We start from the raw sequence: 57671 nt of genomic DNA on the forward strand, positions 1-57671 counted from the left end.
GCTGCCCTGCTGAAAGCTTGTCAGGATGATATTCGTTTGGTGCGCATACAGGCTGCCAATGCTATTTTAACTTTCCCTCAGGATGAGTTTACCGCAGAAGAACAAAAAATAATTGCCGCTGCCGAAAAGGAATACGTAACATCGATGACTTCGCGGCAGGACAACTGGAGCAATCATTACAACCTTGGTTTGTATCATCAGAATAAAGGCGAGGCAACCGAGGCGCTGAATTCGTACGAAACAGCAGCGCGTTTGTATCCTCCGTCGGTATTGCCGCTAATCAACAGCAGTGTGTTGTATTCGTATATCGGCAATAACGAAAAAGCCGAAGAGAATCTGAAGAAAGTGTTGGAGTACGAGCCAAAGAACGAAGCTGCCAATCTGAATCTGGGCTTGTTGCTGGCCGAGCAGGGGCGTATGGACGAAGCCGAAAAGGCTTTACGAACAGCGCTGGAAGCCAACCCCGAAAACCAACCGGTTGCAGCCAAAAACCTGAGTGTGATTGTGGCACAGCGCGGCGATCTGGCCGGAGCTGTAAAATATGCAGAAATGGCCTGGAAAGCACGCCCCGAAAATCCTGATTACGGGTATACACTGGCGTACTACCAGGTGCAGAACGGACAGACTTCAGTTGCCAAAAGAACCCTGGAGAAAGTGATCAGCACCTCACCCGAATACCTTTCGGCAACAGGCTACCTGGCACAAATATACCTGCAGGAAGGTAACAAAGACAAAGCACTGCAACTGTATAAAAACGCATTGAAAGTTGAAGGCATCTCGGAACAAGACCGGGCCGCGATTCAGCAATCGATAGCCATGTTACAGCAGAGCATGTAGAGTCGGGCAAGGCAAAAGTTAAAAGTAAAAAGGCAAAAGTTGAGAGCAGCCCCAACGGGGCGAAATCTAACAGCCCGGTGCGTAAGCGCCGGGGAGGAATATATAAATAGAATGAATGACGAATGCCGATTAACGATTTCCGATTTCAGAAGGAGTAGGCAAATAGCAAAAGGCAATCGGTTTTATTGGGTCGAAATATCGTTAGAACATCATAGGTACCTTCCTCCGAATCTTCGTCCTTCTAATAGAAACAATCAAATCTAAAAATCATGAGAAGGATATATCTGTTGACGATCGTTTTATTGCTGTCTGCCGTTGTTTATGCACAGGAAACGATTATCCCCATTTCAACCAACAATAACCTGATGTTGTTGCAAACCTCGCGCGATGGCCGTTTAAATACCGTGTATTTTGGCGAACCGCTGGTCAATGAATCGGAGTATGCTGCGGTGGCACGAGGCTACAATTTGAGCGATAACAACAGTGCAATTAACAATGCCACATACACAACTGCCGGAACCTGGAACCTGGTTGAACCCGCCATTGAAGTGATTCAAAGCGACGGCAATACTTCGCTGGAGCTGAAATACGTGAGCCACTCGGCCGAAACGACTTCAGATAATGCGGTGCTGACGACCATTGTGTTGGAAGATGCACAATACGAGTTTCAGGTGAAGCTGTTTTACAAGGCGTGGACCAACGAGAATGTGATTGAACAATGGACCGAGATAAAACACAACCAAAAAGATGCGGTAACGCTGAAAAAGTTTGCGTCGACAAACCTGTTTTTTACCGGCAACGAGTTTTACCTCACCAGCTTTGGTAACGAGTGGGCAAAAGAAATGCAGCGTAATGAGGAGAAATTGACCCGCGGTATAAAGTCGATCGATTCGAAACTGGGGACACGCGCCCATTTGCTGCAGTCGCCCAATTTTATCCTGTCGTTTGATGGCAAAGCTGCCGAAAACAATGGAACAGTGGTGTTGGGGCAGCTGGCGTGGAGCTCGAACTTTCGTTACGATTTTGAGGTAGACCCGCAGGGCAACGTTCGTTTTATTGCCGGTATCAATCCGTTTGCGTCGGAATATGAATTGCAGCCGGGCGAGCTGTTCAAAACACCGGGGTTGGTTTATGTGGTGTCGCACAAAGGAACCGGCGAGGCCAGCCGAAATCTGCACAGCTGGGCACGCGATTACCGCGTTCTGGACGGCAACGGCGAACGCCTGACACTGCTGAACAACTGGGAAGCTACTTACTTCGATTTTGATGAAGACAAACTTACAGCCCTGTTTAAAGATGCCAAAGAACTGGGTGTTGATCTGTTTCTGCTCGACGATGGCTGGTTTGCCAACAAGTACCCGCGAAACGGCGACACTGCCGGTTTGGGCGACTGGCAGGAAAATAAAAAGAAACTGCCGCACGGAATTGGTTACCTGGTAGAAGAAGCCACAAAAGAGGGCATAAAATTCGGTATCTGGATTGAGCCCGAAATGGTAAATCCGAAAAGTGAATTGTATGAGAACCATATCGATTGGGTGATTCGTCAGCCCGAGCGCCCGGAGAAATATTTCCGTAACCAGCTGGTGTTGGATCTGTCGAATCCCGAGGTGCAGGACTTTGTTTTTGGAGTGGTGGATAAGCTGCTTTCTGAAAATCCGGACCTGGCATTTATTAAGTGGGATTGCAACTCGGTAATCTACAATGCGCATTCGGCTTATCTCGAAAAAGAAGGTATTCCGCAAACACATATTTACATCGAATACACCAAAGGCCTGTACAATGTGATGGAGCGCGTGCGCGAGAAATTCCCGAAGGTACCGATTATGATGTGCTCGGGTGGTGGCGGCCGCGGCGATTACGAGCTGTTTAAATACTTCACCGAATTTTGGCCCAGCGACGATACCGATCCGCTGGAGCGCGTGTTTATGCAGTGGAATTATTCGTATTTCTTCCCGTCGATTGTTACCGATTGCCACGTAACCGACTGGAGCGATCTTTCGCTGAAATACCGCGTTGATGTGTCCAGCATGGGGAAACTGGGTTTCGACATTGTGGCTCACGAGCTCAGCGAAAACGATCTGATTTTTGCCAAACAGGCCGTGCAGAATTACCACTCGTTTAAAGATGTGGTGTGGCATGGCGACCAGTATCGTTTGGTAAATCCTTACGAAAACGACTTTGCTTCGTTGATGTATGTAAACGAGGAGAAGAGCAGGGCAGTGGTATTTAATTACCTGTCGAATTTCAGGTATATGCAAACGGCTTCGGTGCTTCCTGTTAAGTTTGCCGGTCTCGATCCTACAAAAAAATACACCATAAAAGAACTGAACGTTTACCCGGGACGACGCTCGTGGATTGATGCCGAGAAAGTATACTCCGGCGATTTCCTGATGAAAGTGGGTATTAATCCGCACATAACCTTGCGCAGCACCAGCGTGGTTTTGGAGGTGAATGAGGTAGAGTAGCAAGGCAAAAGTTGAGAGCAGCTATGCTGATTGAATTGAAAATCGGCCACAGCCAAATCCCGACCGTAGCGTCGGGAGCAAATTTCAATAGGCAAGGAGCCCCAACGGGGAGATATCAAATAGCCCGGTGCGTGAGCGCCGGGTTTTAATATCCAATATCCAATATCCAATATCCAATATCCAATGACCGATGACCAATAAGTGATTTGAAGGAGCATGAACATGCTAAATATCAATTCCCATTGGTTGAGAATCCCCATGATAATTATTATTTTGCGGGCAATTCTTCCCGGGCAAATGAATAGTAAATGAGAACGATTATGGACCGAAAAAAGCATTGGGAAGATATCTATCAGAGTAAGAACACCGCGGAGGTGAGCTGGTTTCAGTCTTCACCTACAACATCGCTACAATTTGTTAAGGAGTTTAAATTACCGCTGTCGGCCCGGATTATTGATGTGGGAGGTGGCGATAGTTTTATGGTAGATCGTTTATTGGAAATGGGCTACCGCAACATTACCGTTCTTGATATCTCGGAAACAGCCATTAAAAAAGCACAGCAACGTTTGGGCGAAAAAGCCGATACGGTAAAGTGGATTGTTGCCGACGCTGCAGGATTTCAACCTACCGAAACCTACGATTTCTGGCACGACAGGGCAGCTTTTCATTTCCTGACCGAAAAACAGGAGATCAGTAATTATGTCGATACTATTAGCTCGTATGTAAAGCCGGGTGGTTACCTGGTTTTGGGAACCTTCTCGGAACAAGGCCCCACAAAATGCAGCGGCATAGAAATAAAACAGTATTCGGAGAATACGATGACAAGCTTGCTAACGGATTTCTTTAATAAAATCAGGTGTATTTCAGTCGATCATAAAACACCATTTAATACGCTGCAGAACTTTATTTTTTGCAGCTTCAGGCGCTTGGCGGTATAAGACATTGGTCACTTGTCAATAGTCATTGGCTGATTGCTACTGCATCCCCGAAGTTTCAGAATACACCAGCATGGGGGATTGGTTTTATTTTTTGCACCGTGGCTTCAGCCCGGTGACAAAATTGTAATATTATAAAAGGGCTTTAGCCTTTAAAACTAAATTAAAGGCTAAAGCCTGTTTTCAATTCTCAATCCGAAATCACCGCCCTAAAGGACGGTGCAAAAAAGCACATTCAAACTGGATCGGATCCCTATCACAAACGCATTTGTTTGTATGCTCACCAAGTTAATGCCCCTGCAACATGATTTTGGAACCACCAGTTGAGCCGAGGGCATAAGAAAAAACACGATTGATACCCACTTCACGAACCTGATGGCGCTATAAAATGAGTTTTATACCCACTTCTGTCATCTGGGGGCGTAAAAAAACGCGTTTGGAACCGACTTCTGTTGCCTGAGGATGAAAAAAAATGCGTTTGAAAGCTTCCCCAGCTGCTGAGGAAGCGATAAAACCTGTTTGAACCCAACTTCTGTTACCTGGGGAAGCAAAAAAATACGTTTGAAACCAACTTTCGTCACCTGAGGGAGCTTTAAAATCAGTTAGTTACGGGTTTTGAAGAATGCAGAAACTTCGAAAAACCGCGTGGAGCGGGAGTTTGGGATTAAAACCCCGGTTTTGCTTGCTGCTTAACCCCGGGCTTAAGCCTGGGGTTAGTGAACTCCCGCCTGTAAATGGGCTTTAGCCCTTACTTTTGTATTCCCCTACTTTTCGCCAAAGCCATATTGTTTTTGTTAAACAGAGTAGTAACTTTAAACAAAAAAGAATCAAGCCTTTGAGTACGTATCCTGAAATATAAGATTTACTCCGCTCACGCCGATTTGCAATAGGTGTGCAATTCTACAGAATTGAAATGAACTTATCAGCCTTTGACTGAGGTACGGATTATAAATCCGCACCAGCGTAGGTAATTTCGAACTAGAAAATGAAGAGGAATTTAATAATAGTAGTTTTTATAATATTTGGCTCATGTGCTAATAAAGAATCGGTTCTGAGTTTAGACTATGAGATTGCTTCAAATATTATCAAACAAAATAGTTTTCAAGATTCGGGTATCGTAATATTAGAGGCAAAACAAGGAATATTTGCTTATTGGGACTCTCCGACAGATACAACTACTATCCTATATTCTGGGATTTCAATTGGGCAAATAAATATGCCCTCAGACAGTTTGAAAGGATTTTGGTTAAATCTATATGACTTTCAAGAAGCTCCTGGACTTTTTGCTATAACGAGTAATAGGCAAAATATTTCCATCAATGGTATTCCTATATTCCCAAATAATGAATTAGAATATTATTTAATAGAATCTGACTCAGTAAATGTCTTCACTTTTGATTGGGAAAAATTAGGAAAGATAGGAGTAAAACAAATATGCTCCTTTTCAGAACCAATGATAAATGAGAGAGAAAAAACAGGTTATGTTGGATATCAAGTATATTCAAGAAATAATTTTGGAGTTAATGTGGCACGTTTTGATTATTCTAAGGCCATGATTATATCAGAGTTTAAAAAAATGAATTTTGATTTATTAGACCTTAGCTATCAATCCTCAGAAGGAATTTTAAAAGAACTTGAACCAAATAGAATGGTTGTAAAATGAAAAACTGTACACAATCCCGCTCGCGCCGATTTGCAATCGGTGTGTCTTCGACAGAATTGAAGAAAACTTATCAGTCTGTGGCTGAGCTACGGATTACACCTGCCTGCGGTAGGCAGTAATTCGCACCAGCGGAGGACTTAATGAGGATTTCAAAATAGATTGGATTTATGAAAAGAAACGTATTGATCGGATTAATATTTTGTTCTTGTATTTCATGTACCTATCAGTCACAGAAAAAGGCTATTTCTGAAGTTGTTGAATCTTCTGATAATTTAGGTATTAATGATTTCGAGGATTGGATTTTAGAGGTTCATTATCCAATGATGGAAGGTTGGAATTATATTGAGCTGTCTAAAACAAAAGGAGATACTCTTATTGTTCTTAAAAGCACTTATAAAAAAACAGATGATAAGTTACATTTTGCTTCTTCAAAATTAGATTATACCATTATTGAAGGTCAATACAAAAAGAGAATAATACTTCAAAGTGTTTTAGATACATTATATATTTACAAGTATCCAATGGAAAATCCGAATGAGAAGTTCTTTTATAAAGGGAAATATACATATCAATATGATTATTCACTGCTTAATAAGGAGCAACAAAAGTATTATCTACTTCACAAAGATTCCCTTGATGAACTTGGAGGAAATGATCTTCCCTTATTACCAATTCATGACGAAAATGGTCAGTGATTACACATCTGAGTGACAAATACTCCGCTCGCGCCGATTTGTAATCGGTGTGTCTTCGATAGAATTGAAATGAACTTATCAGCCTATGGCTGAGGTACGGATTACATCTGCCTGCGGTAAGCAGGAATCCGCACCAGCGGAGCTACCAATCCCTTACCGTCTCTTCCGTCTAAATCCCGGGTTTTGATTTCCGCGTTTTTTGTTCCGGTTTTCAAAAAACTCCTGTCGCTTGCGTTTTTTTTCTGCTTCAAACTCTTTCTTTTCGCTGTCGTTCATCGGCTTGTCGGTCTGCGGAAAAGGATTGTTGCCGGCTACATCGATTTTTAGTTTTATCAACTTTTCAATGCTTTTCACATACGCATTTTCTTCCGGTTCGCAAAGCGATAGTGCCACACCTTCTTCACCGGCCCGGCCACATCGGCCAATACGGTGCACATAGGTTTCGGGCTCGTTGGGTATGTCGTAGTTAATCACATAACGCAGTTTGTCAATATCAATACCTCTTGCCGCAATATCGGTGGCTACCAACACGCGTATTTCTCCTTTTTTAAACCGCAATAAGGCCTTTTGGCGTTGATTCTGACTCTTCTCACCGTGAATGGCTGCACTCTCGATTTTTTTATTTCGCAGGTTGCGTACAATCCGGTCGGCACCGTGTTTGGTTCTCGAGAAAAGCAGTACCTGCTCTATGTCTTTATTTTTAAGAATGTGCAACAGCAAGTCCTTTTTATCGCTTTTGTTGGTGAAATAGATTTGCTGTTGTATGGTTTCGGCAGTTGAGGAAACCGGGTTCACCGCTACCTTTTTCGGATTCACCAGAATTTGTTGCGAAAGCTTTACAATTTTGTTTGGCATAGTAGCCGAAAAGAACAACGATTGCCGCTGTCTGGGTAATATCTTCAGCAGTTTGTTAATATCGTGAATAAAACCCATGTCGAGCATCCGGTCGGCCTCGTCTAATACAAAATACTTTACATCGCGCAATGAAATATGCTTCTGACTGATTAAATCGAGCAAGCGGCCGGGTGTGGCAACCAGTATATCTACGCCTTTTTGCAGTTGCCGTACCTGCGGATTTTGTGGCACACCGCCAAAAATGACAGTGTTTTGCAGGTTGCTGTATTTGCCGTATGCGTCAAAACTTTCGCCTATTTGTATGGCCAGCTCGCGGGTAGGGGTAACCACCAGCGATTTTATCTGTCGTCTGCCCTTTTCGTGGCGGGTAGTGTTTATTAAATGCTGAATGATAGGAATAGCAAAAGCGGCCGTTTTACCGGTGCCGGTTTGGGCACTTCCCAAAACATCTTTTCGTTCTAATACCAGTGGAATTGCCTGTGCCTGAATAGAGGTTGGTTCCGAGTAGTTTTCATCCTTTAATGCCTTTAGTATGGCAGGATGCAATTGTAAATCTTCAAATTTCATTATTGTTTTCTATGGTAAACAAGGGCTCACAAAATAATAACCATGAATAAAGAGCACATTGCTACCAAACCGCTACCCCTCTGTTTTTGTTCTAAACCGCGGCAAAGATACTACAAATAATAACTTCGCATCGTTGTTGTAATTTTGGCGGTCTGACTAGTCGTATCTTCTACCCCAATTTTGCGTGATCTGACCGCTACGTCCTTATTTCTCCAACATTTACACTCTACAAAAAACCAAAACAAAAACCTGTCAATGACCGTTATGGACAAGGTTAAAGTACAGTAGCGATAAACAATGAAGTTAAAATTAAACGCACAAGTGGATAAGTATCTTATTGATGGCTGTATGCGTTGCAAATATGGTGGTACACCTCAATGCAAAGTCAATAACTGGAGACCGGAATTGAAAACGCTCCGGCAAATAGTGTTGGAGTGTGGATTAACAGAAGAAGTGAAATGGGGCGTTCCGTGCTATACCGTCGAAGGTAAAAATGTTGTAATGGTTAGTGCCTTTAAAGATTATGCTTCTCTTAGTTTTTTCAAAGGGGCCTTATTGATTGATAAAAATAAGATGCTGAGTAAACATGGTGAAAGTTCACAATCGGTGCGACTGATTAAGTTTACAACTGTTGATGAAATAACACAAAACCAGGATGTTTTAAAAGACTATGTGCTGGAAGCAGTTAAAAATGAGAAATCGGGGAAGAAGGTGGAAACAATGAAAAATCCTGAGCCTGTTCCCGCCGAATTGCTTCAGGCTTTTGAAAATGATCCTGCTTTCGAGAAAGCTTTTTACGCTTTAACCCCGGGTCGACAAAGAGGCTACATAATTTATTTTTCGCAAGCCAAACAATCGCAAACAAGAATTGGAAGAATTGAAAAATATAAAGAACAGATACTGAACGGAGTTGGGCTAAATGATAAGTACAAACGAACATCATAAAAGAAAACCCGGTCTTCTGCAATTTGGGATTGGAATGGAACGGAAAGTTTATTGCATCAGGAAATGCTGAACTTAAAAAAAGAAAAGCTGTTACCTTTGAAAAATAAAATCAGAATATATGCTAATCGTAATATCGCCGGCAAAATCACTGAACTATAAAACACTACCGGTACTCTTTTTTAGATCAAAACGTTATTAAACATGAGAATAACAAGCAGTAAACGAATATTGGTGCTAATAGTTGCTTTTATAAGCTGCACTTTAACCGTTCAGTCTCAGGAAAAACATCACAATTATTTTTTCGAAGATTTTGATTCTTCAACTTCACAACTATTTAAATATGGTTCTGTTGGGGAAAAAGCTGATTTTACCTGGAAAATCGGAGTCGAATCCACCACAGAGCCCGGAACCAATATTCTATTGTTTAAAATTAATCCCGCTGAGGAAGCCGGGGCAGGAAAAGGACCTGAAATTATTTCAAACAATTTCACACATTTTGGTTCTTATGCCGCACGTTTAAAAGTTCCTGATGTACGAGATGTTCAACCAAATGTAGGAGCTGTGGTAGGTTATTTTACTTATTTTTCGGATACTATAGCCGGACTAAGCGAAATCGACTTTGAATGGCTTATTGCCGATCCGGAAATTATTTATATTGGTACATGGACCGGATTTCAAGGAAAACTTAGAAGGATAGGCCGAGTTATTAATATGGCTAGCGGTACTATTTATGAAACCAGTACCAGGGAAAACCATAACGGCATAAGCGCTCCTCTGACCGGTGCTCAATGTCAGCCTGAAACAATTCAAGCTATTGAAGGCTTTGATGCATCATCACAATTCCACACTTACGGATTTGATTGGTATTCCGACTCAATTAGATGGTGGATGATTCATCCGGCGACTAACGATACGATTGTTTTATGGAATTATAAAGGTTCGCAAATGGGTATACCTCAAAACAGTTCGTTATACCGGATGAATTTTTGGCATACCGATAACTGGCCAGTTGTAAGCAATCCAACTTCAATTGAAAAACCAAAAAAACGATTTGAGCTTGAGGTTGACTGGATGTCTTATGATCCGTTAAAAAAACAATAAAAAAGTCCTCAACGGAATCGGATTCCTAGTCAGCTTTGCTGCGGGGAGTTTCAATCAATAACTACCATAATGCTGAACTTTAAAAAAGAAAAGCTGTTAAATTTGAAAAAGAAAATCAGAACATATGCTAATCGTAATATCACCGGCAAAATCGCTGGATTATAAAACATCACCGGTAACCACGACCTACACCATGCCCGACATGCTCGACGAGTCGGAAAAGATACTTCCGAAACTGCGGAAGATGAAACCCAAACAACTTTCGGAGTTGATGGGAATTTCGGCCAGCCTGGGGCAACTGAATTATGATCGTTTTCAAACCTGGCACCAGCCATTTACGCCCGAAAATGCCAAACAGGCGGTTCTGGCTTTTAGTGGCGATGTTTTCCAGGGACTGGAAGCACCTTCAATGAGTGAAGAACAATTGTTGAAGTTACAATCGAAGTTGCGGATTCTATCTGGCTTATATGGTGTATTACGCCCGTTAGATTTGATGCAACCTTACCGCCTTGAGATGGGGACAAAAATCAAAATACAACGTTCTGCCGATCTGTATGCTTTCTGGAAAAACAAAATTACGCCAAAAGTGCAGGAAGCCATTGATGAGTCGGGGAGTAAGGTGCTGATTAACCTGGCATCGAACGAATACTACAAAAGTATCGACACCAAAAAACTGGATGCCGAAATTATAACACCGCAGTTTAAAGATATGAAGAATGGTCAGTACAAAATGATCTCTTTCTTTGCCAAAAAAGCACGTGGCCTGATGACACGTTTTATTGTTGAGAATGACATTGATAATGTGAACGATCTGCAGGCTTTTGATGCTGAGGGGTATGTTTATAATCCGCGTTTATCGAAGGTTGGGAATCCGGTGTTTACACGGGGGTGATTGGGGGCAAATTTCCCCTCCTGTCAGGAGGGGGGAACCGCGTTTACGGCGGTGGGGTGGTAAGAGTTGATCGAAACAATAACACCACCTCCCCACTGATTCCGTTGCACTCCATCAGTGGTACTCCTCCTCAAAGGAGGAGAAATTGGGCAGTAAAAAACAAAAATGCCAGCTGAGTTTTCAGCTGGCATTTTTTATTAATCCTTAATCGTTCGTCCTTTAAAACGGCAAATCTCCGGCCGAATCTTCCGATGGTTCAGGTGGAATATCATCCATCCCGAACTCCGGTGGTGGCTCGGGTAAGTTACCGTCGGCGCTTACTTTATCAATCTTCCAGGCATTAATATTGTGAAACCAGCGTCCGTTATATTCGCGCGATTCCAGGTTAAAAGATACATCAACTTCCTCTCCTGCAGACAGTCCCTTTACCAAATCAACTTTATCGCCAAATAAAGTAAAACATACCTTACGTGGATATTGCTCGTCTGTTTCAATTACAAATTCTTGTTTGCTCCATTCTTTTCCTGCACGGCTTACACCCGATTCAGGTTTTAAAATCTGATCAACTTTTCCTTTTACGCTTAATGCCATTTCCTAATTTTTTATTTCAGGAACGAAGATAAAAAAAAGAAACCCTTTGCCTAAAAACAGACAAAGGGTTTTTTTCAACAATAGTTTTTGTTGCTTATTCTTTAACTATCTCCAGTAATTCAACTTCGAAAATTAAAGCCATATTTGGTTCAATTGCTCCTCCCGGACGTGGGTTAGCCCCATAAGCTATATCAGAAGGGATATAGATTTTCCATTTTGATCCAACCGGCATTAGTTGTAAGGCTTCAGTCCAACCCGGAATTACCTGGGTAACACCAAATACAATTGGCTCACCTCTGTCAACTGAACTGTCGAAAACAGTACCGTCGATTAACGTTCCGTGGTAGTGTACGCGCACTTTATCTGTTTCACCTGGTTTTTCGCCAGTACCTTCAGTAAGTACTTCGTATTGTAAACCGCTTTCGGTAGTTGTTACTCCTTCGCGTTTTCCATTCTCTTCCAAAAATTTGTTGCCTTCTTCAAGGTTTGCCTGATTTTCGCGCTCGCTGGCTTCACGGAAAAAACGCTGTACCAATGCGTTTGCGTCAGCTTCTGTAATTTCTACTTCTTCGCCTAACGATGCTAAACGGAAAGCTGCAGCCATTGCTTCAAGATTCATCTCTTCGCTTCCGGGAGCAGTTTCAAGTTGTTGTTTGTTGTTGGCACCAACCAAAACTCCAATTGCATAACTTACTGAATCGGCACTGGTTTCCAATTTTACCGATGCCGGACCACCTTGCTGGCACGAAGTAGCAGCAACAATCAATGCCACTACAAATACATAAATAATACTGTTCTTCATTTGTTAATTTTTTTTGGCCGTTAGCCGACCGTATTTTTATTATTCTACAATTTCTAATAATTCAACCTCGAAAATAAGGGTAGCGTTTGGTCCGATAACTCCGCCTGCTCCGTTCGGTCCGTAAGCCAGGTTTGAAGGAATATACAGTTTCCATTTTGAGCCAACCGACATCAATTGTAAGGCTTCAACCCATCCCGGAATTACACCGTTTACAGGGAATACAGCTGGTTGGTTGCGCTCTACCGAACTATCGAAAACAGTACCGTCTACCAATGTACCGTGGTAGTGACATTTTACCTGGTTGCCGGCGGTTGGAATGTCGCCTTCTCCTTCGGTTATTACTTCGTACTGTAATCCGCTGGGCAATTGAATCACACCTTCGTTTTTAGCGTTATCGGCTAAAAAGGCATTGCCTTCTTCAAGGTTTTTATTGCCATCGGCAGCTTGCGACTCGGCCATGAATGACTCGAGAATCTGGTTGGCGTCTTCAGGTTTCATTCTTGGTGGAACGCCTGAGAAAACATCCTGCAAAGCTGTAATGAAAGCGGTTGGATGAACGGTTTTAACTCCTGATTGGATGAGATTTGCAGAAATACTCATTCCTAGTGCATAACTAAATTTTTGTAAATCGTCTTTTAATTCGAAATCTGCCATTTTATTTTTTTCTGAATTCAAGTGGGCGAAGATAAAGTAATTTTTTGGTAATAAGGTAATTGAAGTTTTATAATTTGGCGGAGAATTTAAATTCAAAAAAAATAGTCTTTTATGGTAATTATAAGCTGATTAACTTTACAAATGTATTGATGCTATAATTACAGACAACATTAGTCTTATGCGATCGACCACATTATTTTTCGAAAATTTGAGAGTAGCTTTCTCTTCGGTAAAAAGCAACCTGTTGCGCACCACGCTTACCGTTATGATTATTGCAGTGGGAATAACAGCCTTGGTTGGAATTTTAACAGCTATCGATTCGATAAAAAACTCGATAACCAAAGAATTTGCCGTGATGGGTGCCAACACTTTTTCGATTACAAGCGGAGGATTGCGCACGCAGGGAAATATTCGCTATCGTACAAAAAACTACTCGTACATTTCGTACTATCAGGCAAAGGAATTTAAGGAGCTTTTCGATTTTCCGGCAACAACATCTATTTCGGTTTCGTCGACCGGGGCAGCCACGATAAAATACCAGTCGGAAAAGACAAATCCAAATATTGCTGTTCGTGGAATCGACGAAAATTATCTGGGAACAGCGGGTTACGAAATTGGAACGGGCAGAAGTTTTAGTAATCACGACATTCAGGATGGCCGGAATGTGGTGCTTCTGGGCAGTAGTTTGGCGAAAAGTTTATTTAAAGGAGGCGAAAATCCCTTGCAAAAAGTGGTGAGTATAGGTAGCGGAAAATACAAAGTTGTTGGTGTTTTAAAAGAAAAGGGGAGTGGTTTTGGAATGAACAGCGATAGGATTTGTTTTATTCCGTTCACAAATTCAAGAGCTTATTTCTCGCGTCCCAACATGAATTTTGATGTGCAGGTAAAAGTTGATCGTCCGGAGTTGATGGATGCGGCAGTGGGGCAGGCCGAAGCCATTTTCAGGGTGGTTCGTAATTTAGATCCACTCGACGATTCGGACTTTAGCATCGAAAAAAGTGATAACCTGGCCAACATGCTTCTGGAAAATATTAAGAATATTACGCTGGTGGCAACAATAATAGGGTTGATTACTTTGTTCGGTGCGGCCATTGGCTTAATGAATATTATGCTGGTAACGGTAACCGAACGTACCCGCGAAATTGGGGTCAGGAAAGCTATCGGAGCCAAAAGTACTACCGTAAAACAGCAGTTTCTGATGGAAGCAATTCTTGTTGGGCAAATGGGCGGATTTGTAGGAATAATCCTTGGAATACTGGCCGGGAATGGCGTTGCCCGTTTAATTGATTCACCTTTCTTTATCCCATGGACCTGGATCATTCTGGGTGTTGTGTTGTGTTTTATTGTGGGAATTATTTCCGGTTATTATCCGGCACAAAAAGCTTCAAAGCTCGATCCGATCGAATCATTACGTTACGAGTAGGAAGAAAAGGTAAAAGTAAAAAGTTGAAAGGCAAAAGTTGAGTGTAGCGAATTGAAAATCGGCCAAAGCCAAATCCCGACCGTAGCGTCGGTAGCAAAAGTGTTTGTCATCTCGAAGCGAAGCGAGAGATCTGTTAGTGCTTATACGAATTCAATATCCATCAGTCTTAATTCAATCTCCATCAATCTCATCAACAGAAAAACTCAGTCACTAGTTTTTCAAGTCGTCAGTCCTTCATTCCTTCCAACTTCAGTAAATAAAAAAAGGGACGCCTTTCGACATCCCTTTCCATACAGTATATAATTGTAAAATTATTTTACTGAATCCATGTACTCGATCAATTCGCAAACTTTTGCTGAGTAACCCATTTCGTTGTCGTACCATGATACAACTTTTACGAAAGTGTCAGTTAAAGCGATACCTGCTTTTGCATCGAAAACAGAAGTTTGAGTTTCACCGATGAAGTCGTTAGAAACAACCTGATCTTCAGTGTAACCTAAAATACCTTTCAATTCACCTTCGGAAGCTGCTTTCATTGCTGCACAAATTTCAGCGTACGAAGCACCTTTAGCTAAGTTTACAGTAAGGTCAACAACTGATACGTCAGGAGTTGGAACACGGAAAGCCATACCTGTAAGTTTTCCGTTCAATTCAGGAATTACTTTACCTACAGCTTTAGCAGCACCAGTAGATGAAGGGATGATGTTTTGACCAGCACCACGTCCACCTCTCCAGTCTTTTGCTGAAGGACCGTCAACTGTTTTCTGAGTTGCAGTAGTAGCGTGAACTGTAGTCATCAAACCGTCAACAATACCGAAGTTGTCGTTCAATACTTTAGCGATAGGAGCCAAACAGTTTGTAGTACAAGATGCGTTAGAAACAAAAGTCATATCATTGCTGTATGATTTGTTGTTTACACCCATAACGAACATTGGTGTGTCGTCTTTTGATGGAGCAGACATAACAACTTTTTTAGCACCTGCGTCGATGTGACCCTGAGCTGATTCTTTTGTTAAGAAAAGACCAGTTGATTCAACAACGTACTCAGCACCAACAGCACCCCAGTTAATGTCAGCAGGATTACGCTCAGCAGTAACGCGAACAACGTTTCCGTTAACAACCAAAGCACCGTCTTTTACTTCAACAGTACCGTCGAAACGACCGTGAGTTGAATCATATTTCAACATGTAAGCCATATAGTCAACGTCGATAAGGTCGTTGATAGCAACTACTTGTACAGTTCCTTTGGCAACTGCCTGACGGAATACAAAACGTCCGATTCTACCGAATCCGTTAATACCTATTTTAATCATAGTTGAGAAAGTTTAAATTTATTTAAAAGAAATTTATTGTAATTATTTCGCTTTCAGGTTTTAACTGCCTGTATTTTTTTTAGCCCCACAAAGTAAGTACAAATTATTTATTGAGTCAAGCGCTGTTTTTTTTTTCGTCCGAACCTTAATATTTACTTAAAGTGTTTTGCATGGAATAAGTGGCATTTTTCGCCCTATTTTAAAGGAAGACCGTGAATATGGCATTCTCGCTGGTTTGAAAATTGATTAAAAAGCAGGTTGTCAATATGATAAACAGGAAGGAGATTGCACAAAAAATTTGGCAGATAAATATGTATTGGCTAAAAAGCATGGGATTTTTAGTAAAACGGATTTCCGGTACTTCGATAAAGTATAAAATGGATGAATCGTGTTATGGAACGATTTTGCAGCCAAATCGCAAATAAAACGTAATATAGTGAAGTTACGAATTTGAAGGTGCGGTAATTCCTGTTTGCGGTAATTGTTGGTAACTGTAAGCAGGGCATTTGCACGTTTTGCACGAGCCAATAAAGAGCGTCAGAATGAACAGGAGTAAGCCGGTTAAAAATGCTTTGGCAATAGCCTTCATTTTGAAAGATAAATTGGATTTTCCTGTAGTGTAATGTCTTGAAAAGTAGTAGTTTTTGGTATATTTATGGTCGATTCTTTGCATTGCGAAAATTGGTCTCATTACTTATAAGCGAAAAAATAGGTTTTTTATTATATCAATTTAAAAAAAATAAGCTTAAAATTGTAGGTAAATGCAGAATTTGGACGACATTTTAACCCAAAAAATAGCAGGATATTAACGACTAAGCCTGAAATTTGGTTTAGTCGTGTTGAAAACATAGTGCCGGAGAATGTCTTTTTTGCAAGTTATATTTTGTACATTGACAGAAATTTAGGCATATATCAAAGATATATAGCGCAAATTGAAACCAATTTTCCAAAAGGAATAATTAAAATTAGAGATATTAGAATCAACCAATCGCTTAAGTTCAATTTAAAAGAAGTTCTATGAGAAAAATGTTTACAAGGATTTTTAGTTTGGTGTTACTTTTCTTAATGGTGGGCTTTGTTACGGAGCTAAAGGCTGCGTGTGACGTCACTATTACTGATACCGCAGCCGCTGTAACAGACATCGCCTGTGGAGGAGAAAGCACCGGAGAAATTACAGTATTCTCTGCCGAGGGAGGAACTGTACCATATGCTTATACTCTACAAGTATGGGAAGGAGACGCTTGGGTAGATGTTACTCCTTATGTTGGTGTAGCTGATACGGTATATTCCGGCCTTCCTTACGGAACTTATAGAGTAGTAGTTGCCGATTCTGAAAACTGTGTAACAGAAACAGGAAGTATTGATGTTGCTGGCAAGACACCAGCTGATGCAGTGGTAATTAGCAGCCATGATTTTATGGATATGTCGTGTAACGGAGCAAGTGACGGAGTAATTGAGATCTGGGCTGCAGGAGGTAGCGGGACATATCAATTCAAAATCAATACTAATAGCTGGGTAGACTTTCCGGTTGGATCCAGTTATAAAAAGATTGTTGTTACCCTGGCAGGAGAATATGACATTCAGGTTCGTGATGCATTAGCTCCGGATTGCACATCCGAGAGTGTAACATTCATCATTAGTGAGCCGGCACCCGTTGCGGTATCAACAGCAGTTGATAATGTTAACAGTGTATGTAGTCCTGATGGTGCGTTTACTGTAACAATTTCAGGAGGGCATTTGGGGACATATCCAGTCGATTATAATGTATATGTAAACGACGAGTTATGGAGTACAAACATAAGTGGGCCTTCTGTTACCTATACTGATTTAGCTGCCGGTACGTATAACGTTAAAGTTATTGAAAACTGGGGAGGAGACAATTCCTGCGAAGGATTCGCAACAGCGGAAGTAACTGCTCCTGCGGCAATCTCGGGTATAGCTACTGTTACCAAAAACGTATTGTGTAACGGCGGCGCCAATGGCGAAATCATGATAAGCGAAGTTACCGGAGGTGTTGCACCATACCATTTGTACTTAACGGGTACAGTTACTACAGATATGGCTTACGATGCTGCAGGTGTAAACACTTTTACAGGTCTGGTGGCCGGTACTTACAGTGTTAGAATTGAAGACGCGGCTGGTTGCGACTTTTCTATTGATGATATAATGGTTGAAGAACCAACAGCTTTAATGTTAAATACTACGCATATACAAGATATAGTATGTATCGAAGATGGTAAATTTTCGGTGCAGGTATCTGGCGGAGCAGGTGGTTATAAGTATTTCGCGGAGTTGTCTAAATTACCCGAATATATTACCGTACCGGATGCAGATAGTTCAGCTTGGCAAACCGACAGTATTTTTACGGTTACTGATCCCGGAACATATTTTGTTTGGGCAATGGATGCCAACGGATGTGTGATTGGAGGAGAAGAGGATGAGCTTGGAAGTTCGGTCGACGCGTGGAAAGTTGAAATTGAAGAGCCGGTAATGGAAGTTGTTGTTGAAGCGAGTGTGGCAGGTGCGCCGGTTTGTAATGGCGATTTAACCGGAAGTATCAGTGTGAACGCTGATGATGTAACCATTTACAGGGATGGAGTTATGGTCGAAAATCCCGAATATACGGTTACAATTAACGACGAAGAGACTAATACCCTTGAAAACCTTGGAGCCGGTACTTACTATATTATTGTTACGGATGAAAATGGATGTGTAGGACGTGATACGGTTACATTTACAGAACCTCAGGTTTTAGATGCGCTTCTGGCTAAGGCAGAAGGACAATTTACATGCCCGGGAGACAACATTGGTTATATTGAAACAACAGTTAGCGGAGGTACTGAAGGCACAGGATTTATGTACCAGCTTTGGCAAAATTCAGTTCTTAAAACAGATTATCAGGAATCGAATTCATTTTTGGTAGCTATTGATAATGAATATACGGTTGTGGTGATGGACGGAAATGGATGTACGGATACTTCTAATGTTGTGAAAATCGATCCTGTTCCTCCGATTGAATTTGTACTTTCCGACGTTACTTGTTCTGATGATACAATGGCTTCAGTATGGGTTGAAGTAGCTTTTGAAGAAGGTAGAATGTACCAGGTGCTTTGGCAAAAAATTGAAACCGAAGCAGGTGATTATACCGATACATCAGCTTGGTTTAACGAGCCAATAAAATTAGACCAGAAGTTTGCCTATAGTTCAGAAGGTAATGATATTATGTATCAGTTTACTGTGGTTGATGATAAAGGCTGTGAAGCTGACGTTGAGACCATGAAATTCGACATGGTAACAGCACTTGAATTAACAGTTACTGAAGGCGATGTTGATGGCTGTACCACAGGTATAACTGTTGCTGCTGCCGGAGGTGTTGCTCCTTACTCTTTTATGGTTAACGGAGAAGTAACAAGCGGAACAGAATTGAGCTTAGGCGGAGGAACACACGACATTATTGTAACGGATGCACATGGTTGTATGAACGATACAATACTGGAGTTGGCTTACCCAATTAGCATGGATACGCTGATAAGTGTTTACGTTGGTGATACTACACAATTTGTATACGGAACAATTGATACCGCCCTGGTAGCTGAAGTTGAAGGCGAAACAAGCCACAATTTGTATAATGACATTGAGGAAGGATGTATCGAAGAAGTAGTGGTTACACTTGACGCCAGAGAAAGAGCAATGCCTGTTCTTGACTCTGTAAGTCCGAATGGCGTTACAATCGAAACAAACCATGCGGTCTTCACCATTGTATTTACTGATGAAATTCCGATAACATTTAACGAATCAGTAAGTGGATTCCTAACTGTAACAGCTGTAGATTCAACTGAAGCTACGCTGGTAATACCAATTACAGCTGATATGGTTGATGGAAATACAATTACAATTGACTACGATTATTTGGTACTTGGAGCACTGGCAATTAACACTACTTATACCGTTTCGGTAGATAGCGGTATTGTTATGGGCGACGGAATGGCCTGGGATGGAGTTACAGGAGACTGGTCGTTCACAACAGGTGACGAGTATCCGTTAGGAACTGAACCTGATTTTAAAGTTGCAGACTTTAAGGTTTATCCTAACCCATTTAATGAGTACATTAGAATTGATAAGGCTGCAGAACTTGATCGTGTAGTGATTTCAAACATCGCTGGCCAGCGTGTACTGGATATTGAATATCCGGATTATGAAATACCTACCGGAAATCTGAATGCCGGCGTTTATATAATCACATTGACTGCCGACGGCGAAATTGTTAAGTCAGTTCGATTAATAAAAAGATAATATCATACCGATAGATTAAAAAGGGAAGCTTTTAGCTTCCCTTTTTTTATTTTCAATACTTTTGTGATCTCTTAATTCAAAAAAAACAACAGGCTATATGGAGTTATTAAATAAGCACGTGTCCATCAGGAAATTTTCGGATAAACTAATAGATCCTGATTTATTGAAAAGTATTATTTACTCAGGTACAAGAGCCTCTACAACGGGAAATATGCAGCTGTATAGCGTAATTGTAACTAAAGATACTGAAAGGAAGCAAAAACTACTTCCATTACATTTTAATCAGCCTGTTGCCAAAAATGCTCCGGTACTCCTCACATTTGTAGCCGATTTTAATCGATTTTCAAAATGGTGCCAGTATAACGAAGCCCAACCGGGCTACAACAATTTAATCTCTTTTACCAATGCGGTAATCGATACTTCGCTGGCCGCTCAAAATGTGTGTATAGCTGCCGAAAATAATGGCCTGGGAATTTGCTATCTGGGTACAACAGCTTACAATGCAAAAGAACACATCGAGGTACTTGGTTTACCAAAACTAACGTTTCCTGTTACGACTGTAGCTATCGGTTATCCTGAAGATACACCGGAATTAACAGATAGGATTCCCGTGGAAGGTATTATTCACGACGAAGTTTACCAGGATTATGACAAGGAGAGAATCAACAAACTATATGCTGTTAAAGAAAGTTTAGAGTCGTCGAAAGCTTTTGTGGCCGAAAATGGGAAACAAACATTAGCGCAGGTGTTTACCGATGTGCGTTACAAAAAAGCGGATAATGAATTCTTCTCCGCAAAGATGTTGGAAACAATAAAAGCTCAGGGATTTTTAGCTGATTAATCGGCAGTAAACTTATTAATATAGGCAAAGAAGTCCTGTCGGTAACTGTTGCCGATGGGAAGCTTTTCGCCGTTAATAGAAACCAGGTTGCCTTCAAGCGATTCAATTTTGTCTACCGAAACAATAAATGATTTATGTGTACGATAAAATTGGTCCTGGGGCAGAAGCGAATGAATCTTTTTCATCGACAGATTGGTAACAAATTTGTTATCGCTCACATGTATCTTAATGTAATCGCCTAAACCTTCGATGTAAAGTATATCAGTAAATTTTATTTTAATCGTCTTCTTGTTCGATTTAATGAACAGAAAGTCTGAAGTCGTCTCATTTTCTGATGTACTTTCGGCTTTGTTTTTTAGCCAATACATCTCTTCGGCTTTTACAAAAGCTTTAAAAAAGCGTTCAAAAGAGAATGGCTTTTTCAGATAGTCCAAAGCATTAAGTTCGTAACCTTCTAGGGCATATTCCGAATAGGCTGTTGTAAAAATTACCAACACATTTTTATTCAGATTTTTAAGGAATGAAATGCCCGAAAGTTTGGGCATATTAATGTCAAGAAACAGGAGATCCACCTCATTTTTGAGTAGAAACTCCTGGGCACAAATAGCGTCGTTGCATGCCCCAACAATGTCAAGCGAAGGTATTTTTAGCGCATATTGTTTGATAACATTTTGGGCCAGGGGTTCATCGTCGATTATTAGTGCTTTAATTGCCATGGTCTTTAAGTTTTAGTCTTAAATGAACAGAATAGGTAGATTCTTCTTGTTTTATATCGAGTTGATATTCGTTGGCGTGGTATAGGTGCTTAAGGCGTTGTTTTACGTTCGCGATTCCTATTCCGGAATTTTTTGAGTCGAAATTCTCCGGCTCCGCAAAATTGTTCTCAAGATCAAAGTCTAGCCAGTCTTCGTTTGCACTGAAGGAGATGTTTATATAATCATTTTCGGTGCCGGGCAGGCCGTGTTTAAAGGCATTGTCAATGAAAGGTTCAAACAGCAACGGAGCAATGTACGAAGAGCTTGTAATATTTGGTTTTTCGTAATTAATAGCGGTATTTTCTGCAACTCTGATTCGCTGAAGTGCTATGAAATTATCCACAAACTCAATCTCCTTTCGCAAACTAATAAAGTTATCCTTCGATTCGTAAATAATGTGTCGCATTAGGTCGGAAAGACGCAAAATTAAGTCCGGAACTTTTTCAGAGTTAATAAGCGACAAAGAGTAAATGTTGTTAAGCGAATTAAAAAGAAAGTGCGGATTTAGTTGTCCTTTCAACGATTTTAGCTCGGCTTCAAGTTTGCCTTTTTCGGTTTTGGCCAGTTTGTAGTTTAAATCCTGTAACGACAACCAATCTTTAAACAGCTTTAAAAATGTGGTTATTCCGATGTAAAAAAGTGTGGCAAAGAAAAAGGCCGAATGGGTTTCGGTGCTTAACGATTGTAATCGTTCTGATACTTCGAGAAATTGCCGTAAAGGATAAACAATGAGGACCTGCACAAACAAACTGCTGAACGAAAGCAGAACCACCAGCCAGAAAATGTAATAAATGTATTGTTTCCGAGTCAGGAACCGGGGGATCAGAATATTCAGGTTAAGGTAAACGGCCACTGCAAAACCGGCGTTTATAACCACTGATTTTGCAACGGAGGTCAGATTAAACTCGCGACTGTATATGAAAAACAGGAAACACAAAAACACAATGCTGGCCATCCAAAATAGAATGTGCCCGAAAATCTTATTACGTTTATTTAGCAGGTGTTTTCGCATTTAAATTCTGTCGCGCTTTAAAAATATCTTTTTTAAATAATAAAGCACCGGGTTTTTATATTTTAGATTTTTCCAGGGCCTGCTTGAGTGGGGCAGGTGCAAAACTCTTACACCTTTTGCCAGGTAGTTGGTAAATCCGATTTTTTTCGATTGACGGCTAATAAAAACATCAAACCAGTCTTTATCTTTTGCTAACTCCTTAAAATCAAATTTTTCAAGAAAAGGAACCGAAATAAGTGTACAGCAAAAACTTAAACTATGCGAGGTGTCAATAACATCGTCGCTTTTCGTTTTTTCGAAATTATACGGGAAATTATAATCACCATTTTCGTCAACGGTAATGGCGCCAACTAAACCCGGTTTTTGCTCTGCTTTCATTATGTCGAGTAACGATTGGATGGTATCTTTTTTAACCACCACGTCTGATTCAATTATCAGCAAAGGAACTCCTGCCTCGAGAGCGAGTTGCTGGGCTTTTTGCAGTACGATCTTGTAGTTTGGCGACGGCGTATCGGTAATGTCTTCAAGGTGAACTACCGTAAATCCAAGTTCTTTAGCCGCCGAATCGAGATACTGTTTTGTTTCGGGTTGACTAAAATCGTTAAATACATAATACGAAAAATTGCCACCGGCTTCCATTATTGCTTTTATGGTGCGTTTAGTCGTGTGCAACGAATCTTTAACCGGAGTAATTACTATAGCTTCTGACATTGGTATTGAAATTGAACTGCAAAGTTAATTAAATTATTGTCCTTTAGGTAACAGAACATTGCTTTTGAAAAGTAGGCGAGTGCGAAAACGTTCAACCATTGTCGGGTTATTTAAACTTATGTATCAAATATTCTAAATCCGTTGTATGTCAACGACACCAAGCGTTAAAAAATGCTTTAAAATCTATGGTAGAATCGGCTACTTAATTACCTTTGCTTAAGGTTAACAAGAAAAGAAATGCTGTATGAGTAATGCTGTTCAGACTGAAAAAGAGTTCTCGATCGATATGATTCCTGAACCGGAGAACCTGGAGGAGATAGTGTATTCCTTAATGGTTAATCCAAACTTATCAACCATTAACTATTTTAATGATTTTAGCGATCAGGGCATTTCGCCCGAGTCAATTGGTGAAAGCGAAACCGATGAAATAGGAATTTTTGAGTTGGAAGGTAATGGTACCCGAATGGCAATGAGTACACACGCTTTTCATCACCATTTGGAAAGCGATCCGCAGAAAGCAACAGAGATTTTAATCTCGCGTGCTACACGTAAAATGTTGTGTTTTGGCGCTCAGCCTTTTGCCGTTAGTGCATTTTTGTATCACATCGACTTTGCCGATCCGAACGGTCAGTTTATAGCTTCAGGGGCTAAAAAGGGCCTCGAAAACGCCGCGGCCAAGTTCGGGCTTAAAATATCTGACCGAAAAATTCGCTTTGATCATTTTTCAGAACACGGTCCGGTGCCGCCAACTATTATTATCAGTATTATGGCACAGGTGCCTGAAGGTGAAAACTTAATAACCCATAGCTTTAAAAATAAAGGTAACCACATATTTGTAATCGGCCGCTCGCTTGACGATATCAACTCATCGGAATATCTCGAGTTTTACCACGGTATTTCCGAGTCACCTCTACCTGCGTTTAATATCGAGGATGAAATTGCCGTTCAGAAAGCAATAAAAACCTTAATCGGTAAAAAGCTGATAGAAAGTGCCAGCCCGGTTGGCAAAGGTGGTCTTTTCTTTACCTTATTACGCGCTGCCATCCCAAACGAACTGGGGTTTGATATTACACCAGATGCAGAGACCAGAAACGATGCATTCCTTTTTGGCGAATCGATGGGGCGTTTAATTGTTGGTGTAAATCCTGACAAAGAGGATGAGTTCGTTGATGCAATGTCGGAAATAAATGTGCCTTTCTTTACCTTAGGGCATGTTACCAAAGGAGAGATAAGAATCGACGATCAGTCGCTGGGTTACATCGATAAAATGACGGTTGGATCTTAATGGCAGCTCTTCCTTACAAGCAATCAAAACAATCCAAGAAAGGTCAGGTAGAGGAGATGTTCGATAATATCTCTCACCGTTATGATTTCCTGAACCATGTACTATCGTTGAATATTGATAAAATATGGCGCAGAAAAACCATTAATAAACTACGACCATATCAGCCCGAAAATATTCTGGATATTGCAACGGGCACCGGCGATTTTGCTGTTGCCGCGTTAAAACTGGGCGATGTAAAAGTTACCGGTATCGACATTTCAGAAGGAATGCTGAATGTTGGACGGGAAAAAATAAAGGCAAAAAAACTGGAAGACAGAATCAGCTTTCAAAAAGCCGATTCGGAAAACCTGCCTTTCAATGATGGAGCTTTTGATGCCGCCATTGTTGGTTTTGGCGTTCGTAATTTCGAAAATCTGGAAAAAGGGCTTTCTGAAATAAAGCGCGTTTTAAAACCCGGAGGTGTGTTTTTTGTTCTCGAATTCTCGAAACCGGTGAGTTTCCCTTTCAAGCAGATATACATGTTTTATTTTATGCGCATTTTGCCCTTAATTGGCCGAATGGTTTCGAAAGACAGCAGGGCCTATACCTATTTGCCCGAATCGGTAAATGAATTCCCCGATGGTGACAGATTTTTAACTATTTTAGCCGATGTTGGTTTTGTTCAGAATGAATGTTATCGACAAACTTTTGGAATTGCCTCAATTTATATGGCACATAAACCCAACAATTAAAACAAAGCAAACAATAAATTATTTGTTTTTTTGTTTTTCATAAAAGCAACTTTAAGAAGGTGAAAAAAGTTTTAATCTCAATCATATTCCTTATTGCAGCTTGTAGTGTTTTTGGGCAAAAGCAAAAAATTAACTACCTGACAACTTTTGATGATAAACTTTTTCATTTTGGTTTTACTATAGGGATGAACACCCTCGATTTTAATGTGGTGAATTATAATCCTATCGGCGAAAATCCTGATTTTGTACCTTACCCGCTCGATCGAATAATCTGGGATAGTCAAATCCGTTCTGATGTGGCTACTTTAATTCCCGGCTTTACCGTTGGAATTGTAACAAGTATGAGGCTTTCAAAAGACTTTAACCTGCGTTTTCTGCCGGGCTTATCGTTTGGCGAGCGGCAGTTGACTTTTAATGTGCCGGTAAAAGATATTAATGTTTACGATGAAGATCTTTCATTCTACACCATTCGATCAACCTTTCTTGATTTTCCGCTATTGGTAAAATACAAGGCCCGACGTATTAACAACGACCGGCCTTATGTTATTTTTGGAGGAGCCTATCGTCACGATATTTCCCGAACCGCGCAAGAAGATTTGATTAAGTTAAAGAGCGGTGGTTTTTATGCCGAAGTTGGTGGTGGCTGGGACCATTATTTTGCGTTTTTCAGGTTTTCGCTGGAAGCCAAATTTAGTTTTGGATTAAACAATCAGCTGGGCGATCTTCCGGAACCAACACAACGTTTGTATTACGCGCAATCGATAAAAAATCTGCGATCGAAGATTTTTACCCTATCCTTTCACTTTGAATAGGCACGTTTAAATTCGGAGCAAAGTATTGCTGTTGCAACCGATACATTTAAAGATTCGGCTTTTATTTCGTTTTCCGAAAAATTAGGGATACTCAATTTGTTCGTTATTCGTTTTTCAACTGCAGGTCTTATTCCGTTTCCTTCGTTGCCCATAACCAGTACGGCTTGTTTAGGTAGTTGCTGTTGGTAAATGTTATCGCCATTCATAAATGCGCCAAACACGGGGGCTTCAGCATTTTTTGCCAGCACACTCAGTTCTTCAAAATCACATTCATGCAGTTTAATCCGGCTGAACGATCCCATGCTGGCCTGGATTACTTTCGGATTATACAAATCAACCGAATCGGGCGAGCAGAAAACATGTTGAATGCCATACCAGTCGCAAATTCGTACAATGGTGCCCATATTGCCGGGGTCCTGAACTCCGTCGAGATAAATGGATAAGCCTTCGGGCAGTGATTTGGGGAAATCCGCCTTCTCCGGAATTTCACAAATAGCCAGGCTGTTTTGCGGATGTTGCAGCAGGCTTACCTTTTTCAGCTCTTTTGCATCGGTTTCGATAATTCTTTCCGCATCGGTTTGCGAAATTGAGAAACGACTTGTGAACTGATCGGTAACGATTAACAGCTTAATTCTTAAATCTGAATCCAGCGCTTCTTTCACCATTTTATCCCCTTCAATAAGAAAGCAGTTTTCTTTTGTACGGTATTTTTTTAAAGCCAGCGAATTAATAAGTTTTGTTGTACTTTTACCAATCATTTATTTTTGAACTGAATTCATAAAATATTTGTGGTAAAGTTACTGTTTCTATAAAACACAGGGTTATTTTTGATCAATAAAAGTTGTAGGATTTGGCAACGAAGTATTACAGGCAAAAAATAGGAAGCTTCAAGTGGATATTAGTTTTATCAGCAATGCTGCTTGCATCGTGTTCTCAAACTCGTTTTGTTCCTGAGCAAGAGTATTTGTTACAAAAGGTGGAACTCGAAATCGATAACCAGGATGTGAGCCGTGAAGAAGCCAAATCTGTTCTACGACAAAAGGAGAATTACAAGATCCTCGGTTTTATTAAATTCTATCTGTTGCTGTACAATATGTCGTCGAAGAAAAAGACCGACGATTGGCTAAAACGAATTGGAGAAGCCCCGCAGTTGTACGATAGAGCTATGGCCGAACGTTCGGCCGAACAGCTGGAAGGGTACATGGGGCAACGTGGCTATTACCAGGCAAATGTTACGGAGGAAGTACAGTTCAATGAAAAAAAGCGTAAGGCAAAACTGAAATTTTCGGTTGAGGCCGGCGATCAGTATAAAATACGACGGGTAAATTACCACTTCGAAACGCCCGAGTTACAAAAGATATTTTATAACGACTCGGCGAAATACCAAATGAGGCCCGGCACCGCATTCGATATTTATGAACTGGAAAAACAGCAGAAACGAATCGTTAGTTTATACCAAAACAACGGGTATTATTATTTTTCGAACAACCAGGTACGTTATCTTGCCGATTCAACATTGTACAACAAACAGGTAATTCTCGATCTTTTTATTGGCGAACCCCAGGCGAGCCAGGTCGACAGTACAAGATTATTAAAACCGTATTACCTGAATAACTTTTACTATTCGGTGATGCCCGGGAATACACCCGTAACATCAAACCGTAAACAAGAATTTAATTTCTCCGATACGCTGTTTTGGGACAACTCAATACTTTATGCTAACGAAAAGGTTTCGTATCCGCCCGGGCTTTTTATTCGCACAAACCAAATGCAAAGCGGCGACCTGTATAATATTACCGAGGTTGAAAATACGTTTAATGCGCTGAACCGGTTACGCCAGTTCCGGTTTGTTGATATTCAGTTTGAAGAGGCTTACCCTAAGCAGGATACCAATTTGCTCGATTGTAAAATTCGCCTGGCACCTTTAAATAAACAATCCACTTCGTTTGATATCGAGGGAACCAACACGTCGGGGAATTTGGGTGTGGCCGGAAATATTTATTACCAGCACCGAAACCTGTTTAAAGGTGCCGAGGTCTTTCAGGTTCGGTTAAAAGGGGCAACCGAACGTCTGCACAGGTCGGTAGGCGACGGAACTTCGGAAGCTTTTAATACCCGCGAATTTGGTGTTGAAACCAGTTTAATGGTACCAAAACTTTTGGGGCCGGGTACATACATAAAAAGTTTTGGGAAGTATTTGCCCAAAACCGTTTTTAACGCAGGTTATAACTTTCAGCGCCGGCCCGAGTACACCCGAACTATTACCAACTTTAAGATTGGTTACGACTGGAAAACTTCTCAAAACTATCAACATCTTTGGAATTTTCTCGATATGAACGTGGTCCGTTTGTATGAGTTTGATCCGAAGTTTATCAATTCCATTCAGGATTTATATATTAAAAGTAGTTTTACCGACCACCTTATATTTGCCATGAACTACTCGTTGATTTTTAACAATCAGCGGCTTTCATCAAATAAAAATTATACGTACGCCAGACTGAATGTCGAGTCGTCGGGAAATTTACTTTGGGCAATTTCTGAGCTTGCCAACCGAGATCTTACCTTTGAACAAGACTCCGTTACGAACGAAATTTCTGACTATTACAAAGTTTTTAATATTCGTTTTGCCCAATACATTAAAGCCGACCTTGAATTAAGGAAGGCATTTCAGATTGACCGATATAACTACGTTGTGGGGCGGTTGTTTGGCGGTGTCGGGCTGCCTTACGGAAACTCTCCTTTTTTACCCTTTGAAAAGCAGTATTTCGCCGGCGGAGCAAACGGCATTCGGGCATGGCAGGTTCGTTCGCTGGGGCCGGGTACTTATACTCCGGAAGATGAAAATGCATATCCCAATCAATCGTCGGATATTAAACTGGAGGCCAATATCGAATACCGCTTTCGTTTGTTAGGATCGCTGGAAGGCGCCCTGTTTTTAGACGCCGGAAACATTTGGGCAATGAACAGTAATGATAACCGCGAAGGTGCCGTTTTCAAAGTAGATAAGTTTTACCGGCAGTTTGCTGTTGGTACCGGAACCGGTTTCCGTTTCGATTTATCGTATTTTATTCTCCGTACTGATATTGGTATGAAACTGCGCGATCCTGCAGCACCTCAGGGAGAAAGATGGATTATTGGCAACCGGGGCTATAAAGGAAGCGACTTTACTTTTTCGTTTGCCATTGGTTACCCATTTTAAATCTTTCTTTTTAAAAGTAATTCTTACTCGTTTTTTTATTTGCCGTGCTTGTTATGAATTATTTTTTTGCATTTTTGGGGCTTAAATTTTTTCATATTGTTAGTTAAAAGAGGGTACGGCTCTCAAAATATTAGTTTTTATGTCAAATCTTCCTTCGGGTAACCGCGATTCTTTTAGTTCAAAATTTGGTGTTATAGCAGCCGCCGCCGGTTCGGCAGTTGGTTTAGGTAATATTTGGAAATTTCCATACATCGCCGGAGTTTATGGCGGTGCAGCTTTCCTTTTTGTTTACCTTGCTTTTATTCTGGCTATTGGCTTGCCCGTTATGTTGTCGGAGCTGATTATAGGTCGGAGCTCAAGGAAAAATGCTTTTGGAGCATTTAAAGTTCTTGCTCCGGGTACTCCATGGCGTTATATTGGTATTTTGGGGGTAGGGGCAGCATTTCTGATTTTGTCCTTTTACGGTGTTGTAGCCGGCTGGAGCATCGAATATATTGTTCTTTCGCTGAAGAATGGATTCTCGGCCAAGAGCCCGGATGAGATAGGATTGTTATTTACCACTCTTATTGAGTCGCCTGTTAAGCCGGTAATATTCCAGCTAATATTTATGGTTTTGAGTGCCGGAATTGTAATTGTAGGTATTCAAAAAGGAATTGAGAAGTACACAAAGATTTTAATGCCGCTGTTGGTGATTATTTTGGTGTTTTTGTGTGTAAAATCTGTATCGCTTGAAGGAGCCAAAGCCGGCCTGAACTTTTTATTTAAACCCGATTTTTCAAAGCTTACCGCCGATGGTATTTTAAGTGCATTAGGGCATGCCTTTTTTACGCTTAGTTTGGGAATGGGTACGCTTATTACATACGGTTCGTATATTCAGAAGGATAATAACCTTGTAAATACTGTAATAAATGTAACCGTTGCCGATACGGTAATTGCTCTAATGGCAGGGATCGCAATTTTTCCGGCGGTGTTTGCCTTTGGCATCGAGCCAAGCCAGGGACCTGGCCTTATTTTCGTGACACTGCCTAATGTATTTCACCAAATGCCGGGAGGCTATGTTTTTTCAATCCTGTTTTTTGTACTTCTTTCTGTAGCGGCATTAACCTCATCAATTTCAATTCTTGAAGTTGTGGTGGCCTATTTTAAAGAAGAGTTTAATATGGGCCGAAAAGCATCAACAATTTTGGCAACAGTTCTTATATCAATTTTGGGAGTTTTATGCTCGTTGTCTATGGGCGTATTATCGCCCTATACATTTATGGGATTGAATATTTTCGATTTAATGGACTGGATTTCAGCTAACTTGTTCCTGCCGGTTGGCGGAATGTTTATTGCATTATTTGTGGGTTGGTATTTAGGACGTAAGAAAGTTAAGGAAGAAGTGGCACAGGGCGGAACACTTTCCGGTGCTCTTTTGTCAATTTTTATGTTCCTGGTGAAATTTATTGCTCCTATTGCCATTGCCATTGTAATGCTAAATAATTTCGGGCTGTTGAAATTCTAATTATCAGGCACCCCACTTGGGCTTTCAACTGTGAATGGTACAACCCTCTCATTCCGTTTCTTTTTGTATGTGGAAGCAGAAAGCTACGATTGTATTTTTTGCTAACTTAATTTCGATATTGTAACTTAGCAAAACGTCAATCTCTTTAAACTATTTAGCCCGGATGCAATGAGAAAAGCCTGGCTCAAAATAAAAAATGGATTTCTTTCTTATACCAGGGGCGACCGGGTTGGTGTTATTGTATTATCCGTTTTGATTTTGATGTTGCTGGGCGCCAATGCTTATCTAAAAAGAATAGCTCCTAAACCTTATTATACGCCGGAACAATTTGCCGAAATTCAGGCGCAATGGAAAGCGGCCTGGCAGACAAATAAAAATAGCGCGTCATTGACTCTTTTCCATTTTAATCCGAATACCATTACAGAAAGTGCCCTCGATTCGTTGGACATGCCCGACCCGATAAAACGAAACATTATAAAGTATCGTGCTGCCGGCGGAAGTTTTAAATCGAAAACTGATTTACTGAAACTTTACGGAATGAGTGATTCGGTGTATCGGCATCTTGAGCCATTTCTGGACTTACCCGAAGCTATAGCAAAAGCGCAAACCAAAAAGATCAGCAGGCCAGAACCGGAAAAACCATCAGGATTTTTTGATCCGAATACGGCAAGTAAAGAGGAATTGCAAAAGTTTGGATTTAGTTCCTATCAGGCCAGTAATATTGTGTCGTACCGAAACAGTGGCGGAAGTTATCATCAGCCAGAGGACCTTTTAAAGATCTATGGACTTGATTCGACTACTTTGGCAAGCATTTCCCCTTATCTGAAAATAGAGGCTGTTATGGAGCCGCCAGGAGACTTCTCAAACGAATTGTATGTTGTTGAACTAAATAGTGCCGATACTTCCGATCTTATTAAGCTAAATGGAATTGGTTCAGTTTATGCGTCTCGTATAATAAAGTACCGCGATTTACTTGGTGGCTTTTGTAATGTAAATCAGTTAATGGAAGTTTATGGATTTTCGGAAGAACTTTTTGCCACAGTAAAACCTGCCGTTACTGTTGATACAACTGCCATTAAACCCATTCGGATCAACTACGCTGAATTTTCAGAATTGATCAGGCACCCATATTTTGATAAGTCGAATGTAAAAGCAATACTTAATGAAAAGGATAAAAACGGACCCATAAAAAAGTTGTCGGACCTGGAGGCTCTTGAATCTGTTGACGCTGAGTTTATTGATAAAATAAGGCCTTATGTTACCTGTCGTTAAAAAAGTGAAAACTATTTTTTCTCGATAGGAAATATTATTTTTTTGCTTTAAATTTGAAATACTATGAAATATTTCTAAATTTGCGCCTCAATTTTTAAAAAATGTAAATCCGAAAGATATGATTATTATTCCGGTAAAAGAAGGCGAAAATATTGAAAGAGCTTTAAAAAGGTTCAAGAGAAAATTCGAGAAAACTGGCGTTATCAAAGAGTTACGTGATCGTCAGAAGTTCACCAAGCCTTCTGTAAGAAGAAGGGAAGAATTGAAAAAGGCAGCATACGTACAAGGTCTGCAGCAACAGGAAGACTAAAGTTTTCTTTGGTGATTCCTGAATTATTAGTTTAGATGGCCAATGAGTTATCAGGAATCGTTTATCAATTTTTTGAAGTATGAGAAGAGATACTCTCCTCATACGGTGAAAGCATATGAAAAAGACCTCGATCGGTTTGTGGAATTTTGCACAAAAATGGTCGGGGATTTTGTTGTTAAAGATGTTGATCTCAAACTACTGCGTTCTTGGGTGGTAGACTTAATGGAACACGATTATAATCCGAGTTCGGTAAGCAGGATGATGACGGCGGTAAAGTCGTTCTATAACTTTTTGCTTCGCGAGCAGGTTGTTGATGTTAATCCGGCTATAAATGTTCCGCTTCCGAAAATAAGGAAGAAACTGCCATATTTTGTTGAGGAGAATAATCTGAACCATTTATTGGACGATGATTTGTTTGATAATGGATTCAGAGGGAGGAGAGATAAATTAATCATTTCGTTATTTTACGGAACCGGCATTCGTTTGGCAGAGTTAATTAACCTGAAAGACCGGGATTTTAACACTGCCGAATATTTAATAAAAGTGCTGGGGAAACGTAATAAAGAAAGGATTATTCCATATCCAAGAGAAATTAACCAATTGTATATCGATTACGTAGATGTTAGAAACAACGAAATCGTAAACAATAGTGGCTATTTATTTGTAACGGAAAAAGGAAAGCAGATTTACGAAAAACTGGTTTACCGCGTTGTCAAAAATAATTTAGCCAGGGTAACGTCTCTTGAAAAAAAGAGTCCGCATGTTTTGAGGCATACTTACGCAACACATTTATTGAATAATGGTGCCGATCTTAATGCAGTAAAAGAATTGCTGGGGCATGCAAATTTGGCGGCAACTCAGGTGTATACTCATACCACATTCGAGAAGCTGCAACAGAGTTATAAACAGGCCCACCCCCGTGGTGGTAAAAACGATTGATTATGGAAGTAAAAATTAATTCAGTGCATTTTAACGCCGACCAGAAGTTGGTGGAATTCGTGAACAAAAAAGTAAACAAACTGGATACTTTTTTTGATGGGATATTAAAGGCTGAGGTAATCCTTAAGGTTGCAAAGCCCGAGGCAGCAAACAATAAAGTTTCTGAGTTAAAAATTTCCATTCCTTCAAAGGAGAATCTTTTTGCAAAAAAGCAGGCAGATACATTTGAAGAAGCGACAGATTTAGCTATCGATGCTATTAAGAAACAGCTTGTTAAATACAAGGAAAAATTGAAGAGTAAATAATATTTAAAAATTAAAGCTTAAATTTTAGTTTTTTAAAATAATATTTTTACATTTGCACACCCTTTTTAGGGGCGTTCTGAAGACAGCTGAAAATAGAGTGCTTTGCAGAGAATTGAAGCTTTTGAAATGGTTTTTTGAATTTCGCTTTGCAAAAAGAAAAATGAGAAAAATTGAAAAAAAAGCACACGAGTAGTGAAAAATATTCGGTTGTTTGGAAAAAAGTTGTAATTTTGCACGGCATTTTTTGCCAGTAGACTATAAGCGGGAATAGCTCAGTTGATAGAGCATTAGCCTTCCAAGCTAAGGGTCGCGGGTTTGAGTCCCGTTTCCCGCTCAGAACAGAGACTGGAATTTTGGACAAGCAGTTGTTCTAAATTCCCGTCTCTTTGTGTGTTTAAGGCCGGAGTAGCTCAGGGGTAGAGCGCATCCTTGGTAAGGATGAGGTCACGAGTTCAATTCTCGTCTTCGGCTCAGATGATTTAAAAGATAATAAATTAAAATTTTGCAATTATGGCTAAAGAACATTTTAACAGGGACAAGGACCATGTGAACATTGGTACTATCGGCCACGTTGACCATGGTAAAACTACCTTAACTGCTGCTATTACTACTGTTTTAGCAAAAAAAGGCTTTTGCGAAGTAAAAGCATTTGATCAAATTGATAACGCTCCTGAGGAAAAAGAAAGGGGTATTACAATTAATACTGCTCACGTTGAGTACGAAACAGCAACTCGTCACTACGCACACGTTGACTGTCCGGGTCACGCCGACTACGTAAAGAACATGGTAACTGGTGCTGCCCAGATGGACGGTGCTATTATCGTTGTTGCTGCTACTGATGGTCCTATGCCACAGACTCGCGAGCACATTCTTCTTGCACGTCAGGTAAACGTTCCTCGTTTGGTTGTATTCCTGAATAAAGTGGATATGGTTGACGACGAAGAGTTGTTAGAACTTGTTGAAATGGAAGTTCGTGAACTTCTTGATTTCTACGAATTCGACGGCGACAACACTCCTGTTATTATGGGATCTGCTCTTGGTGGATTGAACGGAGAGCCAGAGTGGGAAGAAAAAATTCTTGAGTTGATGGAAGCTTGTGATACTTGGATTCCACTTCCTCCACGTGATGTTGAAAAACCATTCTTGATGCCTGTTGAGGACGTATTCTCAATCACAGGTCGTGGTACTGTAGCAACTGGTCGTATCGAAACAGGTATCATTCACACAGGTGATGAAATGCAGTTGATCGGTTTAGGTGCTGAAGGTCGTAAGACTGTTTGTACTGGTGTTGAGATGTTCCGTAAGATTTTGGACGAAGGTCAGGCTGGTGACAACGTAGGTTTGTTGTTGCGTGGTGTTGACAAGAAAGAAATCAAACGTGGACAGATTTTGGCAAAACCTGGTTCAATCACTCCTCACAACAAATTTAAAGCTGAGGTTTACGTGTTGAAAAAAGAAGAAGGTGGTCGTCACACTCCATTCCATAACAAATACCGTCCTCAATTCTACTTGCGTACGCTTGACGTAACTGGCGAAATTCACTTAGAAGAAGGTCGCGAAATGGTTATGCCTGGTGATAACGTAACTATTGAAGTAGATTTGATTTATCCGGTAGCATTGAACTTAGGTCTTCGTTTCGCAATCCGCGAAGGTGGTCGTACAGTAGGTGCTGGTCAGATAACTGAAATTCTTTAATATTAAGATATAAAGAAATAGATTTAATCCCGGGTTACGGCCCGGGATTAATTTCGGTTGAAACTCAATAGTGGGAGTGGTTGGATAAACAGTAAGTTCGAACCTTACCTTCCGAGCAAAACAAGTTATACTAAATGAAACTAAAAGTATATATACAAGAGGCCTATGATGAACTGGTACATAAGGTTACATGGCCAACTTGGAAAGAGCTACAAAGTAGCGCCTTGGTAGTAATGATTGCTTCCTTTATAATATCATTAGTTATTTTCGTTATGGATCTGTCTTTCAGAAACATAATGGATTTTATTTATGGATTATTTTATTAATCAAAACCCTTAAGGCTTTATGAGCGAAAATAGTAAAAAATGGTATGTTCTGCGTGCTATTGGCGGCAAAGAGAAGAAGGTTAAAGAATATATCGAGAACGAAATCGCGGTAGGAGACCTCAAAGGGTATGTAGATCAGGTTCTAATACCAACCGAAAAAGTTTATCAGATCCGAAATGGTAAAAAAATCAGTAAGGAGCGAAACTTTTTTCCGGGGTATGTTTTAATCGAAGCTGCTTTAGTGGGTGAAGTTACACACACACTAAGGAATTTTCCTAACGTAATCGGGTTTTTAGGCGACACCAAAGGTGGAGATCCGGTGCCGATGCGGCAAAGCGAGGTAAACAGGATTTTGGGTCGGGTTGATGAATTGGCAGAAACCGACGAAGAAATCAATATCCCATATGTGGTAGGAGAAACTGTAAAAGTAATCGACGGACCATTCAACGGCTTTAACGGAACCATTGAAGAAATCAATGAGGAGAAGAAGAAGCTGCAGGTGATGGTGAAGATTTTTGGACGTAAAACTCCTTTGGAACTTAGCTTTATGCAAGTCGAAAAGGAATAGTAACGCTTTAATTTATTGTTATGGCGAAAGAAGTTGCTGGATTAATTAAATTACAGATCAAAGGTGGTGCTGCTAATCCTTCACCACCGGTGGGACCAGCATTGGGTGCCAAAGGGGTAAACATTATGCAGTTCTGTAAACAGTTTAATGGTCGTACACAAGACCAGGCAGGAAAAGTACTTCCTGTTATTATTACTGTTTATGCAGACAAGTCTTTTGACTTCATAATCAAACAACCCCCTGTGGCTGTTCAATTATTAGAAGCTGCGAAACTGAAAAGTGGTTCACCAGAGCCTCACATTAAAAAAGTGGGTGCGGTAACCTGGGATCAGGTAAAGACAATTGCCGAAGGCAAAATGGCTGACCTGAACTGCTTTACAGTAGAATCAGCGATGAAAATGGTAGCTGGAACTGCCAGAAGTATGGGAATCACTGTAAAAGGTGCTTCACCATTCAATAACTAAAAATATCTTTTACGATGGGCAGAATTACGAAAAATCAAAAAGCGTCTTTGGATAAACTCGAAAAAGGAAAAGTTTACTCTATCGATGAAGCAGCAGAGCTGGTGAAAGAAATTACATTTACCAAATTTGATGCATCAGTTGATATCGATGTAAAGCTTGGAGTTGATCCTAGAAAAGCTAACCAGATGGTTAGGGGCGTAGTTTCGTTACCCCATGGAACAGGTAAAGAGGTACGTGTTTTGGCAATGGTTACTCCTGACAAAGAGCAGGAAGCCAAAGATGCCGGAGCCGACTATGTAGGACTTGACGAGTACGTTGAGAAAATAAAAGGTGGTTGGACCGATGTAGATGTTATTATTACCATGCCTCCTGTAATGGGAAAAGTTGGGCAGTTAGGACGTATTTTAGGTCCTCGGGGCTTAATGCCAAACCCAAAGAGTGGTACAGTAACAATGGAAGTTGGAAAAGCTATCTCCGAAGTAAAACAGGGTAAGATTGATTTTAAAGTTGATAAATTTGGTATTGTTCATACTTCAATCGGGAAAGTTTCATTCTCTCCTGCTAAGATTAAAGAAAATGCCGTTGAATTTATTAACATGATCAACAAATTAAAACCTGTTGCTGCAAAAGGAACCTACATTAAGAGTATCTATTTATCAAGTACCATGAGCCCTGGTATTCAAGTAGAAGCTAAGTCGTTTGCAGAATAAAAATGAGGAATTATGAAGAGTTCAGAGAAACAAGTTATTATTAATCAGTTACAAGAACAGATAGATTCATACGACCATTTTTACCTGACCGACATTGCCGGCTTAAATGCTGAAAATACCAGTGATTTAAGGAGACTATGTTTCAGCCAAGATGTAAAACTGGTTGTTGTTAAGAATACTCTACTACGAAAAGCTCTTGAGAACTCTAATAAAGAGGCTGAAGAGATTTTTGATGCGCTTAAGGGAAACACCACAGTAATGTTTTCTTCAAACGGTAATACACCGGCTAAATTGATTAAAGACTTCGCTAAAAAGCATAAAAAGCCTGTTTTAAAGGCAGCTTATGTTGAAGAATCAATTTACATGGGTGCTGACCAATTGGAGGCATTAATAGCCGTTAAATCTAAAAACGAGCTTATTGCTGATGTTGTTGCTCTGTTACAATCACCAATGAAAACAGTTCTCGGACAGTTGCAGTCTGGTGGTAATATAATTCACGGTGTTCTTGATACACTGAAGGAGAAAGAATAATTTTTTAGAAATAATATTTAAAAAGAAATAAAAATGGCAGATTTAAAACAGCTTGCAGAAGAGTTAGTAAACTTGACTGTTAAAGAGGTTAACGAATTAGCTGGTATTCTAAAAGACGAATATGGTATCGAACCAGCTGCTGCTGCAGTAGCAGTTGCAGGACCAGCTGCAGGTGGTGGCGAAGAGGCTGCTGCTGAACAAACTGAATTTGACGTGATCTTAAAAGCTGCTGGTGCATCGAAACTTGCAGTTGTTAAACTCGTTAAAGAACTAACTGGCCTTGGTCTGAAAGAAGCCAAAGCAGTTGTAGATGAAGCTCCAAAAGCGCTTAAAGAAAAAGTTTCGAAAGACGAAGCTGAAGCTTTAAAAGCACAGTTAGAAGAAGCTGGAGCTGAAGTTGAAGTAAAATAAGCAAAGATACCTATTTATAGGTAATACGGTTTAGAGCCCTACGGAAGTAGGGTTCTAAACCTTTTTGTGTATTTATATTTTATATAATTAACCTGTATAAATGCATGTCAGTACAAGCAAAAATAGAGAGGATTAATTTTTCCTCAACACAAACCAGGTTTGATTACCCTGACTTCTTAGAAGTACAAGTTAAATCATTTAAAGATTTTTTTCAGTTAAAAACCACACCTGACAAAAGAAAAGGGGAGGGTTTATACAGAGTTTTTGAAGAAAACTTTCCAATATCGGATACTCGAAACAATTTCGTGTTGGAATTTATCGACTACCAGGTCGATCCTCCTCGATACTCAATAGACGAGTGTATAGAACGTGGTTTAACTTTTAGCGTGCCGCTAAAAGCAAAGCTGAAACTGTATTGTACCGATCCGGAACACGAAGATTTTGATACCGTGGTTCAGGACGTATATTTAGGGACTGTGCCATACATGACCAACCGAGGTACCTTTATTATTAATGGTGCCGAGCGTGTTATTGTTTCGCAGCTGCACAGGTCTCCGGGTGTATTCTTTGGTCAAAGTTTACATGCTAACGGTACAAAATTATATTCTGCACGTATTATTCCTTTCAAAGGATCGTGGATTGAATTTGCTACCGACATCAACAGCGTGATGTTTGCGTACATTGACAGGAAAAAGAAATTACCTGTAACCACTTTATTGCGTGCAATTGGCTATGAAAGCGATAAAGATGTTCTTGAAATATTCGATCTGGCTGACGAAGTAAAAGTTTCAAAGTCAGGTTTAAAGAAAGTAATCGGTAGAAGACTGGCAGCCCGTGTATTAAAATCGTGGGTAGAAGACTTTGTTGATGAAGATACCGGTGAAGTTGTATCGATCGAGCGTAACGAAGTAATTATTGATCGTGAAACAGAAATTGAAGAAGATCACATTGAAGAAATTCTTGAATCGGGTGTAAAAACCATTCTGTTGCACAAAGAAGATCAAAACCAGCAAGACTTTGCTATTATTTACAATACGCTTCAAAAAGATCCATGTAACTCGGAAAAGGAAGCCGTTCTTCACATCTACCGTCAGTTGCGTAACGCAGAACCGCCCGATGAAGCTACTGCACGCGACGTTATTGATAAACTGTTCTTCTCGGATAAGAGATACGACCTTGGAGAAGTTGGTCGTTACAGAATCAATAAGAAATTAGGAATCGATGTGGACATGGAAAACCGTGTCCTAACAAAAGTCGACATCATTGAGATTATCAAAAACCTGATTCGTTTGGTAAACTCAAAAACCGATGTTGATGATATTGACCACTTAAGTAACCGTAGGGTACGTACGGTAGGCGAGCAAATGTACAACCAGTTTGGTGTAGGTTTGGCGCGTATGGCACGTACAATCCGCGAGCGTATGAATGTTCGTGATAACGAAGTGTTTACGCCGATTGATTTGATTAACTCGAAAACATTGTCTTCGGTTATCAACTCATTCTTCGGAACAAACGCATTGTCGCAGTTTATGGATCAAACCAACCCACTGGCTGAAATGACGCACAAACGTCGTATGTCGGCTTTAGGTCCTGGTGGTCTTTCTCGCGAACGTGCAGGTTTCGAGGTTCGTGACGTTCACTTTACGCACTACGGTCGTTTATGTCCGATTGAAACACCTGAAGGTCCAAACATTGGTTTGATCTCTTCTTTATGTGTTTTCGCAAAAATTAACGACCTCGGATTTATTTCAACACCATACCGAAAAGTAGAAAACGGAATCGTTGACTTGTCAGAAACGGGTTCTGTGTACTTAACTGCTGAAGAAGAAGAAGGTAAAATTATCGCACAGGCAAACGCGCCAATTGGCGAAGACGGTAAATTCATTAACGATCGTGTTAAAGCACGTTTAGATGGTGATTACCCTGTTGTTGAAGCCGGCGAAGTTGAGTTGATGGACGTTGGTCCTAACCAGATTGCTTCTGTTGCTGCATCACTTATTTCGTTCCTGGAGCACGATGATGCGAACCGTGCATTGATGGGATCGAACATGATGCGCCAGGCAGTACCACTGCTTCGTCCTGAAGCACCAATTGTAGGTACAGGTTTGGAGGCAAGTGTTGCCAAAGACTCAGGGGTAATGATTTGTGCCGAAGGAGATGGTGTTATTGAATTTGTTGATGCAACACAGATTATTGTTCGTTACGACATGACGGAAGAAGATCGCTTCGTGAGCTTCGATCCTGAGGTGGTAACTTACAATCTGCAAAAATATACTAAAACAAACCAGGGAACTACAGTTGACCTAAAACCAATTGTAGTTAAAGGCCAGCGTGTAACTGAAGGTGAAATTCTTACCGAAGGTTACGCAACCGACAAAGGTGAGTTGGCACTGGGGCGTAACCTGCAGGTGGCATTCATGCCTTGGCAGGGTTATAACTACGAGGATGCGATTGTAATTTCAGAACGTATTGTTCGCGAAGATGTATTCACTTCGGTACACGTTGATGAATATACTTTGGAAGTGCGCGACACAAAACGTGGAGTTGAAGAATTTACTTCTGATATCCCTAACGTTAGTGAAGAAGCTACCCGTAACCTCGATGAAAATGGTTTGATCAGAGTTGGAGCCAATGTAAAACCTGGCGACATTCTTATTGGTAAAATTACACCAAAAGGAGAATCTGATCCATCACCTGAAGAAAAACTTTTACGTGCAATCTTTGGCGACAAAGCCGGTGATGTAAAAGATGCTTCATTAAAAGCATCTCCATCTTTAAAAGGTGTTGTTATCGATAAAAAATTGTTCTCTCGCGTTGCGAAAGACAAAAAAGGTAAAGCAACAAAAACATTGCTCGACCAAATCGATGAGAAACTGGAAAAGGATATTGCAGCACTTCGCGTAAAACTCGAGGATAAACTGTTCACTTTGGTTAATGGTAAAACTTCGCAGGGAGTGAAAGACTATTACGGAACTGAGTTTATTCCGAAAGGCGTTAAATTTACACTGAAGCAATTACAGGAACTGGACTACCTGAATATCGATCCTTCAAAATGGACCACCGATAAAGCTAAAAACGATTTGATTTTTAGATTGGTGAACAACTTCATTATGAAGCAGAAAGAGGCAGAGGCTGTTTCACGCCGCGAGCGTTACAACGTAACTATCGGTGATGAGCTTCCTGCAGGTATTATCCAGTTGGCAAAAATTTATATTGCTAAAAAACGTAAACTGCAAATTGGTGATAAAATGGCTGGACGTCACGGAAACAAAGGTATTGTTTCGCGTGTGGTACGTGCCGAAGATATGCCATTCCTTGCAGACGGAACACCGGTTGATATCGTATTGAACCCACTTGGTGTACCATCGCGTATGAACCTTGGACAGATTTACGAAACTGTATTGGGTTGGGCAGGTAAAGAGCTTGGTTTGAAATTCGCTACACCTATTTTTGATGGTGCTAGTTTGGATGAGGTTTCTGAATACACCGACAAGGCAGGTATTCCTCGTTACGGAGAAACACGCCTGATTAACGGTGAAACCGGAGAACCATTCGACCAGCCGGCAACTGTAGGTATCATTTACATGCTGAAACTGGGGCACATGGTAGAAGACAAAATGCACGCCCGTTCAATCGGACCTTACTCATTAATTACGCAGCAGCCATTAGGTGGTAAAGCACAGTTTGGTGGTCAGCGTTTTGGTGAGATGGAAGTTTGGGCACTCGAGGCATTTGGTGCTTCTCATATCCTTCAGGAAATTCTTACCGTTAAGTCGGATGACGTAATGGGACGTGCAAAAGCTTACGAAGCTATCGTGAAAGGTGAGCCAATGCCACAACCGGGAATTCCTGAATCGCTGAATGTACTGCTTCACGAATTACGCGGACTTGGTCTGAGCGTGAGAATGGAGTAGAATAAGTTAGGTGCAGTTTTAAAACGTTAGTTAATTTGAATTATGGCATTCAAAAAAGATAATAAAGCAAAAACTAGTTTCTCAAAAGTTTCAGTAAGCCTTTCTTCTCCAGAAGAAATTCTGGAAAGATCGTATGGTGAAGTACTGAAGCCAGAAACAATTAACTACAGAACATATAAACCAGAACGTGATGGTTTGTTTTGTGAGCGTATTTTCGGACCGGTAAAAGACTACGAATGTCACTGTGGTAAATACAAGCGAATCCGTTATAAAGGTATCGTTTGCGACCGTTGTGGTGTTGAAGTAACCGAAAAGAAAGTACGTCGTGAGCGTATGGGACACATTTCTCTTGTGGTACCGGTTGCTCACATTTGGTATTTCAAATCGTTGCCTAACAAAATTGGTTACCTGCTTGGTTTACCTACCAAAAAGCTGGATACCATTATTTATTACGAACGCTATGTTGTTATCCAGCCTGGTGTAAAACATCAGGATGGTGTTAAAGAATTAGATTTCCTAACTGAAGAAGAGTACCTGGATATTCTGGATACGCTTCCAAAAGAAAATCAATTCCTTGACGACGACGATCCAAACAAGTTTATCGCAAAAATGGGTGCCGAGGCGCTGTTTGATATTCTAAGCCGTTTGGAGTTGGATGATTTGTCATTCACATTGCGTCATAAAGCAAACACCGAAACATCGCAGCAGCGTAAAAACGAGGCGTTAAAACGTCTGCAGGTTGTTGAGGCTTTCAGGGCAAGTAAAAACCTTAACCGTCCGGAATGGATGATCGTTAGGGTGGTGCCTGTAATTCCTCCTGATTTGCGTCCGTTGGTGCCATTGGATGGTGGTCGTTTCGCAACGTCAGATTTGAATGACCTTTACCGAAGAGTAATTATCCGTAACAACCGTTTGAAACGATTGATCGAGATTAAAGCTCCTGAGGTAATTTTAAGAAACGAGAAACGTATGCTACAGGAAGCTGTAGATTCGTTATTCGATAACTCAAGAAAATCTAATGCCGTTAAAACAGAAAACAACCGTGCTTTAAAATCACTGTCTGACAGTTTGAAAGGAAAGCAAGGTCGTTTCCGTCAGAACCTTTTGGGTAAACGTGTTGACTATTCGGCACGTTCGGTAATCGTTGTTGGTCCTAAACTAAGGATTCACGAATGCGGTATTCCAAAAGATATGGCAGCAGAACTTTACAAACCTTTCGTAATCCGTAAGTTGATTGAAAGAGGAATTGTAAAAACTGTAAAATCGGCAAAGAAAATCGTTGACAGAAAAGATCCTGTAGTTTGGGAAATTCTTGAAAACGTGCTGAAAGGACACCCTGTAATGTTGAACAGGGCACCTACTCTGCACCGTCTGTCAATTCAGGCATTCCAGCCTGTTCTTATTGAAGGTAAAGCAATTCAGCTGCACCCGTTGGTATGTACCGGTTTTAACGCCGACTTCGACGGTGACCAGATGGCGGTTCACTTACCATTAGGTAATGCTGCAATTTTGGAAGCTCAGTTGTTAATGCTTGCTTCGCACAACCTGTTGAACCCTGCTAACGGTGCGCCTATTCAGGTGCCATCGCAGGATATGGTTTTGGGTCTGTACTACATGACCAAACCACGTAAAGGTTGTCGTGGCGAAGGAATGACTTTCTATTCAGCAGAAGAAGTAACTATTGCATACGAAGAGAAAGCAATCGACCTTCACGCTATTATTAAAGTTAAAGTTGAAGATATCGATGAGAATGGAGAATACTTCAATCATATCATCGAAACAACTGTAGGTCGTGTTCTTTTCAACGAATATGTACCACGTCAGGCAGGTTACGTAAACCAGATTTTGACTAAAAAATCGTTGCGTAGCATTATTACCGACGTATTTAATAAGAGTGGTAACGCAATTACTGTTAAATTCCTTGATGATATTAAGAACCTGGGTTACACAATGGCATACCGTGGTGGTCTGTCGTTCAACTTAGGCGACGTTATCATTCCTGAGGACAAAACCGAAATTGTTGCTAACGGTTACCAGGAAGTTGAAGAGGTAATCAACAACTATAACATGGGTTTCATTACCAATAACGAACGTTACAACCAGGTTATTGATATTTGGACACATGCGAATGCGAAACTTACCAACTCGGTAATGAAGACCATTAGTACCGACCGCCAGGGATTCAACTCAATTTATATGATGCTTGACTCAGGTGCGAGGGGTTCTAAAGAGCAGATTCGCCAGTTGTGCGGAATGAGGGGTTTGATGGCAAAACCACAAAAATCTGGTTCTACAGGTTCTCAGATTATTGAAAACCCGATTTTGGCAAACTTTAAAGAAGGTCTTTCGGTACTTGAGTACTTTATTTCTACTCACGGTGCTCGTAAAGGTTTGGCGGATACCGCACTTAAAACAGCTGATGCGGGTTACTTAACACGTCGTTTGGTAGACGTTGCTCAGGATGTTATCATCTCGGAAGACGACTGTGGAACTTTACGTGGTTTGGTAGCCAGCGATGTTAAAAATAACGAAGAGGTTGTAGCATCATTATTCGAAAGAATCATTGGTCGTACAACAGTTCACGATATTTACCACCCGTTAAATGGTGAATTGATCATCAAATCGGGTGATGAAATTACTGAAGAGATTGCTAAAGTAATCGAAGACTCGCCAATTGAAACTGTCGAAATTCGTTCGGTATTAACCTGTGAATCAAAAGTTGGTGTTTGTGCCAAGTGTTACGGACGTAACCTGGCTACCGGCAAAAAAGTTCAGAAAGGTGAAGCTACCGGAGTTATTGCAGCACAATCGATCGGTGAGCCGGGGACACAGCTTACACTTCGTACCTTCCACGTAGGGGGTATCGCGGGTAACATCTCAGCACAATCAACAGTTGAATCAAGATACGATGGATACTGTGAGATTGAAGAGCTTCGTTCGGTACCGTACAAAGATGACGAAGGAAATGACGTTGAGATTGTAGTAAGTCGTTTGGCCGAATTAAAGATTATCGATAAAAACACCAATATTCCACTTTCTACCCACCCACTTCCATACGGTTGTAAGCTGTATGTGAAAAACGGTCAGGAAATCCGTAAAGGAACTATGATCTGTGATTGGGACCCATTTAACGGTGTAATTATTACCGAGTTCGATGGTAAAGTAGAGTTCGAGAACCTGATCGAAGGTATTACTTTCCGCCAGGAATCGGATGAGCAAACAGGTTATAGCGAGCGTGTAATTATCGAAACAAAAGATAAGACCAAAAACCCAACGTTGAAGATTATGGACGATGCCGGTGAAATGATCCGCTCGTACAACCTTCCGGTTGGAGGTCACATCTCTGTTGATAACGGACAAGAGGTTAAAGCAGGTAAGATTTTGGTTAAGATTCCTCGTGCTGCCGGTAAAGCAGGCGATATCACAGGGGGTCTGCCACGTGTTACCGAGTTATTCGAGGCACGTAACCCATCTAACCCTGCGGTTGTTTCTGAGGTTGACGGTGAAGTTTCATTAGGTAAGATCAAACGTGGTAACCGCGAGATCATTGTAACCACTAAAAACGGCGATGTGAAGAAGTATCTTGTACCGCTGTCGAAACAGATCCTTGTTCAGGAGAATGACTACATCAGAGCAGGTATACCTTTATCTGACGGAGCAACAACTCCTTCTGATATTCTTGCAATTAAAGGGCCGACTGCTGTTCAGGAATACATTTTGAACGAAGTACAGGATGTGTACCGTATGCAGGGGGTAAAAATTAACGATAAACACTTTGAGATTATCATCCGTCAGATGATGCGTAAAGTAGAAATCGTTGATCCGGGTGATACTCGTTTCCTTGAAAAGCAAGTGGTTGACAAAAACGAATTCATGTCAGAAAACGACTGGATCTACAACAAAAAAGTTGTAGTTGATCCGGGAGATGCTGAAGGGCTTAAAGCCGGACAGATTGTTTCTTCACGTCGTTTGAGAGACGAGAACTCGCAACTCCGAAGAAAAGATAAAAAACTGGTAGAGTCGAGGGATGCAATTCCTGCAACATCAAGCCAGATTCTTCAGGGTATTACAAAAGCAGCGTTACAAACACGCAGCTGGTTGTCTGCCGCATCGTTCCAGGAAACTACAAAAGTTCTTAACGAAGCCGCTATCAACGGTAAGATGGATTACCTTGACGGACTGAAAGAGAACGTAATTTGTGGTCACCTGATACCGGCAGGTACCGGATTGAAAGAATACAAAAACCTTGTTGTTGGTTCTAAATCAGAATACGACAGGTTGGTTGATATGAGACATGATTAATAGCTAAAAAGGATTACCATGGAAGATAAAAAGCATAAATCGCAACAAATAAACATTGAATTGAACGAAGAAGTAGCTCAGGGAACCTATTCGAACCTTGCTGTTATTACTCACTCAACTTCTGAATTTGTAGTTGATTTTGTACGGATTATGCCAGGTATTCCAAAAGCGAATGTAAAGTCTCGTATTATTCTTACACCGGAACATGCCAAACGTTTATTAATGGCTTTGCAGGACAATATTGCAAAATTTGAAGCTCAGCATGGCCCCATTAAAAACGTTACGCCGGGTTCCGATCCGAATTTGCCACCGATGAATTTTGGTGGACCTACAGCTCAGGCTTAGTAATTTACAAGCATAATATTTAAAGAGGAATCATTAGTGGTTCCTCTTTTTTTGTATTATAACTGGTTAATGTCGATGAAATAAATTCGGGCTTGGGCGACATTCTTGAAACTCATCAGAAAAACAAATTGAGGTTTGCCTGGGCATAAAAAAACCGGCCCGTAATTAACGAACCGGTTCTCTGAATTAATTTGGTTAGATTTGGTTTGAAATCCGCCGATGAAGGTAATAAAATTATCCAAATGCAACAATCCGTAAATTATACAATTTGGTATGAACGATGTTGTTGTTCCTTAATCATTTGAAAACGGCGTTTTGTGCTTAACTTGAAGCTCTCAATGTTTGACTTAAAGTTTCTTCTGGATGAAAAGTAACAAAACACCGGAAGAAAATGGAGGTTTATTCAAATCACATAGCGAGACCTTTTCTACTAAAAATGGCTGGTTGAAACGCCTGAAAACAGTCATAATTCGCCTATTTTTAATTAAAATGGTTTTAAATTAAATGTCACTTTCCCTCCTCAGAATTTTGGAATATTAAAGGCGATTGTTTTAAAGCATTGTCAGTATTGCGTTTGGACGGGTGTGTAAGTGCTGAATGCCTTGACAGCTCTGCTATTTAACAAACATTAAAGGTCTGTGAGTCCTAATCTCTTTGGTTAGTTTTGTACCGATTTTTATATTTGTTAGCTTTCAAATTGAAGGAGTGGTTAAATTGCTCCGGCAATAGATCGAAAAAATAAAGAAATTATATATCAATCAATAAAAAATCTTACTGAATGAAGGCTTATAACATTATTGTTTTGGCGAAGCAGGTTCCCGACACACGAAATGTGGGGAAAGATGCGATGAAGGCTGACGGGACGATAAACAGGGCTGTGCTTCCTGCCATCTTTAATCCCGAGGATTTGAACGCCCTCGAACAAGCACTACGCATTAAAGATCAATTTCCTGAATCAAAAATCAATATTCTAACCATGGGGCCGGGTAGGGCTGCCGACATTATTCGCGAAGGTTTATATCGCGGTGCCGACGGTGGTATTCTGCTAACCGACCGTGCTTTTGCCGGTTCGGATACTTTGGCAACATCGTATGCCATTGGACAGGCGTTGAAAAAAATGGGTAAAATTGATATGATCATCGCAGGTCGTCAGGCTATCGATGGTGATACTGCCCAGGTTGGCCCTCAGGTGGCCGAAAAGCTCGGTATGTTGCAAATAACATACGTTGAAGAGGTGCTGGAGGTAACAGACAAAACGGTTACCGTAAAACGCCGTTTAGAGAATGGTGTGGAAACAGCAAAATGTCCGATGCCTTTGGTGATGACAGTTAACGGATCAGCTCCTGATTGCCGCGCACGTAATGCCAAACGAATCATGAAATTCAAAAAGGCACGTACAGTTACCGAACTTCAAAAGGAAAATGAAGACTATACTGCATTGTACAACGAACACCCCGACCTGATGATTCAGGAATGGACCGTTAACGACATTGAAACCGATGCATCGCAGCTTGGTCTTACCGGCTCGCCAACCAAAGTTAAAACGGTTGAGAATGTTGTTCTTCAGGCTAAAGATTCGAAAATAATTTCGGCAGCCGACGACGAAATTGAAGCCATGATGGTTGAGTTAATTAAGAGTCACACAATCGGCTAAGGCCATTAAATGAATAGTTAAAAATTTGAAGAAATGAGCAGCGTATTTGTTTATTGCGAAATTGAAGATGGCCAGGTAGCTGATGTTAGTCAGGAACTGCTAACCAAGGGACGTACCCTGGCAAATGAATTAAAATGTAAACTGGAAGCCATTGCTATCGGGAGCAAACTCGATAAAGTTGGCGATCAGATAATTCCTTACGGTGTAGATACACTTTACATTGCAGACGATGAGCGTTTGTTCCCCTACCAGACTTTGCCGCACACATCAATTGTGGTGAACCTGTTTAAAGAGCAAAAGCCTCAGATCGCTTTGATGGGAGCTTCGTCGATTGGTCGTGATTTAGGACCACGCGTTTCGTCGGCATTGCACAGTGGTTTAACTGCCGACTGTACCAGCCTTGTAATTGGCGATCATTACGATAAAAAACAAGACAAGAATTACGAAAACCTTCTTTACCAGATTCGTCCGGCATTTGGAGGAAACATCATTGCAACCATTATCAACCCCGATTGCCGTCCGCAAATGGCAACCGTGCGCGAGGGTGTAATGAAAAAAGAAATTCTTGATCCGAAATACAAAGGAAAAGTTGTAAAACTTGATGTAGCTAAATATGTAAGCGACGAAGATTTCGTAGTTGAGATTATCGAGCGCCACATGGAAAAAAGCAAGGTGAACGTTAAAGGTGCACCTATTGTTGTTGCCGGTGGTTACGGTGTAGGATCGAAAGAGAACTTCAAGTTGTTATACGATTTGGCAGAAGTGCTGGGTGGCGAAGTTGGTGCTTCGCGTGCTGCGGTCGACTCTGGTTTGGCAGGTCACGAGCGTCAGATTGGGCAAACAGGTATTACCGTTCGTCCGAAACTGTACATAGCCTGCGGTATCTCGGGGCAAATTCAGCACCGTGCCGGAATGGAAGAATCGGCACAGATCATTGCGATCAATACCGATCCTGAAGCTCCGATTAATTCAATAGCCGACTATGTAATTACCGGAGATGTGGCAGAGGTCATTCCTAAAATGATCAAGTATTATAAAAAGAACAGCAAATAGTCACGACTTAAAATTGAAAAAATGGCAAATTATTATACAGATAACAGCGAGTTAAAATTTCACCTGAATCACCCTTTAATGAAAGAGATCGTTCGTTTGAAAGAACGTGAATATACTTTCAAGGATGAATTTGATTTTGCTCCACTGGATTACGAAGATGCAATTGACAGTTACGATCGTGTGCTGGAGGTTGTTGGCGAAATTTGCGGAAACATTGTTTCTGAAAATGCAGAAAGTATTGATGCTGAAGGGCCGGAAGTAATCGACGGACACGTAAAATATGCCCGCGGAACCGAGGAGAACATTAAAGCATTAAACCAGGCCGGTTTGATGGGAATGTCGTTGCCTTACAAATACGAAGGTTTGAACTTCCCGATTGTGCCTTATATTATGGCTGCCGATATTGTATCGCGCGCCGATGCCGGTTTTGTAAACATTTGGGGTTTGCAGGATTGTGCCGAAACCATTAACGAATTTGCTTCGGAAGAGCAAAAAGAAAAATATCTTCCACGTGTTTGCAATGGCGACACTATGGCAATGGACCTAACCGAGCCGGATGCAGGTTCCGACCTTCAGGCGGTGCAGTTAAAAGCTACCTGGAACGAGGAGAAACAAGTTTGGTTGCTGAATGGTGTGAAACGTTTCATCACCAACGGCGACGGCGATATTTCGCTTGTTTTGGCCCGCTCGGAAGCCGGAACATCTGACGGTCGTGGTTTGTCGATGTATATTTACGACAAACAATCGGGCGGAGTAACCGTCCGTCGTATCGAGCACAAAATGGGTATTATTGGTTCGCCAACCTGCGAGCTGGTATTCAAAGATGCTCCGGCCGAATTGGTTGGATCGCGTAAAATGGGACTAATTAAATACGTTATGGCATTGATGAACGGTGCCCGTTTGGGTATTGCAGCGCAGTCGGTAGGTGTTTGCGAAGCAGCTTACCGCGAAGCTTTGGAATACGCCAAAGAACGTATGCAGTTCGGTAAAGCGATCATCAAATTCCCGGCTGTTTACGAAATGCTTTCGCTGATGAAAGCCAAACTGGATGCATCGCGTACTTTACTTTACGAAACTTCGCGTTTTGTTGATATGTACAAAACTTACATGCACATTGCCGAAGAGCGTAAACTGGAGAAAGAAGAGCGCGACGAAATGAAAAAATACCAGCGTTTGGCCGATATCTTTACTCCGCTTGTAAAAGGTATGGCGAGCGAATACAGTAACCAGCTGGCTTACGATGCAGTTCAGATCCATGGTGGATCGGGTTTTATGAAAGACTACCCGGTTGAACGGATTTACCGCGATGCGCGTATTACTTCAATTTACGAAGGAACTACACAGCTGCAGGTTGTGGCTGCCATCCGTGGTGTAACTACCGGCGGTTACCTGAACCAGATTCGTGCATACGAAGCTGAAAAAGTTTCGCCAACATTAGAGCACCTGAAACGTACGCTTATTATTCTTACTGCCGATTACGAAGAAGCGGTTAAGAAAGTGACAGCTGCCGGCGACAACGAGTTTGTTGATTTCCACGCACGTCGTTTGGTTGAAATGGCAGGCCACATTATTATGAGCTACCTGTTGTTGCTGGATACCAACCGCGAGGCTTCATTCCTGAAATCGACGAAAAACTATATCGCCTTTGCAAAAGCTCAGGTGAAAGCACACGCCGAGTTTATCCGTGCGTCGGAATTAAGCGACGTAGGTGATTACAAATTTGAAATGTAATAAAAGCTTCGAGCCGTAAGCTCATCGCTTTTAGCAAAATAGTAAAGCCACTTTCTGTCAGTTGACAGAGGGTGGCTTTTTGTTTTGGGAGTCTCCATCTTTTTATGAGTATTGCAGTATGAATTTCGTCCGGAAGAACCACTTGGCTTCGATCGGCTTACTTCGCCGGACGATTTCTCTTCGGTTGTTTAACCCCGGCGCTATGCACCGGGTTATTCACATTCGCCGCTTTCAGCGCCACAAAGCTTATTAAAACGATAGCACAAGGAATTGGTCTTTACCTATAAATCGTTTCAACATCCCGAAGGGATGAAATATTAATAACCGCGGGTGAAACCCGGGGTAGATGTGAAGATATATCAAAGGCGCAACCGGTAAGTTCTTTGAAATGCAATGATGGCTTGCGCCGTAATTCTCTGACGTCGGTGAAATAATCCCCACCAGATATTTCATGTGATCCAGTTTTCCCTTTGTAAGGGAACCTTGCCTACTGGAAGGCAGTAATGTCGACAGACAAAAGGGTAGGGCCACTTTCAAACCCTGTTTGTTTTGGGAGTACTCCCAAAGCAAGAAACATGCGTTGGTGGAGCTTTGGGAGTACTCCCAAAAGAGCCGCAAAACAAAAGTCGAACAAGCCACATTCGTTATTTGTTAAAGAAGACAAGCGTAACGACCTAAGGATATACGCGTTATAAAACAAATAATTCAATGCCGGGAAAAATGAGAATTCAACAAACTATAATTGCGCTGTTTGTTACTTCTTTGTTTTTATTTCTGCCGCAACACAGGGGCGTTCTGGCATCTTCAACCTTTAAATTGCAAAAAGGGAAAACCCTGATTTACGGGCACAACCTCAACGAAGGCGATATCGGTGTGCCGGGTCTGGTGTTCATTAACAAACGCGGAATGTTTAAAACAGGCCGAACATGGAGCGAGATCATTACACGAGGGCGGATAAATCCTTCTTCGCACACCTGGATTTCGCGCTACGGATCGGTTACTTTCAATAATTTCGGGAAAGATTTCCCCGATGGCGGAATGAACGAAGCGGGTTTGTTTATTTGGGAGATGAACGAAGAGGCCGATTATCCGAAAAACGATAGCCTGCCCAAACTGAACCAAATGAACTGGATGCAGTATATTCTCGATAACTATTCAACTACTGAAGAGGCTATTCGTTGTGCCTCGGAATTTGAGATCGATGGCTGGGCCTGTCATTTTTTTGTTGGCGATGCCGAGGGAAATACGGCAGCAATTGCCTTTATAAATGGCGAAGTGGTAGTGCACACCGGAGATGAAATGCCTGTTCCGGCACTTTTTAATTCTCCGTATGATCGTGAGCTGGAGTTGTCTAAATATTTCCGTGGTTTTGGTGGCGAATACCAGCCCGACGAAACGGATCCGAATGTGCCCCGTTTTGTGCGTACAGCGGTGATGATCGATAACTACCAAAAAGAAGATGACCCCATTGACTATGGTTTTTACATGCTTAAAACCTTGCGGGTTTTCAACGATCCTGAGTGGTCGATCCTGTTCGATGCCCAAAATCGAACGGTTCATTTTCGCACCCGTATCAATCCCGAAAGAAAGACCCTGGTAATGGATGAAATTGATTTTAGTAATAACGAACCGGCGCTGGTATTGAATATGGCCACCGCTTTTAGTGGCAATATTCTGTCGGTGTTTAAGCCCTATTCCAAAAGCATCATGCAGCATTTTATCCGGTTTGAGTTATTGCCCGTACTGCCCAAGGATTTTTATACCCATGGCGACTTATCCGCCAGGCAGTTTACTGATCGGATTGTTAATCATACCGATTCTTACACCGACAGTACGAATCACTTTTTTAAGGGCACCTGGGAAAGCAGTCGAACAGAAGATGAAGATGAACCGCACTTTTTAATAAACTTTGACGTGGAAGGCAATGCCGTTACCGCTGTTATTTCCCCGGATTCCGGGGATGCGCCATATAATGTCGATAATCTCAGAATGTCAGGACATCAATTCTGTTTTACCTTTCAAACAAAATCGGGTAAAATACTGGAAGTTAAAGGCACTATTCGCGATAATGAAATGCTTGTTAATCTTCAGGGAATTGAAGATTCCTACGGAGATTACACCTTAAAAAGAACGCATTGACACATTGTAGGATAATATTTTCCTTATTCTTTGCGATTATATTACATACGTTCGAAATTGTTTTGCGGCAAAATATTGCATTAGGCAATTGTTTTTCAATGTGTTGTAAAAGTTGTATATTTAGGTGATTGTGATACGTTCGAAAACCAAAATGAATTGAGCCTTATGCCTGAGCTTTTCATTACTAAAGCCAAACAATTTATCCTCGATAACCTCGAGAATGATAAATTTGGTGTTAGTGAACTGGCTGCCGAAATGGGATTGAGCCGTTCGCAATTTCTTCGCAAAATAAAGTCCGAAACTGGAAAATCTGCCAACAAGTTTATTCGCGACATCCGATTGGAAGAATCCATTTCGCTTATCGAAAAAGACGATCATACAGCCTCCGAGATTGCCTATAAAGTGGGCTTTAGCAGTCCGTCGTATTTCAATAAATGTTTTCACGATAAATACGGATGTACACCGGGCGAATATAAAAAGCAGGCCGGGGAGGAAGGATTTTCGGCGATTGAAACAAAAGCAGCTTCAACACCAAATAACCGGATGAAGGTGGCCGGAATGTTTCTGCTATTTATAATTGTAACGGTTGGGTTTGGTTATTGGGGTGCCAAACTGGCAAAACCCGGTGAAGCCGAAACGGAAGAAATCGCGATAGCTGTTTTGCCGTTTCTCGATCTTTCGGAGATGAATAACCGGTCGCACCTGGCGTTGGGGTTGACCGATAATCTGATCACCGAACTGTCGAAAATGAAAGGATTTCGGGTAACCTCACGTGGTTCGGCAATGATTTTTCGCGACTCGGTACGCATTTATTCCGAGATTGCAGAGTACCTCGGCGCCGACCTGTTGTTGGAAGGCAGTGTGTTAACCGAAGACGACAGTATGCTGGTGAATGTGCAGCTGATAAATCCTTTTCCGCAGGAAGACCACATTTGGGCCAATCAATATTATCAACGAACAACAAAAATATTACAGGTAGTTAGCGACCTGAGTTATAATATCGCCACTGAAATTCTGCATGCCACTCAGCCGGCAGCGCCACAAGAATTGCCGGCAGTTGATGGGCAAGCCCACGAGTTGTACCAAAAAGGAAGAATGTTGTGGTTAACGCAGGATATCAGGAAAGATAAAATGAAAGATGCTGTTGAGTACCTGACAGCATCGGTAACGATCGATCCGGATTTTGCTCCGGCCTATTTAACGCTGGCTGAATGTTACATGGCGCTCGACCGGCTGGTGTATGACCATGCAGAAGAGCAGGTTTACCGCACCAATGCAAGGGCTGCCGTTGATAAAGCCCTGGAATTGGATGCAACGCTTGCCGATGCCTACACAACAAAAGCCAACCTGGTTGGAAAACTCGACTGGGATTGGGAACAAATGAAACAACTCGCTGAAAGGGCGCTGGAATTGCAACCCAGTAACTCGGATGCACACCTTGTTCTCTCGAACTATTTTACGGTGAAGGGCGACTATAAGAATGCGATAAGCGAGGCACTGACTGCAAAGTTGCTGGACCCGCTGAATCCGCGAACGCTGAGTTTTTTGGCCGAACGCTATTACATTGTGGGCGAATATGAAAAGTCGATTGCTACCTACAACGAGGTGCTTGAGTTGTTTCCCACCTTTGGTTTTGCCATGCATAGTTTGGGTTATGTATATCTGCAACAAGGTTTCCCTGAAAAATCGATTGAAATATGGACCGAACTGCAAGACCTGATGCGAAATGAGGCAGTTGCCGAGTATTACAGAACCGGCCCTTCGTTTGAAGACTGCATAAGGTTTTATATGAAAGGGGCATTAACCGGACAGGATAAATACTGTTGTAACCAGTCGGTGGTATCGGGTTTATTTATGATGGTTAATGATATTGAAGGCACCATCGATTACCTTAAAGTTGCCTACGAAGTGCGGAATGAAGACCTGCCTTTTGTTTTGTCGTATCCGCTTTATTATCCGCTGCATAATCATCCCGAATTTCAGGAATTGGTGAATGATGTTGGTGTTGTTTTTCCGCAAACCAACCCGCTTTAATTTATTTCCAAAATTATCAAACTACCATAAGGTTTCCTTGGCATGCTGCAAAATTGCAAAGGGTGCGCCAATTTTTAAAGTTTATGCTTCATGGCTGATAAGTTGTAAAAGCCTTTTCACAGGAACTTTGTAGCATAAACTTTAAAACTAATTGTCATGAAAAATCTCAAAATTATCTTAATCATTTTTAGTTTGTGTTTCCTTACATATACAGCAGGAGCACAGAGCGAAAAATCGCAGGCTAAATCAGAAAGAATCGAAGAAGAAGTACACATACAATGCTTATGTGCCGGAGAATTACTTGTAGGTACTGTAACATGGAACCATGTTGTAAATAAGAATAGTGAGCACTGGAACGTGCAGTTTGGTGAAATGACCGGACAAACTTCTCATGAAAAATACCGGTTTGTATATGTTGAAAGTATTGGCAAGCTGGTCATTTTCAGAGTAATTGGAGAAAAGGGTTTGGTTACTTACATGCAATGGAATGCAGCTACCGGAGAATATACTTTTTACTGTACCTCATGGTAGAGATAGTTGATACATAATTCTATAAAAAAGCAATCATGAAAAAATTAATTCTAATACTTGCAATAGCACTGGTTTTTGCCGGGTGCGAAAAGGACTTTGTTGACGAGCCAACTGGCAACATGGAACTAAAAAGTGGAAATTCTGATAAAGTAACCGGAGTTGATGAGTACGGCTATAACTGGAACGCACATCATTTTAATGGAAGTTTTTATAATGCTATTGTTGGCGACAATTTGTATGCATTTGCTCCATGGTCGCATACAACACCTTACATGGGCGTAGATGAAGAGATTACTCCGGCCGATCCCGGTGACCTTATGTATGATTTGTGGAGTATTGCCTGGTATTTAAGAGACGTTAATTTACTTATGCGCTGGAATGAGGCATTAATTTCAAAAGAAGGTGTTTATCCTGGCAGCCTCGACGAATGGATTGGTTCGGATGCATGGATTACCTTTCAATTTAGTGGGGTAGATGAGAATGGTAAGCAGTGGTCGCAATTCCAGAAAATGGTTGCAGCAAATCACGATGATCAGCTAAAAACAGAAGGAGAGTGGTATCCGGTAGGTGTGTGGTATAACAATAACGATGAAGAGATAGGTATTTTTAACGACTGGACCCAACTAATTTTGGTTCAGTGTGTGAAAACCGGGGAACCGCCATTTCCTTTTTCAACCATACCGGCGTATAAGAATACTGCACGATTGGGATTCGGAATTACAAAGAAATAAGAACTAAAATTATTCAACAGTATAACTTTTACTAATGGATTACGTATTCCTCCATGTTTATAAAAAATCGCAACATGAGACTCGTCCTGTAGCGCGCAGGGCGGGTTTCTTCGTTCCAATTTCACATTAAAACCAGACTTATGAAAATTCTGACTATCATTTTTGCGGTATTATTATCCGCCTCAACACTTTGTGCACAGGAATCATTTACAGTTCCTCAACTTACTCCGGAGCAGGAAACGGAAGTGCTTTACAATCATGTTTATGCGTATTTTGCTGCGGGGCTTAGCATGGCAAAAGAAAAAGGCGTTTCACCTGAAGCGTATGGAGAATATATTGGCGAGCAGTTTAAGGTGTTTTGGGATCCGGAATCAGGTTTTCCGTTTTTCGTTAACCAGATCATGTTTATTTTGCAGGGAGTAAATCCGTATAGCGAAATGAAAATTGTTGAGCAAAACGAAAAGATGATTCGCTTTACAATGAGTAATATGAATAAGCTTTTTATACAGGGACCGGCTTACGGAATTTCGTATAACGAGTTTCTGGCCTGCTCCGACGGACTGTTAAAAACGGTTGCCAACCACATGAAAACCAATTTCTCGTACAAGGATACCGATGGTTTATACGAGGTTACGCTCACCGCGAAATAAAGCTAAACGTAAATCATCTTTTTGGTCATTCCTCCGTCAATTACAAAATTCTGTCCGGTAATAAAGTCGTTCTCCTTTTTTAGCAGGAAAAGAACCATGGCGGCAATGTCTTCTGCTTTGCCAACGCGCCCAGCCGGATGTTGCGCGTGGTCTTCTTTTGTTAGTTTTTCCTGAT

At 41.1% G+C, this 57671-nt stretch carries 48 protein-coding genes and 2 tRNA genes (2 of these 50 cut by a window edge); 40 read left to right on the forward strand and 10 right to left on the reverse strand.

Annotation, left to right across the window (positions count from 1 at the left end; genetic code table 11):
* The 5 genes from LH29_RS04760 to LH29_RS04780 form a co-directional block, all read left to right on the forward strand.
* Positions 1 to 837: the 3' end of an ammonia-forming cytochrome c nitrite reductase subunit c552 gene (locus LH29_RS04760; RefSeq protein WP_157493566.1), read on the forward strand. It extends 1521 nt beyond the left edge of the window; the window shows 837 of its 2358 coding nt (coding positions 1522-2358); its start codon lies off the left edge, out of view; the stop codon is at positions 835 to 837.
* A 269-nt stretch (positions 838 to 1106) separates the two neighbouring features.
* The gene (locus LH29_RS04765; RefSeq protein ID WP_045026331.1) at positions 1107 to 3302 is read left to right on the forward strand and encodes an alpha-galactosidase; all 2196 of its coding nucleotides are present in this window, start codon (positions 1107 to 1109) and stop codon (positions 3300 to 3302) included.
* Between the two features lie 308 nt (positions 3303 to 3610).
* Positions 3611 to 4240 (forward strand): class I SAM-dependent methyltransferase, encoded by a 630-nt coding sequence (locus LH29_RS04770; RefSeq protein ID WP_198152345.1) that lies wholly within the window; start codon positions 3611 to 3613, stop codon positions 4238 to 4240.
* Positions 4241 to 5222: 982 nt separating this feature from the next.
* Positions 5223 to 5900, forward strand: coding sequence for a hypothetical protein (locus tag LH29_RS04775; RefSeq protein ID WP_045026332.1), 678 nt, complete (start codon positions 5223 to 5225; stop codon positions 5898 to 5900).
* 167 nt (positions 5901 to 6067) lie between these two features.
* Positions 6068 to 6595, forward strand: coding sequence for a hypothetical protein (locus LH29_RS04780; protein ID WP_045026333.1), 528 nt, complete (start codon positions 6068 to 6070; stop codon positions 6593 to 6595).
* Between the two features lie 153 nt (positions 6596 to 6748).
* Here the strand turns inward: LH29_RS04780 and LH29_RS04785 are convergent, their stop codons facing one another.
* Complete coding sequence (locus tag LH29_RS04785) at positions 6749 to 8017, reverse strand: DEAD/DEAH box helicase (protein ID WP_045026334.1); 1269 nt, start codon at positions 8015 to 8017, stop codon at positions 6749 to 6751.
* Positions 8018 to 8314: 297 nt separating this feature from the next.
* Between LH29_RS04785 and LH29_RS04790 the strand changes: the two genes are divergently transcribed.
* From LH29_RS04790 to yaaA, 3 genes are all read left to right on the forward strand, one after another.
* Positions 8315 to 8962 (forward strand): YdeI/OmpD-associated family protein, encoded by a 648-nt coding sequence (locus LH29_RS04790; RefSeq protein ID WP_045026335.1) that lies wholly within the window; start codon positions 8315 to 8317, stop codon positions 8960 to 8962.
* 201 nt (positions 8963 to 9163) lie between these two features.
* A complete protein-coding gene (locus tag LH29_RS04795; protein WP_082063412.1) occupies positions 9164 to 10063 on the forward strand; it encodes a glycoside hydrolase family 16 protein in 900 nt (299 codons plus the stop codon).
* 124 nt (positions 10064 to 10187) lie between these two features.
* Positions 10188 to 10955 (forward strand): peroxide stress protein YaaA, encoded by a 768-nt coding sequence (yaaA, locus tag LH29_RS04800; protein WP_045026336.1) that lies wholly within the window; start codon positions 10188 to 10190, stop codon positions 10953 to 10955.
* 219 nt (positions 10956 to 11174) lie between these two features.
* Here the strand turns inward: yaaA and LH29_RS04805 are convergent, their stop codons facing one another.
* The 3 genes from LH29_RS04805 to LH29_RS04815 all read right to left on the reverse strand — a co-directional run bounded on the left by LH29_RS04805 (position 11175) and on the right by LH29_RS04815 (position 13002).
* A complete protein-coding gene (locus tag LH29_RS04805; protein WP_045026337.1) occupies positions 11175 to 11546 on the reverse strand; it encodes a DUF3127 domain-containing protein in 372 nt (123 codons plus the stop codon).
* 94 nt (positions 11547 to 11640) lie between these two features.
* The gene (locus LH29_RS24910; RefSeq protein WP_045026338.1) at positions 11641 to 12348 is read right to left on the reverse strand and encodes an FKBP-type peptidyl-prolyl cis-trans isomerase; all 708 of its coding nucleotides are present in this window, start codon (positions 12346 to 12348) and stop codon (positions 11641 to 11643) included.
* 39 nt (positions 12349 to 12387) lie between these two features.
* Positions 12388 to 13002, reverse strand: a complete 615-nt coding sequence (locus LH29_RS04815) for an FKBP-type peptidyl-prolyl cis-trans isomerase (protein ID WP_045028726.1) — start codon at positions 13000 to 13002, stop codon at positions 12388 to 12390.
* Positions 13003 to 13180: 178 nt separating this feature from the next.
* Here LH29_RS04815 and LH29_RS04820 point away from each other — a divergent pair, with 178 nt between their 5' ends.
* A complete protein-coding gene (locus LH29_RS04820; RefSeq protein ID WP_045026339.1) occupies positions 13181 to 14425 on the forward strand; it encodes an ABC transporter permease in 1245 nt (414 codons plus the stop codon).
* 311 nt (positions 14426 to 14736) lie between these two features.
* Here the strand turns inward: LH29_RS04820 and gap are convergent, their stop codons facing one another.
* Positions 14737 to 15738, reverse strand: a complete 1002-nt coding sequence (gene gap, locus LH29_RS04825) for a type I glyceraldehyde-3-phosphate dehydrogenase (RefSeq protein ID WP_045026340.1) — start codon at positions 15736 to 15738, stop codon at positions 14737 to 14739.
* A gap of 1017 nt (positions 15739 to 16755) precedes the next feature.
* Here gap and LH29_RS04835 point away from each other — a divergent pair.
* Both LH29_RS04835 and LH29_RS04840 read left to right on the forward strand, forming a co-directional pair.
* Entirely contained in the window at positions 16756 to 20031 is a 3276-nt protein-coding gene (locus LH29_RS04835; protein WP_082063413.1) for a T9SS type A sorting domain-containing protein, read from the forward strand.
* A gap of 97 nt (positions 20032 to 20128) precedes the next feature.
* Positions 20129 to 20872 carry a nitroreductase family protein gene (locus tag LH29_RS04840; protein ID WP_045026343.1) on the forward strand — a complete coding sequence of 248 codons (744 nt, stop codon included), beginning with the start codon at positions 20129 to 20131 and terminating at the stop codon, positions 20870 to 20872.
* Here the strand turns inward: LH29_RS04840 and LH29_RS04845 are convergent.
* From LH29_RS04845 to LH29_RS04855, 3 genes are read right to left on the reverse strand one after another with little or no spacing between them, the layout of a single operon-like run.
* Positions 20869 to 21588: a LytR/AlgR family response regulator transcription factor gene (locus tag LH29_RS04845; RefSeq protein ID WP_045026344.1), complete on the reverse strand. Its 720-nt coding sequence runs from the start codon at positions 21586 to 21588 to the stop codon at positions 20869 to 20871. The two genes, LH29_RS04840 and LH29_RS04845, sit on opposite strands and share 4 nt — an antisense overlap.
* Entirely contained in the window at positions 21578 to 22639 is a 1062-nt protein-coding gene (locus LH29_RS04850) for a sensor histidine kinase (protein ID WP_045026345.1), read from the reverse strand. The genes LH29_RS04845 and LH29_RS04850 overlap by 11 nt, the downstream gene beginning before the upstream one ends.
* Entirely contained in the window at positions 22640 to 23350 is a 711-nt protein-coding gene (locus LH29_RS04855) for a glycosyltransferase (RefSeq protein WP_045026346.1), read from the reverse strand. It lies immediately after the preceding gene.
* A 244-nt stretch (positions 23351 to 23594) separates the two neighbouring features.
* Here LH29_RS04855 and LH29_RS04860 point away from each other — a divergent pair, with 244 nt between their 5' ends.
* From LH29_RS04860 to porT, 3 genes are read left to right on the forward strand one after another with little or no spacing between them, the layout of a single operon-like run.
* Complete coding sequence (locus LH29_RS04860; RefSeq protein ID WP_045026347.1) at positions 23595 to 24635, forward strand: AIR synthase-related protein; 1041 nt, start codon at positions 23595 to 23597, stop codon at positions 24633 to 24635.
* Entirely contained in the window at positions 24635 to 25366 is a 732-nt protein-coding gene (gene ubiE, locus LH29_RS04865) for a bifunctional demethylmenaquinone methyltransferase/2-methoxy-6-polyprenyl-1,4-benzoquinol methylase UbiE (protein WP_045026348.1), read from the forward strand. The genes LH29_RS04860 and ubiE overlap by 1 nt, the downstream gene beginning before the upstream one ends.
* 59 nt (positions 25367 to 25425) lie before the next feature.
* Entirely contained in the window at positions 25426 to 26178 is a 753-nt protein-coding gene (gene porT / locus LH29_RS04870) for a type IX secretion/gliding motility protein PorT/SprT (protein ID WP_045026349.1), read from the forward strand.
* On the opposite strand, the gene LH29_RS04875 is transcribed toward porT, so the two are convergent.
* Positions 26166 to 26936 (reverse strand): RNA methyltransferase, encoded by a 771-nt coding sequence (locus LH29_RS04875; protein ID WP_045026350.1) that lies wholly within the window; start codon positions 26934 to 26936, stop codon positions 26166 to 26168. The genes porT and LH29_RS04875 overlap by 13 nt on opposite strands.
* Before the next feature lie 92 nt (positions 26937 to 27028).
* On the opposite strand from LH29_RS04875, the gene tamL reads away from it, so the two are divergent.
* The 26 genes from tamL to LH29_RS05005 all read left to right on the forward strand — a co-directional run bounded on the left by tamL (position 27029) and on the right by LH29_RS05005 (position 57496).
* On the forward strand, positions 27029 to 29377 hold the full coding sequence (gene tamL, locus LH29_RS04880; RefSeq protein WP_157493567.1) for a translocation and assembly module lipoprotein TamL: 2349 nt from the start codon (positions 27029 to 27031) through the stop codon (positions 29375 to 29377).
* Positions 29378 to 29516: 139 nt separating this feature from the next.
* A complete protein-coding gene (locus LH29_RS04885) occupies positions 29517 to 30881 on the forward strand; it encodes a sodium-dependent transporter (protein WP_045026352.1) in 1365 nt (454 codons plus the stop codon).
* A 168-nt stretch (positions 30882 to 31049) separates the two neighbouring features.
* Positions 31050 to 32153 carry a helix-hairpin-helix domain-containing protein gene (locus LH29_RS04890; protein WP_045026353.1) on the forward strand — a complete coding sequence of 368 codons (1104 nt, stop codon included), beginning with the start codon at positions 31050 to 31052 and terminating at the stop codon, positions 32151 to 32153.
* A gap of 118 nt (positions 32154 to 32271) precedes the next feature.
* On the forward strand, positions 32272 to 32463 hold the full coding sequence (rpsU, locus tag LH29_RS04895) for a 30S ribosomal protein S21 (protein ID WP_038556031.1): 192 nt from the start codon (positions 32272 to 32274) through the stop codon (positions 32461 to 32463).
* Between the two features lie 42 nt (positions 32464 to 32505).
* On the forward strand, positions 32506 to 33402 hold the full coding sequence (locus LH29_RS04900; RefSeq protein WP_045026354.1) for a tyrosine-type recombinase/integrase: 897 nt from the start codon (positions 32506 to 32508) through the stop codon (positions 33400 to 33402).
* 2 nt (positions 33403 to 33404) lie between these two features.
* On the forward strand, positions 33405 to 33707 hold the full coding sequence (hpf, locus tag LH29_RS04905; protein WP_045026355.1) for a ribosome hibernation-promoting factor, HPF/YfiA family: 303 nt from the start codon (positions 33405 to 33407) through the stop codon (positions 33705 to 33707).
* A gap of 261 nt (positions 33708 to 33968) precedes the next feature.
* A tRNA-Gly gene (locus tag LH29_RS04910) sits at positions 33969 to 34041 on the forward strand.
* A 65-nt stretch (positions 34042 to 34106) separates the two neighbouring features.
* Positions 34107 to 34178, forward strand: a tRNA-Thr gene (locus LH29_RS04915).
* Between the two features lie 39 nt (positions 34179 to 34217).
* Entirely contained in the window at positions 34218 to 35402 is a 1185-nt protein-coding gene (gene tuf, locus LH29_RS04920; protein ID WP_045026356.1) for an elongation factor Tu, read from the forward strand.
* A gap of 134 nt (positions 35403 to 35536) precedes the next feature.
* Positions 35537 to 35728, forward strand: coding sequence for a preprotein translocase subunit SecE (secE, locus tag LH29_RS04925; protein ID WP_045026357.1), 192 nt, complete (start codon positions 35537 to 35539; stop codon positions 35726 to 35728).
* 19 nt (positions 35729 to 35747) lie between these two features.
* On the forward strand, positions 35748 to 36296 hold the full coding sequence (gene nusG, locus LH29_RS04930) for a transcription termination/antitermination protein NusG (RefSeq protein WP_045026358.1): 549 nt from the start codon (positions 35748 to 35750) through the stop codon (positions 36294 to 36296).
* A 20-nt stretch (positions 36297 to 36316) separates the two neighbouring features.
* A complete protein-coding gene (gene rplK / locus LH29_RS04935; RefSeq protein WP_045026359.1) occupies positions 36317 to 36760 on the forward strand; it encodes a 50S ribosomal protein L11 in 444 nt (147 codons plus the stop codon).
* A 14-nt stretch (positions 36761 to 36774) separates the two neighbouring features.
* Positions 36775 to 37470 (forward strand): 50S ribosomal protein L1, encoded by a 696-nt coding sequence (gene rplA, locus LH29_RS04940; protein WP_045026360.1) that lies wholly within the window; start codon positions 36775 to 36777, stop codon positions 37468 to 37470.
* A 12-nt stretch (positions 37471 to 37482) separates the two neighbouring features.
* Complete coding sequence (rplJ, locus tag LH29_RS04945; RefSeq protein WP_045026361.1) at positions 37483 to 38001, forward strand: 50S ribosomal protein L10; 519 nt, start codon at positions 37483 to 37485, stop codon at positions 37999 to 38001.
* A 33-nt stretch (positions 38002 to 38034) separates the two neighbouring features.
* Entirely contained in the window at positions 38035 to 38412 is a 378-nt protein-coding gene (gene rplL / locus LH29_RS04950) for a 50S ribosomal protein L7/L12 (RefSeq protein WP_045026362.1), read from the forward strand.
* Between the two features lie 104 nt (positions 38413 to 38516).
* Complete coding sequence (rpoB, locus tag LH29_RS04955; RefSeq protein WP_045026363.1) at positions 38517 to 42326, forward strand: DNA-directed RNA polymerase subunit beta; 3810 nt, start codon at positions 38517 to 38519, stop codon at positions 42324 to 42326.
* 42 nt (positions 42327 to 42368) lie between these two features.
* On the forward strand, positions 42369 to 46628 hold the full coding sequence (gene rpoC, locus LH29_RS04960; protein WP_045026364.1) for a DNA-directed RNA polymerase subunit beta': 4260 nt from the start codon (positions 42369 to 42371) through the stop codon (positions 46626 to 46628).
* 18 nt (positions 46629 to 46646) lie between these two features.
* Complete coding sequence (locus LH29_RS04965) at positions 46647 to 46973, forward strand: DUF3467 domain-containing protein (protein ID WP_045026365.1); 327 nt, start codon at positions 46647 to 46649, stop codon at positions 46971 to 46973.
* A 778-nt stretch (positions 46974 to 47751) separates the two neighbouring features.
* Positions 47752 to 48627, forward strand: coding sequence for an electron transfer flavoprotein subunit beta/FixA family protein (locus LH29_RS04970; protein ID WP_045026366.1), 876 nt, complete (start codon positions 47752 to 47754; stop codon positions 48625 to 48627).
* A 33-nt stretch (positions 48628 to 48660) separates the two neighbouring features.
* Positions 48661 to 49680 (forward strand): electron transfer flavoprotein subunit alpha/FixB family protein, encoded by a 1020-nt coding sequence (locus LH29_RS04975; protein ID WP_045026367.1) that lies wholly within the window; start codon positions 48661 to 48663, stop codon positions 49678 to 49680.
* A 21-nt stretch (positions 49681 to 49701) separates the two neighbouring features.
* Positions 49702 to 51411 carry an acyl-CoA dehydrogenase family protein gene (locus LH29_RS04980; protein WP_045026368.1) on the forward strand — a complete coding sequence of 570 codons (1710 nt, stop codon included), beginning with the start codon at positions 49702 to 49704 and terminating at the stop codon, positions 51409 to 51411.
* 720 nt (positions 51412 to 52131) lie between these two features.
* On the forward strand, positions 52132 to 53550 hold the full coding sequence (locus LH29_RS04985) for a hypothetical protein (protein ID WP_157493568.1): 1419 nt from the start codon (positions 52132 to 52134) through the stop codon (positions 53548 to 53550).
* A gap of 165 nt (positions 53551 to 53715) precedes the next feature.
* Entirely contained in the window at positions 53716 to 55584 is a 1869-nt protein-coding gene (locus tag LH29_RS04990; protein ID WP_045026370.1) for a helix-turn-helix domain-containing protein, read from the forward strand.
* A gap of 156 nt (positions 55585 to 55740) precedes the next feature.
* On the forward strand, positions 55741 to 56115 hold the full coding sequence (locus LH29_RS04995) for a hypothetical protein (protein WP_045026371.1): 375 nt from the start codon (positions 55741 to 55743) through the stop codon (positions 56113 to 56115).
* Between the two features lie 35 nt (positions 56116 to 56150).
* Complete coding sequence (locus LH29_RS05000; RefSeq protein WP_045026372.1) at positions 56151 to 56846, forward strand: hypothetical protein; 696 nt, start codon at positions 56151 to 56153, stop codon at positions 56844 to 56846.
* 140 nt (positions 56847 to 56986) lie between these two features.
* On the forward strand, positions 56987 to 57496 hold the full coding sequence (locus LH29_RS05005; RefSeq protein WP_045026373.1) for a hypothetical protein: 510 nt from the start codon (positions 56987 to 56989) through the stop codon (positions 57494 to 57496).
* Positions 57497 to 57498: 2 nt separating this feature from the next.
* On the opposite strand, the gene LH29_RS05010 is transcribed toward LH29_RS05005, so the two are convergent.
* Positions 57499 to 57671, reverse strand: the final stretch of a protein-coding gene (locus tag LH29_RS05010) for an SDR family oxidoreductase (RefSeq protein WP_045026374.1). The gene runs 574 nt beyond the window's last position; only the last 173 of its 747 coding nucleotides appear in the window; its start codon lies beyond the right edge, outside the window; the stop codon is at positions 57499 to 57501.

The sequence above is a fragment of the Draconibacterium sediminis genome (genome assembly GCF_000949475.1).
GTDB lineage: Bacteria > Bacteroidota > Bacteroidia > Bacteroidales > Prolixibacteraceae > Draconibacterium > Draconibacterium sediminis.

Excerpts from the sequence above, each read along its gene's own strand:
- LH29_RS04765 (WP_045026331.1), top strand. The coding sequence starts at position 1,107 with ATGAGAAGGATATATCTGTTGACGATCGTTTTATTGCTGTCTGCCGTT.
- LH29_RS04770 (WP_198152345.1), top strand. The coding sequence starts at position 3,611 with ATGAGAACGATTATGGACCGAAAAAAGCATTGGGAAGATATCTATCAG.
- LH29_RS04775 (WP_045026332.1), top strand. The coding sequence starts at position 5,223 with ATGAAGAGGAATTTAATAATAGTAGTTTTTATAATATTTGGCTCATGT.
- LH29_RS04780 (WP_045026333.1), top strand. The coding sequence starts at position 6,068 with ATGAAAAGAAACGTATTGATCGGATTAATATTTTGTTCTTGTATTTCA.
- LH29_RS04785 (WP_045026334.1), bottom strand. The coding sequence starts at position 8,017 with ATGAAATTTGAAGATTTACAATTGCATCCTGCCATACTAAAGGCATTA.
- LH29_RS04790 (WP_045026335.1), top strand. The coding sequence starts at position 8,315 with ATGAAGTTAAAATTAAACGCACAAGTGGATAAGTATCTTATTGATGGC.
- LH29_RS04795 (WP_082063412.1), top strand. The coding sequence starts at position 9,164 with ATGAGAATAACAAGCAGTAAACGAATATTGGTGCTAATAGTTGCTTTT.
- yaaA (WP_045026336.1), top strand. The coding sequence starts at position 10,188 with ATGCTAATCGTAATATCACCGGCAAAATCGCTGGATTATAAAACATCA.
- LH29_RS04805 (WP_045026337.1), bottom strand. The coding sequence starts at position 11,546 with ATGGCATTAAGCGTAAAAGGAAAAGTTGATCAGATTTTAAAACCTGAA.
- LH29_RS24910 (WP_045026338.1), bottom strand. The coding sequence starts at position 12,348 with ATGAAGAACAGTATTATTTATGTATTTGTAGTGGCATTGATTGTTGCT.
- LH29_RS04815 (WP_045028726.1), bottom strand. The coding sequence starts at position 13,002 with ATGGCAGATTTCGAATTAAAAGACGATTTACAAAAATTTAGTTATGCA.
- LH29_RS04820 (WP_045026339.1), top strand. The coding sequence starts at position 13,181 with ATGCGATCGACCACATTATTTTTCGAAAATTTGAGAGTAGCTTTCTCT.
- gap (WP_045026340.1), bottom strand. The coding sequence starts at position 15,738 with ATGATTAAAATAGGTATTAACGGATTCGGTAGAATCGGACGTTTTGTA.
- LH29_RS04835 (WP_082063413.1), top strand. The coding sequence starts at position 16,756 with ATGAGAAAAATGTTTACAAGGATTTTTAGTTTGGTGTTACTTTTCTTA.
- LH29_RS04840 (WP_045026343.1), top strand. The coding sequence starts at position 20,129 with ATGGAGTTATTAAATAAGCACGTGTCCATCAGGAAATTTTCGGATAAA.
- LH29_RS04845 (WP_045026344.1), bottom strand. The coding sequence starts at position 21,588 with ATGGCAATTAAAGCACTAATAATCGACGATGAACCCCTGGCCCAAAAT.
- LH29_RS04850 (WP_045026345.1), bottom strand. The coding sequence starts at position 22,639 with ATGCGAAAACACCTGCTAAATAAACGTAATAAGATTTTCGGGCACATT.
- LH29_RS04855 (WP_045026346.1), bottom strand. The coding sequence starts at position 23,350 with ATGTCAGAAGCTATAGTAATTACTCCGGTTAAAGATTCGTTGCACACG.
- LH29_RS04860 (WP_045026347.1), top strand. The coding sequence starts at position 23,595 with ATGAGTAATGCTGTTCAGACTGAAAAAGAGTTCTCGATCGATATGATT.
- ubiE (WP_045026348.1), top strand. The coding sequence starts at position 24,635 with ATGGCAGCTCTTCCTTACAAGCAATCAAAACAATCCAAGAAAGGTCAG.
- LH29_RS04875 (WP_045026350.1), bottom strand. The coding sequence starts at position 26,936 with ATGATTGGTAAAAGTACAACAAAACTTATTAATTCGCTGGCTTTAAAA.
- LH29_RS04885 (WP_045026352.1), top strand. The coding sequence starts at position 29,517 with ATGTCAAATCTTCCTTCGGGTAACCGCGATTCTTTTAGTTCAAAATTT.
- LH29_RS04890 (WP_045026353.1), top strand. The coding sequence starts at position 31,050 with ATGAGAAAAGCCTGGCTCAAAATAAAAAATGGATTTCTTTCTTATACC.
- rpsU (WP_038556031.1), top strand. The coding sequence starts at position 32,272 with ATGATTATTATTCCGGTAAAAGAAGGCGAAAATATTGAAAGAGCTTTA.
- LH29_RS04900 (WP_045026354.1), top strand. The coding sequence starts at position 32,506 with ATGAGTTATCAGGAATCGTTTATCAATTTTTTGAAGTATGAGAAGAGA.
- hpf (WP_045026355.1), top strand. The coding sequence starts at position 33,405 with ATGGAAGTAAAAATTAATTCAGTGCATTTTAACGCCGACCAGAAGTTG.
- tuf (WP_045026356.1), top strand. The coding sequence starts at position 34,218 with ATGGCTAAAGAACATTTTAACAGGGACAAGGACCATGTGAACATTGGT.
- secE (WP_045026357.1), top strand. The coding sequence starts at position 35,537 with ATGAAACTAAAAGTATATATACAAGAGGCCTATGATGAACTGGTACAT.
- nusG (WP_045026358.1), top strand. The coding sequence starts at position 35,748 with ATGAGCGAAAATAGTAAAAAATGGTATGTTCTGCGTGCTATTGGCGGC.
- rplK (WP_045026359.1), top strand. The coding sequence starts at position 36,317 with ATGGCGAAAGAAGTTGCTGGATTAATTAAATTACAGATCAAAGGTGGT.
- rplA (WP_045026360.1), top strand. The coding sequence starts at position 36,775 with ATGGGCAGAATTACGAAAAATCAAAAAGCGTCTTTGGATAAACTCGAA.
- rplJ (WP_045026361.1), top strand. The coding sequence starts at position 37,483 with ATGAAGAGTTCAGAGAAACAAGTTATTATTAATCAGTTACAAGAACAG.
- rplL (WP_045026362.1), top strand. The coding sequence starts at position 38,035 with ATGGCAGATTTAAAACAGCTTGCAGAAGAGTTAGTAAACTTGACTGTT.
- rpoB (WP_045026363.1), top strand. The coding sequence starts at position 38,517 with ATGTCAGTACAAGCAAAAATAGAGAGGATTAATTTTTCCTCAACACAA.
- rpoC (WP_045026364.1), top strand. The coding sequence starts at position 42,369 with ATGGCATTCAAAAAAGATAATAAAGCAAAAACTAGTTTCTCAAAAGTT.
- LH29_RS04965 (WP_045026365.1), top strand. The coding sequence starts at position 46,647 with ATGGAAGATAAAAAGCATAAATCGCAACAAATAAACATTGAATTGAAC.
- LH29_RS04970 (WP_045026366.1), top strand. The coding sequence starts at position 47,752 with ATGAAGGCTTATAACATTATTGTTTTGGCGAAGCAGGTTCCCGACACA.
- LH29_RS04975 (WP_045026367.1), top strand. The coding sequence starts at position 48,661 with ATGAGCAGCGTATTTGTTTATTGCGAAATTGAAGATGGCCAGGTAGCT.
- LH29_RS04980 (WP_045026368.1), top strand. The coding sequence starts at position 49,702 with ATGGCAAATTATTATACAGATAACAGCGAGTTAAAATTTCACCTGAAT.
- LH29_RS04985 (WP_157493568.1), top strand. The coding sequence starts at position 52,132 with ATGAGAATTCAACAAACTATAATTGCGCTGTTTGTTACTTCTTTGTTT.
- LH29_RS04990 (WP_045026370.1), top strand. The coding sequence starts at position 53,716 with ATGCCTGAGCTTTTCATTACTAAAGCCAAACAATTTATCCTCGATAAC.
- LH29_RS04995 (WP_045026371.1), top strand. The coding sequence starts at position 55,741 with ATGAAAAATCTCAAAATTATCTTAATCATTTTTAGTTTGTGTTTCCTT.
- LH29_RS05000 (WP_045026372.1), top strand. The coding sequence starts at position 56,151 with ATGAAAAAATTAATTCTAATACTTGCAATAGCACTGGTTTTTGCCGGG.
- LH29_RS05005 (WP_045026373.1), top strand. The coding sequence starts at position 56,987 with ATGAAAATTCTGACTATCATTTTTGCGGTATTATTATCCGCCTCAACA.